46 protein-coding genes (1 of these 46 running past the window's edge) are annotated in these 57,671 nt (G+C 40.4%); 22 read left to right on the top strand and 24 right to left on the bottom strand.

The window, feature by feature from the left end; translation table 11 throughout:
* On the bottom strand, positions 1 to 1,199 hold the 5' portion of the coding sequence (locus H6G28_RS28680) for an ATP-binding protein (RefSeq protein ID WP_190588958.1). Its footprint begins 1,057 nt before the window's first position; 1,199 of the gene's 2,256 nt are visible here — the first part of the coding sequence; its start codon is at positions 1,197 to 1,199; its stop codon lies off the left edge, out of view.
* A gap of 560 nt (positions 1,200 to 1,759) precedes the next feature.
* Between H6G28_RS28680 and H6G28_RS28675 the strand changes: the two genes are divergently transcribed.
* Positions 1,760 to 2,125, top strand: a complete 366-nt coding sequence (locus H6G28_RS28675) for a DUF6636 domain-containing protein (RefSeq protein ID WP_190676034.1) — start codon at positions 1,760 to 1,762, stop codon at positions 2,123 to 2,125.
* 206 nt (positions 2,126 to 2,331) lie between these two features.
* Here H6G28_RS28675 and H6G28_RS28670 read toward each other — a convergent pair whose 3' ends face one another.
* Positions 2,332 to 3,207 (bottom strand): DUF4231 domain-containing protein, encoded by an 876-nt coding sequence (locus H6G28_RS28670; protein WP_190676032.1) that lies wholly within the window; start codon positions 3,205 to 3,207, stop codon positions 2,332 to 2,334.
* 254 nt (positions 3,208 to 3,461) lie between these two features.
* Between H6G28_RS28670 and bamE the strand changes: the two genes are divergently transcribed.
* The 4 genes from bamE (at position 3,462) to H6G28_RS28650 (ending at position 6,672) form a co-directional block, all read left to right on the top strand.
* Positions 3,462 to 4,007, top strand: a complete 546-nt coding sequence (gene bamE, locus H6G28_RS28665; protein WP_190588964.1) for an outer membrane protein assembly factor BamE domain-containing protein — start codon at positions 3,462 to 3,464, stop codon at positions 4,005 to 4,007.
* Positions 4,008 to 4,180: 173 nt separating this feature from the next.
* A complete protein-coding gene (locus H6G28_RS28660; RefSeq protein ID WP_190676030.1) occupies positions 4,181 to 4,720 on the top strand; it encodes an SH3 domain-containing protein in 540 nt (179 codons plus the stop codon).
* A 204-nt stretch (positions 4,721 to 4,924) separates the two neighbouring features.
* On the top strand, positions 4,925 to 5,746 hold the full coding sequence (locus tag H6G28_RS28655; RefSeq protein ID WP_190588968.1) for a DUF4058 family protein: 822 nt from the start codon (positions 4,925 to 4,927) through the stop codon (positions 5,744 to 5,746).
* Positions 5,747 to 5,781: 35 nt separating this feature from the next.
* Positions 5,782 to 6,672, top strand: coding sequence for a LysM peptidoglycan-binding domain-containing M23 family metallopeptidase (locus tag H6G28_RS28650; RefSeq protein WP_190588971.1), 891 nt, complete (start codon positions 5,782 to 5,784; stop codon positions 6,670 to 6,672).
* Between the two features lie 10 nt (positions 6,673 to 6,682).
* Here the strand turns inward: H6G28_RS28650 and H6G28_RS28645 are convergent, their stop codons facing one another.
* From H6G28_RS28645 to H6G28_RS28615, 7 genes are all read right to left on the bottom strand, one after another.
* Positions 6,683 to 7,717, bottom strand: a complete 1,035-nt coding sequence (locus H6G28_RS28645) for a cysteine hydrolase family protein (protein ID WP_190676046.1) — start codon at positions 7,715 to 7,717, stop codon at positions 6,683 to 6,685.
* 155 nt (positions 7,718 to 7,872) lie between these two features.
* Positions 7,873 to 9,888, bottom strand: coding sequence for an ATP-binding protein (locus H6G28_RS28640; protein WP_190676028.1), 2,016 nt, complete (start codon positions 9,886 to 9,888; stop codon positions 7,873 to 7,875).
* 208 nt (positions 9,889 to 10,096) lie between these two features.
* Positions 10,097 to 10,261, bottom strand: coding sequence for a hypothetical protein (locus tag H6G28_RS28635; protein ID WP_190588976.1), 165 nt, complete (start codon positions 10,259 to 10,261; stop codon positions 10,097 to 10,099).
* Positions 10,262 to 10,408: 147 nt separating this feature from the next.
* Positions 10,409 to 12,247, bottom strand: coding sequence for a bifunctional serine/threonine-protein kinase/formylglycine-generating enzyme family protein (locus tag H6G28_RS28630; RefSeq protein ID WP_190676026.1), 1,839 nt, complete (start codon positions 12,245 to 12,247; stop codon positions 10,409 to 10,411).
* Between the two features lie 562 nt (positions 12,248 to 12,809).
* Positions 12,810 to 13,613 (bottom strand): ABC transporter permease, encoded by an 804-nt coding sequence (locus tag H6G28_RS28625; RefSeq protein ID WP_190588982.1) that lies wholly within the window; start codon positions 13,611 to 13,613, stop codon positions 12,810 to 12,812.
* Between the two features lie 224 nt (positions 13,614 to 13,837).
* Positions 13,838 to 14,980 carry a beta-ketoacyl-ACP synthase gene (locus H6G28_RS28620; RefSeq protein WP_190676024.1) on the bottom strand — a complete coding sequence of 381 codons (1,143 nt, stop codon included), beginning with the start codon at positions 14,978 to 14,980 and terminating at the stop codon, positions 13,838 to 13,840.
* Between the two features lie 207 nt (positions 14,981 to 15,187).
* Positions 15,188 to 16,498, bottom strand: a complete 1,311-nt coding sequence (locus H6G28_RS28615; protein WP_190676022.1) for a DUF8738 domain-containing protein — start codon at positions 16,496 to 16,498, stop codon at positions 15,188 to 15,190.
* A 723-nt stretch (positions 16,499 to 17,221) separates the two neighbouring features.
* On the opposite strand from H6G28_RS28615, the gene H6G28_RS28610 reads away from it, so the two are divergent.
* On the top strand, positions 17,222 to 18,793 hold the full coding sequence (locus H6G28_RS28610; protein WP_190676020.1) for a hypothetical protein: 1,572 nt from the start codon (positions 17,222 to 17,224) through the stop codon (positions 18,791 to 18,793).
* Positions 18,794 to 18,994: 201 nt separating this feature from the next.
* Here H6G28_RS28610 and H6G28_RS28605 read toward each other — a convergent pair whose 3' ends face one another.
* Positions 18,995 to 21,082: a flavin-dependent dehydrogenase gene (locus H6G28_RS28605; protein ID WP_190676018.1), complete on the bottom strand. Its 2,088-nt coding sequence runs from the start codon at positions 21,080 to 21,082 to the stop codon at positions 18,995 to 18,997.
* Between the two features lie 160 nt (positions 21,083 to 21,242).
* Between H6G28_RS28605 and H6G28_RS28600 the strand changes: the two genes are divergently transcribed.
* The gene (locus tag H6G28_RS28600) at positions 21,243 to 21,476 is read left to right on the top strand and encodes a hypothetical protein (RefSeq protein WP_190588991.1); all 234 of its coding nucleotides are present in this window, start codon (positions 21,243 to 21,245) and stop codon (positions 21,474 to 21,476) included.
* 231 nt (positions 21,477 to 21,707) lie between these two features.
* On the opposite strand, the gene H6G28_RS28595 is transcribed toward H6G28_RS28600, so the two are convergent.
* The 5 genes from H6G28_RS28595 to H6G28_RS28575 all read right to left on the bottom strand — a co-directional run bounded on the left by H6G28_RS28595 (position 21,708) and on the right by H6G28_RS28575 (position 30,011).
* Entirely contained in the window at positions 21,708 to 24,665 is a 2,958-nt protein-coding gene (locus H6G28_RS28595) for a CHAT domain-containing tetratricopeptide repeat protein (RefSeq protein ID WP_313950012.1), read from the bottom strand.
* A 468-nt stretch (positions 24,666 to 25,133) separates the two neighbouring features.
* On the bottom strand, positions 25,134 to 25,565 hold the full coding sequence (locus tag H6G28_RS28590) for a DUF6006 family protein (protein ID WP_190588993.1): 432 nt from the start codon (positions 25,563 to 25,565) through the stop codon (positions 25,134 to 25,136).
* A gap of 414 nt (positions 25,566 to 25,979) precedes the next feature.
* On the bottom strand, positions 25,980 to 27,992 hold the full coding sequence (gene tkt / locus H6G28_RS28585; protein WP_190588996.1) for a transketolase: 2,013 nt from the start codon (positions 27,990 to 27,992) through the stop codon (positions 25,980 to 25,982).
* A 372-nt stretch (positions 27,993 to 28,364) separates the two neighbouring features.
* Positions 28,365 to 29,612 (bottom strand): beta-ketoacyl-ACP synthase II, encoded by a 1,248-nt coding sequence (gene fabF, locus H6G28_RS28580; RefSeq protein WP_190676016.1) that lies wholly within the window; start codon positions 29,610 to 29,612, stop codon positions 28,365 to 28,367.
* A 147-nt stretch (positions 29,613 to 29,759) separates the two neighbouring features.
* Positions 29,760 to 30,011, bottom strand: coding sequence for an acyl carrier protein (locus H6G28_RS28575; RefSeq protein ID WP_190589000.1), 252 nt, complete (start codon positions 30,009 to 30,011; stop codon positions 29,760 to 29,762).
* Positions 30,012 to 30,327: 316 nt separating this feature from the next.
* On the opposite strand from H6G28_RS28575, the gene H6G28_RS28570 reads away from it, so the two are divergent.
* Positions 30,328 to 31,233, top strand: a complete 906-nt coding sequence (locus H6G28_RS28570; RefSeq protein ID WP_190676013.1) for a CoB--CoM heterodisulfide reductase iron-sulfur subunit B family protein — start codon at positions 30,328 to 30,330, stop codon at positions 31,231 to 31,233.
* Between the two features lie 213 nt (positions 31,234 to 31,446).
* On the opposite strand, the gene lpxD is transcribed toward H6G28_RS28570, so the two are convergent.
* From lpxD to H6G28_RS28545, 5 genes are all read right to left on the bottom strand, one after another.
* Positions 31,447 to 32,493, bottom strand: a complete 1,047-nt coding sequence (gene lpxD, locus H6G28_RS28565) for a UDP-3-O-(3-hydroxymyristoyl)glucosamine N-acyltransferase (RefSeq protein WP_190676011.1) — start codon at positions 32,491 to 32,493, stop codon at positions 31,447 to 31,449.
* A 143-nt stretch (positions 32,494 to 32,636) separates the two neighbouring features.
* Entirely contained in the window at positions 32,637 to 33,710 is a 1,074-nt protein-coding gene (locus H6G28_RS28560; protein ID WP_190676010.1) for a hypothetical protein, read from the bottom strand.
* Between the two features lie 203 nt (positions 33,711 to 33,913).
* Entirely contained in the window at positions 33,914 to 35,191 is a 1,278-nt protein-coding gene (locus tag H6G28_RS28555; protein WP_190676042.1) for a BaiN/RdsA family NAD(P)/FAD-dependent oxidoreductase, read from the bottom strand.
* A gap of 233 nt (positions 35,192 to 35,424) precedes the next feature.
* Positions 35,425 to 35,589 (bottom strand): rubredoxin, encoded by a 165-nt coding sequence (gene rd / locus H6G28_RS28550; protein WP_190676007.1) that lies wholly within the window; start codon positions 35,587 to 35,589, stop codon positions 35,425 to 35,427.
* Between the two features lie 204 nt (positions 35,590 to 35,793).
* On the bottom strand, positions 35,794 to 35,988 hold the full coding sequence (locus H6G28_RS28545; RefSeq protein ID WP_190589010.1) for a hypothetical protein: 195 nt from the start codon (positions 35,986 to 35,988) through the stop codon (positions 35,794 to 35,796).
* 391 nt (positions 35,989 to 36,379) lie between these two features.
* On the opposite strand from H6G28_RS28545, the gene H6G28_RS28540 reads away from it, so the two are divergent.
* Entirely contained in the window at positions 36,380 to 36,934 is a 555-nt protein-coding gene (locus tag H6G28_RS28540; RefSeq protein ID WP_190676005.1) for an SRPBCC family protein, read from the top strand.
* A gap of 456 nt (positions 36,935 to 37,390) precedes the next feature.
* Positions 37,391 to 38,089 carry a hypothetical protein gene (locus tag H6G28_RS28535; RefSeq protein ID WP_190676003.1) on the top strand — a complete coding sequence of 233 codons (699 nt, stop codon included), beginning with the start codon at positions 37,391 to 37,393 and terminating at the stop codon, positions 38,087 to 38,089.
* Between the two features lie 243 nt (positions 38,090 to 38,332).
* Here the strand turns inward: H6G28_RS28535 and crtO are convergent, their stop codons facing one another.
* Positions 38,333 to 40,027 carry a beta-carotene ketolase CrtO gene (crtO, locus tag H6G28_RS28530; protein WP_190676001.1) on the bottom strand — a complete coding sequence of 565 codons (1,695 nt, stop codon included), beginning with the start codon at positions 40,025 to 40,027 and terminating at the stop codon, positions 38,333 to 38,335.
* 105 nt (positions 40,028 to 40,132) lie between these two features.
* Positions 40,133 to 40,891, bottom strand: coding sequence for an LmeA family phospholipid-binding protein (locus tag H6G28_RS28525; protein ID WP_190675999.1), 759 nt, complete (start codon positions 40,889 to 40,891; stop codon positions 40,133 to 40,135).
* Between the two features lie 759 nt (positions 40,892 to 41,650).
* Here H6G28_RS28525 and H6G28_RS28520 point away from each other — a divergent pair.
* A complete protein-coding gene (locus H6G28_RS28520) occupies positions 41,651 to 43,864 on the top strand; it encodes a phosphoketolase family protein (RefSeq protein WP_190675998.1) in 2,214 nt (737 codons plus the stop codon).
* Positions 43,865 to 44,005: 141 nt separating this feature from the next.
* Positions 44,006 to 44,875: a hypothetical protein gene (locus H6G28_RS28515; protein WP_190675996.1), complete on the top strand. Its 870-nt coding sequence runs from the start codon at positions 44,006 to 44,008 to the stop codon at positions 44,873 to 44,875.
* On the opposite strand, the gene H6G28_RS28510 is transcribed toward H6G28_RS28515, so the two are convergent.
* Positions 44,876 to 45,088 carry a hypothetical protein gene (locus tag H6G28_RS28510; RefSeq protein ID WP_190675994.1) on the bottom strand — a complete coding sequence of 71 codons (213 nt, stop codon included), beginning with the start codon at positions 45,086 to 45,088 and terminating at the stop codon, positions 44,876 to 44,878.
* A gap of 56 nt (positions 45,089 to 45,144) precedes the next feature.
* On the opposite strand from H6G28_RS28510, the gene H6G28_RS28505 reads away from it, so the two are divergent.
* The 3 genes from H6G28_RS28505 to H6G28_RS28495 are packed head-to-tail and all read left to right on the top strand — an operon-like array spanning position 45,145 to position 46,339.
* On the top strand, positions 45,145 to 45,375 hold the full coding sequence (locus H6G28_RS28505) for a hypothetical protein (protein WP_190675992.1): 231 nt from the start codon (positions 45,145 to 45,147) through the stop codon (positions 45,373 to 45,375).
* The gene (locus H6G28_RS28500) at positions 45,365 to 45,778 is read left to right on the top strand and encodes a PIN domain-containing protein (RefSeq protein WP_190675990.1); all 414 of its coding nucleotides are present in this window, start codon (positions 45,365 to 45,367) and stop codon (positions 45,776 to 45,778) included. Before H6G28_RS28505 ends, H6G28_RS28500 begins: the two co-directional genes overlap by 11 nt.
* 9 nt (positions 45,779 to 45,787) lie before the next feature.
* A complete protein-coding gene (locus H6G28_RS28495; RefSeq protein ID WP_190675988.1) occupies positions 45,788 to 46,339 on the top strand; it encodes a hypothetical protein in 552 nt (183 codons plus the stop codon).
* Positions 46,340 to 46,808: 469 nt separating this feature from the next.
* On the opposite strand, the gene H6G28_RS28490 is transcribed toward H6G28_RS28495, so the two are convergent.
* Positions 46,809 to 47,756, bottom strand: coding sequence for an NAD-dependent epimerase/dehydratase family protein (locus tag H6G28_RS28490; RefSeq protein ID WP_190675986.1), 948 nt, complete (start codon positions 47,754 to 47,756; stop codon positions 46,809 to 46,811).
* 535 nt (positions 47,757 to 48,291) lie between these two features.
* On the opposite strand from H6G28_RS28490, the gene H6G28_RS28485 reads away from it, so the two are divergent.
* From H6G28_RS28485 to H6G28_RS28455, 7 genes are all read left to right on the top strand, one after another.
* Complete coding sequence (locus H6G28_RS28485) at positions 48,292 to 48,972, top strand: sigma-70 RNA polymerase sigma factor region 4 domain-containing protein (protein ID WP_190675984.1); 681 nt, start codon at positions 48,292 to 48,294, stop codon at positions 48,970 to 48,972.
* A gap of 41 nt (positions 48,973 to 49,013) precedes the next feature.
* Entirely contained in the window at positions 49,014 to 49,943 is a 930-nt protein-coding gene (locus H6G28_RS28480; RefSeq protein ID WP_190675983.1) for a DUF1822 family protein, read from the top strand.
* Between the two features lie 62 nt (positions 49,944 to 50,005).
* A complete protein-coding gene (locus H6G28_RS28475; RefSeq protein WP_190675981.1) occupies positions 50,006 to 53,362 on the top strand; it encodes a serine protease in 3,357 nt (1,118 codons plus the stop codon).
* Positions 53,363 to 54,027: 665 nt separating this feature from the next.
* The gene (locus H6G28_RS28470; RefSeq protein ID WP_190675979.1) at positions 54,028 to 55,194 is read left to right on the top strand and encodes a serine protease; all 1,167 of its coding nucleotides are present in this window, start codon (positions 54,028 to 54,030) and stop codon (positions 55,192 to 55,194) included.
* 83 nt (positions 55,195 to 55,277) lie between these two features.
* Positions 55,278 to 55,853 (top strand): COP23 domain-containing protein, encoded by a 576-nt coding sequence (locus tag H6G28_RS28465; RefSeq protein WP_190675976.1) that lies wholly within the window; start codon positions 55,278 to 55,280, stop codon positions 55,851 to 55,853.
* A gap of 258 nt (positions 55,854 to 56,111) precedes the next feature.
* A complete protein-coding gene (locus tag H6G28_RS28460; protein ID WP_190675974.1) occupies positions 56,112 to 56,690 on the top strand; it encodes a COP23 domain-containing protein in 579 nt (192 codons plus the stop codon).
* 88 nt (positions 56,691 to 56,778) lie between these two features.
* A partial coding sequence (locus H6G28_RS28455) for a S1 family peptidase (RefSeq protein ID WP_190675972.1) occupies positions 56,779 to 57,671 on the top strand: 893 nt, incomplete at its 3' end.

Genomic DNA, 57,671 nt, shown 5'->3' with positions numbered 1-57,671 from the left:
TTAGTAGCAAATATGCGTTCACTAACGTGATTATCTACCCAAGTAATTAATTTCCGTACCTTTTCTATTTCTGGCGTTGCACCCACCAGTGTAATTTCATTGTCTAAACATACAGCTGCTCCGGTGGCACTAACAAGGGCAAGTAAACTTGGTTGCGGTTTAATTAAAGCATCAATAAAATTATCGGCTTGGGAAATTAACTCGACAAATTCAGCTTGGAGGGATTTCAACTTCACTTCGTAGTCTAATTCAGAGTGAATAACTTTATGTCCTAACTCTGAGGAGACAATTTGACCGAGAAATTCGCAGATTTTCCGCACTTCGTAAGTGAGATATTTTGGTGTTTGATGATGACAGGAAATTAACCCCCACAACTGTTGATTTTTAATTAAAGCAATCACCAAAATAGTAGATACGCCCATATTTTGATGATAGGTAATACAGCATGGATCTACACTCCGCAATACCGACCAAGTTAAATCAAGGGGTGTAGCTGCATCTTGGGAAATTAACTGTACAGATTGGGCGGTAAAATCGGGGATAAATCGCTGTAGACATTGGGTGTATAGCTGTCTGACTGGTGTGGGAATATCTGTAGCGGGAAAGTGAAGTCCCAAATAAGGTGATAAATCTTCTCGTTTAGCTTCTGCAACTACTGAACCTGCACCTTGTTCATCAAATTGATAGATCATCACGCGGTCAAAAGCGGTGATTTGGCGATATTCGGTGGCGACTAAATGCAGAAATTCTGCTAAATTTGTGGTGTGTTGCAAATGTGCGATCGCTTCACTCACCAAAGTATGAAAACCTAAAAAACTTATATCTTCATCACTGTTTTTTGGTTCTAGTTCCAAAATTACCGCATTGGTTGTTCGGTGAGCAATCCCATCAAAGTAGCGTACTTGATTACCAGTGGTAATTGGTATTTTCAAAATCGTAAAAGTCCCAATTTTTTTCTCTAAGCATTGTTTAATGGCTGTTATCTGGGGAGTCGCCAGTAAACAACTCAGTGGTTGACCGAGTAAATCTTGGGGTTGTTTGTCTAGATAAGTGGCGGTGTTGTTGCTGACTTGCCAAATTGCTAATTCAGTATTCAAAGCCAATAGTAAACCATGCGGCTGTATCGACCCAGAAAGATGAATCGGTTGGTCATGGCTGTTCTCAGAAGCAGGTTGAGTAGTGATGTCTTCAGGACTCATGGTGTGGATAGATAAAGTTTAACTGATGACAATGCACTAAATTGCAGATAGGAATTATTCTGCCTTGCTCTTGCTCCAGATTGATAGAAACTTATGAATTGCTGACATCTATAGCAATCCGGTTTGATTTCTGAATTTATTTGTGTAGGTAGGGAATAAGGAGTAGGAAAGAAGCCTGATCTGAGTGTACTGATTTTTTTCCCAAATCAAATATGAGTCCTATAGATGATTTTTAGTCACTAAAAATTTAGGACATAAAAGTTACACTTGTTTTTAATCTCGCTGGAACTTGAATTTTTCTCAAACCGTCAAAGCAAGTATTAGTAGGAATTATAAAGTTTGTTTATTTTATTTGTACTGTAGCTGCTTAAGTAGTTGCTTGTATTAATATTGACGCTATAATTGATGCGGCAAATCAAAAAAAGGGATGTGTGCATTTAGAGAAAGTTGCACCAGCCTGGAAAAGACTAATTTGCTATCAAAAACTTTTTATTTCCAACAAGGTATTTAGTATGAAGTGTAGGAATTTTTTGACTATTTTGACAACCAGTTTAGTTTCCATGATATCTTTGCCTGCGATCGCTCAAGCAGAAACGTCATTTCAAACACCTACTGGAAATATTCACTGTACAATTCTACAAGCAAATATTCGTTGCGATATTTTAAAAATTACTGCAAAAATTCCACCCAAACCCAGAAGCTGTGAATTTGACTGGGGTCATGCCTTTATTCTCGATGCACAGGGTCGTGGTTATCGGGGTTGTTATGGTGATACAACAGTAAATCCCCAAAACCCTGTTTTGCAATATGGTAAGACATTACGTCATGAAGGTATTGTCTGCACATCCAGAAGAACAGGCTTAACTTGCGTGAATCGCGATCAAAGAGGCTGGGAACTGAGTCGAGAGAAACAAAGATTCTTTTAAAATATCAGCATTGGGTTGAGTGCGATCGCTTCATCATCAACTACTCTTAAAACAAGCCCCGACAACTAGAAGCCGGGGCTTAATGCTGAATAAATGCGATTCGCAACTTATTTCTAAAATCCATCTCCTCAAAGAAGATTGGCGATAATTCTTGTTAACCTTACCTTATATATAAGGTAAGGTTAACAAGTTAAACAAAATATGAATTAACCATCCTCCCGTGATTCAGAATTATTTGTATTAGTTTGTTCGGTCTCTTTTTTCTCCTGCTGGACTTCACTGGCTTGTTGTACTTGTTGAAGATGAATATTATTCACCTGCACAATAAATTGTTCAATTGCTTGGCTGGCTTTTTGTTGCTGCTGACTGCTATCAGATGCGTCATAACAGCGATAAGCTGGGGTTACACCCAAAATAAATTTTTCTTGTTCAGCCTCTAATAATTCTAAGGTTGTGTTAGCAGCTACCCAGTTTTTTTGAAAAGGAAATGAGGTAACAATACTAGCTACTATTGAGGCAACTGCTGGACAAATTACAGGGAGCCATTTCAGCCAATTTTGACCAACTTCGAGTTTATCCACCAAAACTAAAATTGGAGTCACACCTGATAAAATAACCGTAGATATTTGCAGAACATAGTAAAGATTTCTCGAAAGATTTCGAGCTTTTTTATAATCATCAATTAAATCCTGGCAATACTGTAAAGCTTTTTCTCTGGCCGGAACAATTGGATTATTTTCCAACAACAAATTATTGTTGTTTAGCATATAACTATAAATTTCGGCTTTTTTTGTCAAATAACTACGGTTGGCAACATTTTGTGAATCTTGAAATAACTGCCTGTTAAATAAAAATAAGAAAGTCAAAATTGTTAAAGCGATCGCTCCCACAATGACCAAATTTTCGTTATTGGCATAAACAGTTAGTACAATACCACAGCAGACAAAAGCAGCAGCCAACAAATATTCTAAGAGTTTTAAGATAAATAAACTTTTCCTGTTGGCTGTGAGAGATAAATCTAAACTGCGGGAACTTTCTCTTTGTGGTTGCTGTTCAAAGCTAGAAATGTCGGAAGTAATCATAATTGTGTATGCGCTGGATTAACCTGTAAAATCAAATACTGTTATATCAGCTAGAGAAATCCTCGTACAGCCGAAAATACTTGTAAATTTTGACTTTCAGCGAAAATTTTTCTCTAGACTGGATACAAACAAAGTGCTTAAAAACACTTTCTGCGGCAGAATTTAGTATGTTATAACACAGCCGTTATCCCTGCTGACAAACAGTACAATTACACTTGTCAAATCTGGCTGAGAGATGTGTATGGAATACTCAAATGAAAAAAATTATTTTAATCACCGCATTAACTGGCTTATTTTCGCTGGCGTTGACAGCTAACCAAGGCTTGATTTCGGCACAGTCTCCACAAATAGCACAATCTCAAGGTGTAATCATCCCTGTGGAGAAAGCTGGACTGGGAAAAATTCGTCCGGGAATGTCGGAACAACAAGTACGCCGCATTTTAGGAAAACCCACCAGCACTAAAACCGAATTTAGTCCTGGAGTTGGTGACAATATTCGCACCCTGCAATATCCTAATATTTCTTTATATTTAGTCCCCTATGTCAACAAACCGAAAAACTTATTCTTTGTTTATTACTTTGTTACCCGTAGTTCTAAATTTCTCACTCCTACGGGTGTAAAAGTTGGTGATACACAATCTCAGGTAATCAAGGCTTACGGAAAGCCCTATATATCGAAAGAAGGCAACGTCACTTTTTTAGTATATGGGGTTGGTAGTCCAGATAGCGCCGCCGCATTGACGTTTAGTATAGAAGCTGGCAAAGTCACAGAAATTCAGTATAGTGAACAGCTACTCTAACTTTTACCTGTGGAGATAGAGGTTTGCTATAAATAATGCAGGCTTTTGAGCCAATATCCAATCAGCTAATCACGGAAAAATCCCACAACCAAAAAAGAAATCAGGACTCTTGACTAGCTCATAGGATTTTTACTCAGCACTCAGCACTCAGCACTCAGCACTTTCAAGTCAGTATGAATAAAAATATCAATCACTCCCTGACAAAGCTAGTAATTACATTAGGACTCACAAGTATAAGTATATTGGTCAATACTGGTATATCCGAGCAAATTGTTCTCGCAAAATCACTTAATGTTAAAAAATGTAATATTTACGCTTATGTGACTGATCCAGATCCGCAAGGCTTAAATGTGCGGAGTGGTATAAGTCTGCGTCACAAAATTTTAGGACAAGTACCAATTAACGAAACAGTCCAGATTGTTGCAGCTACTAAAAACTGGGTACAGATTACAAATGCTAGTGCTGGTTTTACAGGTAAAGGTTGGGTATCTGTAGGAAAATTGGGTTTATCTACTCGTGGTTATGGTACTAGTGGGGTGAATATTTACGCTAATGCTAATCAACAAAGCCGAAAAATCGGCAAAATCCCGGCTGAGACGGCGGTGAAATTATTAGGCTGTCAAGGAGATTGGGCGCAAGTAGAATATCAAGGTATCAAGGGTTGGTTAACGAGAGAAGATCAGTGTGGTGCAGCCTTAACAACTTGTTCGTAATATTCAGGACTTACGTAAGTGTCACAATTGCTGGTTGGTGCGTGACGCTATAAATCTGATGACTACGTTCAAATCTTCTCGTTGCGTCACACACCCTACAGAAAAAATATGCCAGTTGCATAAGTCCTAATATTGTCGGGAGTGGAGCAGTTACCATAAAAGTTAGTACTCATCGTCTAATAAAATTGAGCTTGAGGTAAATAAATGCCTTCTCCATTCCCAGGAATGAACCCGTATTTAGAGCATCCGCGTATATGGCCTAGTGTACATCACTTATTAATTAGTGAAATTGCCAGGTTTTTATCTCCGCAACTGCGTCCTAAATATCGAGTTGTTGTAGAAGTCAGGATGTATGAATCTAGTATGGAGAACGCATCACTAGTTGGCATACCAGATGTGTCAATTCAAGGCTCGCCAGGGGTAATTAATCGTAATAATAGTAATGTTAATCTTGCAGTTGCAGAACCAGTTGCCAAACCCATAAAAGTTAAAATTCCTACACCAGAAATTATCAAAGAAGGTTATTTAGAAGTAAGAGAAGTTGGTACAGAAAATGTAGTGACTATCATAGAAATTTTATCGCCAACTAACAAACGTCGTGGTAAAGGTAGGCAAATCTATGAGGAAAAACGGCAAGAAATACTAGGAAGTCAAACTCATCTACTAGAAATAGATTTACTCCGAAATGGTGAAAAGATGCCATTTTTTGATACTGACATTGAAAGTCATTACCGAATTTTAATTTGTCGTGGCGATCGCCGCCCTTATGCTGATTTATATGCCTTTAATATCCAAGATGTCATTCCGTCTTTTTCCTTACCCCTACGTGCAGGAGATAACGAGCCAATTCTTAATTTGCAGACATTATTAAACGAGGTGTATGAAATATCAGCTTATGATTTAGTCATAGATTACAACCAAGCGCCCTTCCCAGCGTTGTCAGAAGCAGATGCAGCCTGGGCAAATGAAATGTTACAAACCAAAGGATTACGCTCAATCGCCCACAGTCCAGAAATCCCCAATTAAAATTTAAAGTTAGGGTTTCTCTGAAATTAAGACTCATGACATTTTCTGCTCGTTTGCTTTTGCTTTGTAGCTTAGTTAGTACGTTGGGACTAGCATCAGCACTGCCAAACTTAGAAATAGCTAATGCACAAACCGCCAACTGTCCTACTCCGGCTTTAAATCGCTTTCAACGTCATAAAGTGGCGCGTGGCGAAACTTTAGAAAGCATCGCCCAAAGCTACAATCTCGCGCCTGAAACACTGATTGTCATGAACCCAAATGTGAACAATGGCCGTGTGAGTGTGGGTAGTGAACTGCAAATACCACCTTATAACGGAATTGTGGTGGAAGTTCCGACTGGACAAAGTTGGCGAGAGGTAGCAGCAAAATATAAAGTTCGGCCTGATGCGCTGTTTGAAATTAATGGTTGTCAAGCAAATCCAAAAATTGTTTTTGTTCCTGGGTTAAATTGGTTGCCAAATCCACCGCAAACTACATCGCTGATCCCAACAAATTCTAATACACCAACTCGTGCAGCTATTAGCGGCTATCCTTTAGAGCAGGCTACAACGCTGGGGTTAGGTTATGGTTGGCAAATTAATCCTCGCAACAAGGAAGTATTTTTTCACAGTGGTGTAGATTTGTTAGCGGCTGTGGGTACTCCGGTAGAGGCGATCGCTCCTGGTACTGTAGTATTTGCTCAAGAGCAAGGTAGTTATGGTCAATTGGTGATTATTAACCACAGTGGTGGATTGCAAAGCCGCTATGCTCATCTTGCTAGTATCAAGGTTAAGGTCAATCAGCAAGTTAAAACAGGTGATGTATTAGGTACGGTGGGAACGACTGGCGAACCGACAACTCAACAACCACACCTTCATTTTGAAATGCGTTCTAGTTCATCCCAAGGATGGGTGGCGCAAGATCCCAAAAGTTATTTGAAGAAGTGAAGATTCTGAGTTAGATGAAATTGGCAATCAGTTCGGTTGTTTTCACAATGTGCATTCCAGCCTCAGCAAATCTCGCAAAAGCTGCATCTGCTTGTTCGGTATAGTCTACAACACCAGGAACGACAACCGGAGAAGAGGAATCTTCTAAGAGATAAACTTTTTTCGCCAGGGTAGCATCTACCTGTTTAATTTCTGTTAATAAATCATCAATTGTCCAAGCCACACAATGGCTTTTGGCTTGACCACCAATAATCACAGCATCAAATTCTAAAAGTTGCTTGATGAGTTTAGTATTTTTGTGAGCAAGGGGAGATTGATCAAAGCCAATCAAAACTTCTGGACGTAATATAGAATAATTTTCTGTTAAAGCATTCTCACCTTTAAGTTCAAATTGAGTCTGACTTTGCCGCGCCATACAATGGAAAAATATTGCTTCTTCCACAGCCGAAACTAAAGCATGACCAATGCCACCCAAAATAGAATGGTAAGGCCAAACAATCAGGGGATATTTACCATCTTGACTGAGTTGTTTAACGTAGTGATAGGCTTGTTTTTCTAATAATTTATAGTTGCCATGAGTAATGCTATGGGCAACTGCGGGGTTAACTTGCCAAACACCTTGTTCAATATCTGCGGGAGTGATATTAGTGGCGGCTGGTATCGGGTGTTGCCCTTGAGAATTCACCCAAAAAATCGGGTGAAAAATTTGCATTGCTGTATGTGTATCGAGGGTAGGAATAATTGTGGTAATTGTGCCTAAATTACGATAAATAAATTCACATAATCTTTGATTATCTTCTACGGCTGCATTGCCAGATTGACCACCGACAAATAATTCAAATCCGGGAATACAAAAGGTATTTTGAACATCAATTAATAGTAGGCAAATGCGAGTTTTGTCGGAAGCGGATGGTGGAATATTATATTGCTTTGCCCAAGTTTCGGCGGCGCTTGCACATTCTTGGTAAGGGACGCGCCAGACTTCGCCGACTTTATCGGGGTGGAAGTGCGGGGGAATTGGTAGTGTATGTAGAATTGTATTCATATTTGAGCTTGTGGTAGTTGCTGCGATCGCATTTCTGCTGCTGTGATAGCCGAATCTTGTCAGAAAGTCAACCAAGACAAATGCTGATTGAGTATGTATCTAAAACCCTTACACCCCTACACCCAGTCTCCACAGAAAATCTTGGTGCGTAAGTTTTATGAATATGAAATAGGCAAGGTGAAATAAAACGTACTACCTTCACCAAGAACACTGCTTGCCCAAATACTACCACCATGTTGTTTGACAATACTTTGACAAATTGCCAAACCGAGGCCTGTTCCGCCTTTAGCACGCGCATCCGAGACATCAACTTGTTCAAAACGTTCAAATATTGTTTCTAGTTTATCGGCGGGAATACCTCTACCTTGGTCTTGGACTTGAAATAGTACCCAATCGGCTTGGGGTTGGGCTGATAAAGTAATGACTGAGTTGAGGGGAGAAAATTTGATGGCGTTACTCAATAAATTCGTCAGGGTTTGGATAATTAAATCAGGATCAGCCCAAACGCAAGCAGTGGTGGGTTGAACAGCAATTGTCACGGCTGCTGCTAAGGCTATAGGTTGTACTTCACCGACGGCGCATTGCATTAAATCAGCCGCATTGCAGACTTGTTTGATTAGTTGGACTCGCCCAGAAGATAAACGCTCCAAGTCTAAAATATCATTGACCAAACGCACCAGGCGATCGCTATTTGTTGCAGCTTGCTGAATCATCCGTTTGGCTTTTTCTGGTTTATCATCATAAATCCCCGTATTCAACAGCCCTAAAAATCCTTGAATAGCTGTGAGTGGAGTCCGCAGTTCATGACTCACAACCGAAATGAACTCATTTTTTATCTGTTCAATAGCTTGCTGTTCAGTCACATCTTGAATTTGTAGAACATAGTAGAGTGGTTGATTTTGGAAATCTTGTACCAACGATAAACTCGTTAGCCCCCAAGCAATACGTCCGCCATAACACAAGTAACGTAACTGCGCTTGAAAACTGCGATTTTCATTACTCAAAACTTGCTCTATACCTTGTCTTAACTGATGTGCATCTTCTGGGTGAATTGAGTCAAACACACTCAAACTAAAAAACTCAAACTCAGCGTAGCCCAGCATTTCACCTAACATCGGATTAATTTGCAACCAGCGTTGATCTAATCCCAACAGCGCCATCCCAATGGGAGCATTATAAAATGCCAAACGAAATCGCTCTTCACTCTCACGCAAAGCCAACTCGGCTTGTTTGAGGTCAGTAATATCTAGTAACACTCCATACCAGCAAATTTCACCATTTTCCCGGCGTTCTGGGCGGGAGTTGGCACGTACCCATTTTATCTTCCCAGAGGGAGTAATAATCCGCCATTCATGGGCAAACGGTTCTAGGGTTTTAAGACTTTGAATAGTTAGCTGATTATAAAGTAGCAAATCATCAGGATGCACTTGCTGATATGTCAATAAAGCATCTGCTAAAACTGTTTGGGGTGCTAATTCCTGAATTTCTGCCACCCCGGAACTGATATATTCATAACGCATTTCATTCGTAGCTGGATAATAAGCCAAGATATAAATCTGTGCAGGTGAAGCAGCTGCAATTTTTTGAAACCTTGCTTCACTTTTGACTAAGGCTGCTTCTGCAAGTTTACGCTCATCAATTTCTTGTTGTAATTTTTGGTTAACTGTTACTAATTGGGCAGTTCTTTTTTGAACACGCTGTTCTAGTTCCTCTTGTAGTCGCCTGAGTTGATTTTCCACTTCTAAGCGTTCGGCAATTTGCGCTTGTAATGCCTTGTTTGCTTCGCTTAATTGCATCGGACTAGGTAGAGCCAGTGCTTTTGGTACTAACGGTACAAGTTCTATGGCGGTAAATAATGAAACCAAAGCCGTTGCTGCTTTGATAATACCTGATAGCCAATAGGTAGGATGCCACAATGTCCAAATTTCGGCGATATGGGTTGTACCGCAAAAAATAATAAAAGCCGCAAATAACAAGAATATCCAATAAAAAGGTAAATCTTGCCGCTTACGAACAAAGTAGAACAAAGTCAAAGGAATCGAATAGTAAGCTAGGGCAATGATGGTATCAGAAATAATATGCAGCCAGACTAAACCCGGTTGCCATAAGTAACAGTGACCATGAGGAATAAATGAGCCGTTGCTAAATAAATTTATGATCAAGTCGTGCATGTCACACAAACCTAATGCTCGTACTTGGAAAAAAGGTGATCCCATTGTCGAACCACAAGGTGTGTATTGACTAGCGAATGGGGATTTAGTGATGAGTCGTGAGTGTCGTTGAAGAAGGCAGTGGTTCGACTACGCGGTAATCAAGCAAAGCGATGCACTGAGTTTATCGTTCGCGTAGCGTCTGCGGTAGGAGAAGTGTCGAGATTCACTAACCGGAGACAGGCTGGGGCTTTGCTGGAGTATAGTAGGCACTAGATGTAAGATGTGTGTTTAATTGCTTACCGATGTCTTCACTACCTTGACTACAGCTATGATGAGTGGGTGATTCCGAGCTTGCATCTGTACAATTCATCTCAGATTGATACAACGCCATAGTTCTTCAAGAAATCTTTGCAATTCCATAGGTAAAACCCCATAGTCAAGATGTATCCATAATTTTTAAGTAGTCGCAGGTGAGCAGGGGAAAAGAATTAAAAACCAATGAATTTGTGTCAGCACTCAGGATTTTGGGATAACACGCTTATCCTAAAGACAAGACGACGCGAAAACCGCAAATTCTTAAACCACCGTCTGATTCATTCCAACTGCGGCTGGCGCTACGACACAGTTCTGCGCCAAAGTTCCAAGAACCACCACGCAACACCCGCCGATTGCTATCACCGCCATCTTCCCAAACTCTTCCGTCTGTGGGTGCGCCTTGGTAGTTGTTGTGCCAAGGGTCAGCGCACCATTCCCAAACTAACCCGTGCATATCATACAATCCAAAGGCGTTGGCGACTTGAAAACTACCGACATCGGTGGTTTCTTTACGATACCTGGTTTTGGTTTCCATGATGTAGGTATTGCTGTCGCTGTAGTTGACTAATTCGGTGGTAATTGTTTCGCCAAAGTGAAAGGATGTGGTAGTGCCGGCGCGACAAGCATATTCCCATTCGGCTTCGCTGGGGAGGCGGTATTCTCGTCCGGTTTTTTGTGAGAGTCTAACGCAAAATTCTACAGCTTCGTGCCATGAAACGTTTTCGACTGGGCGATATAGTCCTTTAAATTTGGAAGGGTAGGGGTTGAGGGTTTGTTTGACTTTGGGTAAGCCTGCAACAGCACGCCATTGTGCTTGGGTTATGGGATATTTACCCATAAAAAAGGGTGCGATCGCAACTCGATGTTGGGGGCGTTCGTCAGCATCGCCTTCAAAGTTGGGCGAACCCATGAGATATGTCCCACCGGGAATGGCTAACATTTCTAAGGTGATGCCTTTACTTAATTCTTCCACAAAAAACTCAGATGTAGCGCGATCGCGGTTAACTTCTCTACCGCCTGTGTCTATCGTGACTACCTCAAATTCACAGGTTTGTAACGGCGGTAATGGTCGAATTATTTTTGGTTCTGTGGGTAATTTGAGCAATGTTGGTTGCGTGATTGGTGATTCAATAATTACTGTTTTGGCAGATTTTAAATCATTGAGAACTTCGGCTGCTGATTGATATCTGTCACTTGCTAAATGTTGCAGTAATTTATTGAGAATTTGCCTTAAGTCTTCGCTAATATAAATACCTTGTTTGTCTATATATTCTTGCCATAACCACTGACCATTCATGGCATCATATAAAGGGTCTTTAATCTGCCCGTAAACATCTTGAATGGGTAAACATTGAGTTAGTAACCGCACACAAGTCACACCCAAAGCATATAAATCACTGGCAGGACAAGCAAAACCAGCCATCTGCTCACTTGGAGCATAACCCATTGTATAAATCACTGTTGCTTGTCTGGCTATACTGGTTTGTGTAACTTGTTTAGCACCACCAAAATCAATTAATACTAATTTGCTATCGTGATCACGGCGAATAATGTTTTCTGGTTTGATATCTCGATGAACAACATTACAATTATGAATAAATTCTAATACTGGCAATAAATCAGTTAAGATTTGCCGGATTTTTTCTTCGTTAAACTGCTGTTCTTTAACTTCTTCTACAAGTGTTCTACCTTGAATAAATTCTTGGACTAAATATAAACTGGAACCTTGGGCAAAGTAAGCCAATAATCGCGGAATTTGGCTGTGATTTTCTCCTAGTTCATACAGCCGGAATGCTTCTTCTTTGAAGAATTCTGCGGCTTTTGTACGTTGTCCGGTTCCTTGAATTTGCGGAAAGAACTGTTTAATGACGCAAGGTGCATCTAGTCTATCTGCATCTTCGGCTGCGTAGGTTTTGCTAAATCCGCCTTCGCCTAATAGTCTAATGACACGGTAACGGTTTCGCAGCAGTTTACCAAAACTGCTTTGTCCACAACTTATGCAAAATCTATTGCCGTCAGCATTGAATGGATTTGAACAATTGGGATTTTGGCAGATTTGCATAACGAGGAGGAGGTAGCATCTTGTCCAAAGTTAGCCCCAATATTATCGAATTCAGGACTTACGCACCAGGATTGTTTATGAAGATTGGGTGTAAGGGTGTAAGGGTTTTAGATATATACACACGCCACTTGGCTCAAGTCGGGAAACCCGCCCACTCCAGTCCCTGCACCCCTACACCCTCGCCAAAACCCTTGATTTTTCGTTTTTATGCGTAAGTCCTAGAATTGAAAACCGATTTCTAGACAAATAAATATTAACTCAATTTCACCTGCATATATACTTGCACCAAAAAATACAAATGAGAAGAGTTTATTTATTTGTCGCTTTGTGTTGGGTACTTTTGAATTTTGAGAATGAATGATAGCACTAATTCCCATTCCAAGAGGAATGATAATGCGGGAATATTGCGATTGTCAAGGGTATTTAATGTTAGATGTAAGTACAAATCGAACTTGTGGAGATTTTGTAATAATTGATATATTTGGCTGAATTTTTAAAGTTAGCTTTGGATACATTTTGCTATACCTGATTTCTTAAATAAATCGGGTATATTCTTGTACATTCACTGCTTTCTTTCTCCCAAAATCCGCATAAATTCAGCTATAAAAGCAACAATAGCTGATATGGTAATTAACAACATACTGAGAGCATTTATATCAGGTTTAACACCAGTTCTAATCCGGCTAAAAATTTCCATTGGTAAAGTGTTATAACCACTACCAGCCGTAAAACTAGCAATTAAAAAATCATCTAAACTCAGTACAAAAGCCAGCAAACAACCAGCGATAATTCCGGGCATTAATTGTGGGACTAAAACTTTAATAAATGCTTGTACTGGTGTAGCACCTAAATCTAAGGCGGCTTCTTCTAAGTGGGGGTCTAAGTTATTCAGCCGTGAACCCACAACTAACCCGATATATGCTAAACAAAAGACAATATGGGCGGCGACAATTGTCCATAAACTCAAAGGAATAGCAAAGGCAGCAAGAAATACAAGAGTGGCAACAGCGATCGCAATATCAGGAATAATTAAGGGTAAGTAAGCTACACCACGATACAAACTCTTCCCAGGAAATTTATACCGCGCTAATCCTACCGCCATCAAGGTTCCCAACACGGCGGAAATTCCCACCGCACAAAAGGCAACGATCAAGCTATTGTTCAAGGCTGATAAAATGCGATCGTCACTGAACAGTTTACGATACCAATCCAGAGTAAATCCTTGCCAGGTAGCACTATACGGTGACTGATTGAAACTATAAAAACCTAATACTAGTATAGGCAAGTACATAAAAATATACATGATTACTGACAAAACCGCCTGCCATACGACACGCGGTTTTTTTTGTGTGGAAGAAATATTCATCTTCAGATTTTAGTGATTTTCTATATTTTCATAGTGTATTCGATTTAACCCAAAAGTCAAAAAATTAGGGTGTAAGAGGAGTAAGGCGTTCAATCTACCATATTCATTGGGAGGCCTCAAGCTTTGGTGTCGTTACCTTTATCTTGTGGTTTCCCCTTCTTTTTTTCTACCCCATCTCACATAAGACGTATAATATAACCTTTATATAATATTTTTTTCATCAATCAAATATTATTACTCAAGGCTATGACTGCATTTTGACCGCCGAAACCAAAGCTAAAACACAAGATATTTTGAATTGAGCTTTGTTGAGCAGTCATCACAAAATTTAAATCAAATTCTGGTTGCTGCAAGCCGACACAAGGTGGTAAAACTTGCTGCTGCAAAGCTTTGAAAGCAAAAGCAATTCCTAAAGCACCAGAAGCGCCGAGAGTGTGTCCTGTCGCACCTTTGGTGGAACTGATTGCTACTGTTTTAGGAAATAACTGTTGGATGATTTTGCTTTCAATTTTGTCGTTTAACTGCGTAGCTGTACCGTGGGCGTGAATGTAATTTATATCATTTGGTGTGAGATAACTGCGTTCTAGACATTGTTTAATTGCTGCGATCGCACTTGTTCCACTTGGTTCAGGTTGATTGGTATGATAAGCATCTGCTGTTAAACCAAAACCCAAAATTTCACCATAAACTCTCGCTTGGCGTTGCTTGGCTAACTCTGCTGATTCTAAAACCAACACCGCCCCACCTTCACCCAAAACTAAACCTTCGCGCTGCACATCAAAAGGATAAGCACCAGTTTTGGCTAAAGCATTCATCTGCTGAAACCCGCAAATAGTTAGCGGTGTAATTGGCGCTTCAACTGCGCCAGCAATTACTCGTTCACATTGGCCAGTTTGAATTAACAAAGCAGCTTGGGAAATCGACCAAATCCCCGTAGCACAAGCCGCCATTGGTGCAGCAACTATCCCAGTAGCCCCAATTTGTCTAGCAGTTGCGATCGCATTCATCTGGGGTAAAATATCTAACCAATCTTCTAATGCGTAATTGCTATCTTTGCCATTCATACCCCTAGCTAGAGATTCCCACGCACCTTGATAACTGCGACTCGAACCAATCACTACAGCACAGTCAGGTAATGGAGGATTCAACCCAGCATCTCGTAACGCCGAAGCAACAATTATCTGAGTCAGGATTTTTAACTCAGATGGTTGTTTACCAATTAAGCCGAGAGGAACTGATTCAAGTTCTGCAAACGGTTGCTGATATTGAATTCCTGACTTACCTGCTAACAAATTTTGCCAGCTATCTTCCAAGTTTGTGCCTAAAGCAGAGACTAAACCAATACCAGTGACAACAACCTTAACCAATTTTCTGAGTCAGAAGCGGGATGATGAAAGTATAAAGTGTGTAGTCTGAAGTCTGAAGTGTGACGTAATACATTTTTGAACAAGATAACTCAGAGGTACAGCAGGGGACAGGTGAGAGGTGACAGGTGACAGGGTTAAAAGTGTTTTCTTGTCCCCCATGTCTTCCTTGTCTCCCTTGTCCCCCTTATCTCCCTAATCCCCATACTTCTATCGGCTAATATCTGGGTCTAAAACGATATACGAACCAGACTCATCAACGTGATAAGTCCAAGACTGACGACGCACTCGCACAATTACTTCCCAACCTTCGATGGGGTCAAATTGTTGGGTACAAACTTCGCCAAAGTTGAACACACAACGATTACTAAAGGTTCTGCGGGTGGCTTGAGTAATTCTTAAATCACTCACATCTTCACCAGAACGCCGCGCTGCATCTCGTAAAATTTTATCTGCGATCGCTCTTGGTAATCCATAGTTGTTATCTGAACCGGAATTAGTAATATCTGGATCTAAAACGATTTGAGAACCAGATTCATTACTGTGATAAGTCCAAGACTGACGACGCACTTGCACAATTACTTCCCAACCATTGATGGGGTTATATTCTTCGGTACAGATTTCGCCAAAATTAAACACACAACGATTACTAAAGGTTTTGCGGGTGGCTTGGGTGATTCTTAAATCATCCACATCTTCACCAGAACGCCGCGCCGCATCTCTTAATATATTATTGGCGATCGCTCTGGGTAATTGATAACTGTTATCTGAATTTGAGTCGTCAATTTGCGGATCTAAAACAATCCGTGAACCCGATTCATCAACATGATAAGTCCAAGACTGTCTCTCAACTCTAACCACCACTTCCCATCCTTGAATCGGGTTATATTCTCTAGTACAAACTTCCCCAAAATTAAATATGCAAGGATTACTAAAAGTTTTACGGGTAGCTTGAGTAATTCTTAAATTACTAGTGCTGACACCAGAACGACGGGAAGCATCTTGTAAGATGTTATTTGCGATCGCTCTGGGTAATTGATAGCTGTTATCTGAACCTGAATCAGTACTATTGGGGTCTAAAACAATTTGAGAACCAGACTCATTGCTGTGGTAAATCCAAGACTGTCCCTCAACACTGACAATCACTTCCCAACCTTGAATCGGGTTGTATTCCCTAGTACAAACTTCCCCAAAATTAAATATGCAGGGATTTCCAAAAGTTTTGCGCGTAGCTTGAGTAATTCTCACCTGATTAGTTGCGACTCTAGCACGCCGAGCCGCATCACGAATGATGATATTAGCAACTCCCCTTGGTAAACGATTGGTACGATTGCGAAAATGGTCTGGTAAGCGTTGCGAAAGTTGTACCGACTCACCAAGTGGCGCAGCTTCCGCCAAATAATTACCCGTAAATCCCTGTCCAAAAGATAGCAAACTAGTTAAAGCCAAAGTCAAAGCAACACCTCTGGGAAACTGACTGGCGCTGCTGATTATGGCAAATAACTTTATATTTGATTTCATACCGTCATACCTGCATAAGTAAAAATACTTTTTTCAAAAGTCAAATTTTGCGACGTTTGACTTTTGCGTAGCTATTCTCAGTGGGTTGACGGATGACAAAGGTTGATTGTTGCTGATTCTTGGCAATCTTCCGGGGCGCTTTATTTTCTCAGATACGAAGATATTTTTTGTAGATAGATTCAAACCAAGTGATTTTCAGCCGAAAACATTATGATTCAGGTTTAGGAAAAATCCAGGGTTTGAAGAAGAATTTCGGGTTCTCAATCTTCCAAAACCTGGAAATTCCTACAACATAAGCCCTCACACCCCTAATTCCCCTGTAGTCTCACACCCCTGTTCCCTGATCACCAAGGTGTTTGGTAAATTATATACAGCGCAGATATTTATCTAGCGCCTGAATTTTTGCCAGGCAGCTGTTACTACCAAAAATTGTTCACCCAAACCAACCTAAATACCACCTTTGTCCAGCATCTATGCTGAAGTCCGTACACAGTAACATTTGGCATCAAAACCTCATCCAGTCTCAGGTTGACGGTTTATCGGGTCAAAATGTTATAACGTCTTCAATTCTAGATGCAAAATGGGAACACTAGCTCATAACTAGTGACTCATGCTTGGGAAAAATTCAACTTGGTTTCTAAATTCAAAGCCGAGCGAACAAAGTTGATAAGCAATGCTGAACTGAGCATCGCTGAGTATCTTTAGGTGGATGGGTCAAGAGTGATGAATGAAGCGGACACCTCAAACAACAGGGCTGTGATGGAATCTCTCAATTCTGCTAACTCGCTACAACCAGAGCCAACAAGCTGTCCTTTTTATGCAGTTGTGCCTTCTGAAAATCTGGCTATTAGGCAATTGCCACTCCTAAAACCAGCAGAAGAAACACCACAAGAGCAGCTAAATTCTGAATCTGTGGAAAATGTTACCCCAGCAGACTGGGTAGCAGAACCGAACAGTGAACAACAAGCAGTCATTGATGAGGAATTCCAGAAACTGCTGTTGTTAAATGAAGAACTGCGTACAGCTAATAATGAATTGTACGAACAAGTCGAGCATTTTAAAGATGAATTAGCTGAGTCAGAAAAAGCTTTGCAATGGCAAAAGAGGCGCTCTAGCGTCACTGAATCAATGCTGAATCAGCAAGCTCAAGAACTAATTGCAGCCCAAGAACAAATTCAGTCACTCTTTCAACAGTTAGACGCTACAGCACAAACCGTTCAACGCCAAGAAACTCTGATTGAAACTTACAAAGCACAGCTGCAAATTAGTCAGCAACGTCTCGCCCAGTTAGAACGAGAATGTGCTTTATTGCAAACTAACTATCATGACCAGTCTCAACAAGTGTTGCAGTCAGAAACTACCTGTCGAGAGTTGCGGACTCGCCTGATGCGCCAACAGCGCCAAACCCTGCAATTTAAAGCAGCTTTAGAAAAATGTCTCGAACCACCCACTCCTAACGACGACTCAGCCGACGAAACCACAAATCATACTTACAACAGCACTACTAAGCAAAGCCGATTTTCCAGAAAAGCTCGGTCTTTATTTCCTAACGTACAACCGATTAGACCTTGGTCAGCAGAACCAGAATCGCCGGCGGAAAATGTTGCTCATCCTTGGGGTGAATCTTCTGTACCACCCGCATCCAGCTATAGTCACCCCACTCCCCAACCTGCATCGCCTTGGAACTGGCCGACTAAGGAAGAAACACCTGCAACTACTGAACCTGATACTTCCACAGAACCCGATGATGAGCCAATTACCTCCGAAACTGTTTCATCAGGAGATTCATCAGCCAAGCTAGATGAGCAAATAGATAGTCTCATCCAAATGTTTTTTGCTTCCCAGACGGGAACAACACCACCTGCTAGTAGTGAAACGAATGTTACTAGTAATCAAGCTGAAAAACCTCTGTGGGAAGGCTGGGCAACAGATGAAGCATCGCCAGAAACTACCCTAGAGCAGCAATTGGCAGCATTAGAAACAGAAAATCATCCACCGATTACTGTACCTAGTTCAGTAATTGAAGAGTCAACAATTTTACCAGATAAAAATTCACCAATTTCTTTCACTGTACCGTTGACGAAAAAGACAACAGAAGAAGCAGAAAATTTGTGGTCAGAAACTACACCACAAAATACTGAGGAACTATCAGAGACAGAATTACCGCCAGAAACTTTGGTTGATTACAGCAATGATGCTCAATCACCCTCACCCGTGGTGTATCCCCAGCGTCCACCCAAGGGACGTAAATCTTTAGCATCTGTAGAATTGCCAAATTTTCGTCCTAATAGCTAAATGTAGTAGGTGACAGGTTTTGTGGTGTCTTAGTTTGATTGTTTAGATGACAGTTAAGATATTAAGTAGGGTGTTGCGATCGCACACCCTACTTATTTTTCTTGAGGCTAAACAAATTCTAGATTTGCCATCTCAAGTACAAATATCCCAAGAATTATTGAAACAATTACGATAAAACCGTCCTGCGGCCTCCTGCCTTTGTTAAGAATTACGAATTGGAATTACCGCTTCTGGGTTGATGGTGGATGTTTGATTGGGCGATCGCGGTTTACCTGTGGTAATTACGTAACGTAGTGCTAATAATTGTAACCACAATCCTGGGTTTCGAGGTTCGAGCCAAGGTTGAATTTGTTCCAGGAAGCGTGGAAACCAAGAACTCAACACCGCACTAACTAAAGCATATTTACTAAAGTTAAAATAACTACCCAGCCATCTGAATAAATCTTTAGGGCCAGCTAGTTCCCAAATCCACAACAGCAAGGCGGGGTTTTTACGGGCGGCTTTGAGTGCGAGGCGGTTAAAGGTGAACCAATCACATCTATCTTTGATGAAATTATCCGCAACCTCTGGCGGTTCACTGGCTAATAACCCAAAGAAAGTATTCAGCATCGAGTTAATGCGCTGGGGTGAAATGAATTTCCCTGTGGGAACCATCATCCCTTTAGAAAATAGCCAAGTAATTGAGACATTGCTTTGATAAGCGCGAATTTGGTTGAGGTGACGAAAACTTAATAAGTCATGTTTGAGGGCGGTATCTAATAAAGTTGTCAACCGTTCTAAGTTCCGCACCAAAGAACCAAAGCCTGTAAATACCAAGGGAGATTGTAAAGAAGCCGCATCACCGATCGCAATTAATCTATCAAAGGCAACTTTGCGATCGCTACCATTCACACTAAAATGCCCTGGAATATAGCCAAATGTCGGCTTTTTCCACACCAATTTATCCAGATCGCAGCGCCGATACTCTGGCAAAATTGTGAAAAAATCCTCATACATCTCCAACAGAGAACCGGGATTGTCGGGGTTGACTTCGTGGTAGTGAAACAAATAAATGGTTAGTTCCTCACCCGCGCCAGGAAACAATTCCCAAATCAACTGTCTCCCCCGCGAAATATCGCCGTGACTGTACAGCACATCACCATATTGAGAATCCCAAACTTGTGGTTCAAATCCGCCATCAACCACTGCACCCACAGTTGGACAAACACTATCAAAAGCCCTACCACCATTTAATTGCCATGCAATTGGTGAAGCGGTTCCCATTGCATCAACTAACAACCGCCCAGTGGCTTGCTTTTCTGTTTGGCTGGGTAATGCTTGAACTGTAGCGACAACTTGAGAATTATCAATATCGGCGCGGAGAAATTCGGTTTCGTCCCAAATCTCACCACCAGCCGCCCGTAGCTTCTGTCCGCACAGTTGCAGCCATTTTTCAGAATCTAGGGCAATATTCAAGACTGTGGGCGTGTGGAGAATTGGCGATCGCAATTTTGGCGGATTATTCCCATCAAAAAATTTATTAAATCCGTCTTTATATTCCCTGACAATAATGCTTTCTAACTCGCTGCTTGTCACCAAACCCAGATTTAATAAGCTTTGCAGTTCATCACGCGAAATATTCCATTCGCGGTTCATCTTGCCAAAAGGCAAACGTTCCACCAACAGCACTTTATATCCCAATTTAGCCATCACTGCCGCATGGACAACCCCTAATGCGCCACCGATGTAAATCAAATCGTAATCTAATTTGGGATTTTGGCTTTGAGATTTTGGATTGGTAAACACTACCTGACGCGGCGCTTGGGGATGACGCACACCTTCACGCCAGCGTTGTTCCCACCAATAGGCGCGTGTGAGATCGTATTCCCCATTCGGCATTTTCTGAAAATATTTAACCGTGAGTGGGTAATCAGATGCTAACGCTTCAAAAATTGATTGTTGGGATAAATCAATCACCGGTGGCTTGGGGTACTGATGGGGAAAACGCTGTCTAATTTCTTTCTTTAGGCGGAGTAAAATCTCCTTCTCTTGGGGGAAAGGCTGATCTGACCAACGGAAGACCTTTAAATAAGTAGTTCTCTGGACTGACCACACAAAAATTGATAGTTCTGTCGGTAATTTTTCGGAAATAGTCTGGTCAGATGCTGTATAGTCTGTAGGTAATTTCAGGCAAAAGCCATCTGGAGTCAGTGATTTTTCGCCAAATCCTGGTTGAAAATCCACTTGTAGCCATTGACGTACTGCTGTTGTGTCTGGAATTGGCACTTCTAAATAAAGGACTTCTTTCATGTTTCGTTGACATCTCCGCTTAAAATACTCATTTCGGCAGATTTATTAACTGCGAAAATTCCTGTAGACTCCGCCCTATTACTCAAATAAAGATTCTGTAAAGAACTTTTAATAATTTGTCAATTTTTTTTTCCATTTTGTAACTTTGTAAACCCACGCCATGAATTATCCCATTCCAGATAGCCCCCAAGATATTCTTGCGTTACAACAAAAGCCCATTGATGAAGAACTTGTAGCTTCCGCGATCGCAGGAGTAATTAAAATTGTCCGTTCTCAAGGTAAATCTTTAGAAGACTTAACCGCACAAGTCCTCGAAGATGATCCATTGCTAGATAGACAGCAACGCCGTTGGCTAAGTCAACTGCTCGCTCAAGCCTGGGAGAGTTTTACTTAAGGCGGTAGGCTACGCCCACCAACCAAGTCAGGGGGAAGATTTTTACTCAGCACTCTAACCTTGCACTCCTGATAACTAAATTAATACTATTTCGGCATAGGTTGGGGAAGCACTTACGTGGGCGGGTTCCCCAACTTGAGGCGACTGTCGTTAAAGTGGCGTTAAAGCGTAGCGAAACTCAATATTCTTGCCTAACTTGCTATTAACTGAACTGTATTGATTGAAAGCCCACTATTTGCCTAAAGCAGTCCAATTACCAGAAGGAACAAACGCCGCCCAAAATTGTGGTTCGCTGTACTCTTGACTATTGAGCAAATCCAACTGTGCAGACCGTAAAGCCTCATGTCTCCCCTTTCCGGCTTGCAAATTTTGATAATACTTCACCATCAATTCCTTTGTCGCCGTATCATCCACCAGCCACAGACTTAAAACTTGAGTTTGCGAACCAGCAATTACCAAAGCCCGACGCAAACCATAAACACCATCGCCAACTTTCACATCACCATTACCAGTGTCGCAAGCAGAAAGTACAACTAATTGATTAGAACGCAAATCTAAACCCGCCACCTCCAACGCCGTTAGCACACCATCATCATTGTTATTTGTCGCTTGCTTGCGTTGATTAAACCCAGCCAACGCCAACCCAGAACGCAACAGTGGATTTTCCACTTCTAAAATCTTCGGTTGACTTGGTGTTAATTCCAAATCTGCTGAGGCGTTGAGATTTTGTTCCACATCAGCAATAAAGAAACCGTGAGTTGCCAAGTGTAAAATGCTAGGGTTTTGTAATTGTTTAACAGCCGTTTCTGTGGCATCTTTACCTAACAGTAACTTGGCATTTGGTAAAATCTTTTTAATCGCTGCGGCTTCCTCCTTAGTTGCAGGTAATGATTCAAATTCTAGGTTAGCTAACTCACCAGAACGGCGATTTTGGGAACCGCGTACACCAGATGGTTTGGCTGAGGCGACAGTTTGGGTTTGGTTGTAGTCAATATCTGCCAATACCACAGGTGCAGAAGCATTTTTAACATTTGAGTTGAAACGCAACAAATCCCTTCCACTGGTGAGGTAAGAAAAAGCATAATTTTGAATTAAAAATTTATCTTGCTCATCTCTGAGAGCTTCAAAGGGAATTAATGTTAATTGCCCATCAGGCGAAATTAAAATATGACTGGCATCACCCAATAAAGGACGAATGGGTGCAATTAATTTTGCATCTAAAGTGCGGGCGAGTTTTTTAAATATTTTACCTGTGGCTAACGCTGCACGAAAATCTATGGCTAACTTATCAATTTCTGCGGCTTCACCTAAATCAACCCACTTCGGTTCACCAGAAGAACGCAACACCGCCGCCGCATAACGCGGTTTACCGTATCTTTGAGCATCTGTTTTAGCTTTGATATTATATGGTTGATATTGGACAATTTCTACCAAGGCTGCATCTTTAGGCATCTTGGCTTGAATTGCACTGAGTTCTACTGGTTGGGTTTGCTGGCGAAATTCGGCACTTTTAACACTGATAGCTGCTTCTAACTTTTCTTTTTCGGCTTCCAGTTTTTCTAGTTGAGTTTTTAGGTTAGCGGTTTGTTTTTCTGGCTGAGAGTAGATTAAGGCTGAGAGTTGCTGTTGTATTTGCAGCCATTGAGCGAATAATTTTTGAGTTTCGGGGTTTTTATCAAGTTTAGAGCGTAAGATTTGGATACTGTCAGCTACGGCATCTAACACCAACCCTTTGCGACGGAGTACAGTAGTTAGTGCTAGGGATGCGGCTGTTGAATTATTGCGAAATTCTTGTACAGATAGAGAAACAGCAGAATCAGTTGTTCCTAGAAAATTCCGAATGTAATCCTGTTTGCTTTTTTCTGAGCCGACAGCAAAAATTAGATTGAGATTTTGTGTTTGAATTTCTAACCCACGCTGAAAGTAATCGGTAGCACGAGCAATATCACCATCTAAATAATATAGTGCTGCCAAATTAATCAAGATAGTAGCGACATTAGGATGTTTTTTACCCTGTACCTTCTCCACGAGAGCGAGGGAACGCAGGTACAAAGGTTTTGCTTGTTGATATTTTCCCTGGGAGGAATATATTAGAGCCAAACCATTCAAGCTATTAGCAATAGAAGGATTTTCCTTACCCAGCACCTTTTCCACGAGAGCGAGGGAACGCAGGTACAAAGGTTCTGCTTGTTGATATTTCCCCTGGGAGTAATATATTAGAGCCAAACCATTCAAACTAGTGGCGACAGTGATATAACTCAAGTTATTGACAGAGCGATTTTCCCGACCAAGTACTTTCTCTAAGAGGGCGAGGGAACGCAGGTACAAAGGTTCTGCCTGTGAATATTTCTTCTGTGCTTGATACAATGCTGCCAAACTATTCAAGCTAGTAGCGACATCAGGATGCTCCTGACCCAATACCTTCTGTCTAATAGCTAGTGCGCGTTGTAGAAGAGGTTCTGCCTGTGCATAGTTCCCCTGTGCTTGATATACTGCTGCCAAATTATCCAAACTAGTGGCGATATCAGGATGTTCCTGACCCAATACCTTCTGTCTAATAGCTAGTGCGCGTTGTAGAAGAGGTTCCGCTTGTGCATAATTCCCCTGCAATTGATATAGTTGTGCAAAATTAATCAAGCTGGTGGCGACATTGGGATGTTCCTGACCTAGCACCTTTTCTTGGATAGCTAAAGCGCGGAGATACAGAGGTTCGGCTTGTGTATGTTTACCCTGTAAAATGTATAGTGCTGCTAAATTCATCACACTAGTAACGATATCGGGATGTTCTTGACCCAGCACCTTCTCTTGCATAGCTAGAATACGGAGATATAGAGGTTCAGCTGGTTCATATTTTCCCTGGACAATATAAAGTCCTGCCAAAACATACAAGCTAGTAGCGACACTGGGATGTTCTTGACCTAACACCTTTTCTTGGATAGCCAATGCACGTTTTATTAGAGGAACGGCAGTACTGTATTTACCTTCTTGGTATAACTTTAATGTTTGTTTATAAAGTTCTTCCGCTTCCTTTAAAGCGGCTTGTTGCTCGGCTGAATATGTGGGGGTTTGTTGTTGTCCTATTCCTATGACGGGTGTACTCAAAACTAACCCTGTTGTTATTACACCTGCTACCATCCAAGGTGCAAGACAAATACCCGCAGTATTAATCGCACTGAATAACTTTTTCACAGTCAACCTACAAGCTTGTATAAGTCAGTTATCAGTTAACAGTTAACAGTTAACAGTTATCAGGGTTTTAGTTGGAGATTTGACTGTTGTTAACTACCACTTTTTAGAAGTGAGGGACTTCAAAATATATTGCTGATTACTGTTCACTGATGACTGTTAAGTAAATCATGCCGGACTCAGCAATTTTCGCAAAGCAATTGTCAAAAAAATCAAAAACTCTCCTATTCCTCTCTGCGCCTTTGCGCGGCAGTCGCTTCAAGTCGGCAGAGCCGCCCAACGCGCTGCCTTGCCTCTGCGTGAAAAAATCTCACATCTCAAAACACCCAACACAGAAAATTTCCTGACACTTCCACCTCAAAGCCTCAACGTTAACCCTCAGAACCTCAACGTTCGAGTCAAAAGGCTGAAACTTTGCCTTCAGAACTCGAACGTTCATTCTTTGAACAGCAAATGTTAGGTTACTACCACTTATCTGCGCTTACGACATTGTAATGGATAGCGATTACCGCGCCAGGTTGTCCAACCCTCTGCGCGTCGAGTTTGACTGTTGTATTTCAGATACCAATCATCTTGTTCTGCGCCTAAATAACGAATACCTAAATCTTGTCTGCGGTTGCTAGAAAAACGTTTTGCTAAAGGAACCCACGCGCTACCGTTATCACTGAACCGCCCAATTAAACGCACACCAGAAGTAGTAGAGCAAATATTCCCATTGCAACTAGTTTGGGGGTCATCTACTACTTTCCATTCCATTCGGGCTGATCTACCGTCAATGTTACAATCCCAAAAACCAAAGAACCACTCACCTGCAACTTGACTAGCTTGAGTGTGACTAGATAATAACAATAAACCAGCAGGTGCGATCGCCAAGCCTAAAAGCCACTTTGTAATGTTTTTCATGATGCTTCACCAATACGGAAATTTAATCTGTACTTTTCATTTAATCTATATGTATCGGTCTTAGCGTTTATGCAACATAATTTAAGGCTTATACCAAATTGAAGAATGATTGCGACAAATGAATTGCTCAAAAGCTTACCAGTAAAGCCTGTCTCAATCCAAAATCTGTCTTGAAAAGTTTGCTCAAGTCGGGGAACCCGCCCACGCAACTTTTCGCAAAATCTAAAATCCAAAATGGTATTACGCACAAAGATTTTCTGTGGAGAGAGGGTGTAAGGGTTTTAGATAAATACACCCCTAAACCCTCTCTCCAAACCTGGATTTTTCGTTTGTATACAAGTCCTATGAACAACAAAAAAAGGGCAGGTAAATTACCCACCCTGGCAAATTAAGAGAATATGTTGGCTGTTGCGATTAACCCAACAATTGTTTAGCTTTAGCTAATACGTTATCAACGCTAAAGCCAAATTTTTCTAAACAAACGCCACCAGGCGCAGAAGCACCAAAGCGGTCAATGGTAACAGTATCGCCGTCAGTACCAATGTACTTGTGCCAGCCAAAACTAGAAGCAGCTTCTACAGCTAAACGCTTGGTGACAGCTTTTGGCAGAACAGATTCTTTATAAGCTGCGTCTTGTGCTTCAAATAAATCCCAAGCTGGTAAGGAGACAACACGTACTTTCTTACCTTCGGCTGTGAGTTTCTCAGCAGCAGTAACAGCAAGATTCAATTCTGAACCAGTACCAATGATGATTAATTCTGGTGTACCTTCAGAATCAACAACAGTGTATCCACCCTTAGCTACACCTTCAATAGATGTACCTGCTAAGTTAGGAACGTTTTGCCGAGTTAACGCCAACAAAGTAGGATCATTTTGTTTTGCTCTTTCAATCGCTACTTTGTATGCACCAGAGGTTTCGTTACCATCGGCGGGACGAATCACTGTCAAGTTAGGAATAGCACGCAAGGAAGCGAGGGTTTCGATTGGTTGGTGGGTGGGGCCGTCTTCACCTTGACCGATGGAGTCATGAGTCATTACCCAAATCGATCCTGCTAAAGACAAGGCAGATAAGCGAATAGCCGCCCGCATATAGTCGGTGAAGATCAGGAAGGTAGCACCGTAAGGAATCAACCCTGAATCATGCAAGGCAATACCGTTACAAATTGCGCCCATTGCATGTTCCCGCACACCAAAGTGAATGTTGGGGTTTTGGTATTGTCCTTTTTGGAAGTCGCCTTTACCCTTGATTTCGGTCAAGTTGGAGTGGGTTAAGTCGGCGGAACCACCAATCAATTCAGGTAAAACCGCAGCCAATTTGTTGAGGCAGGTTTCGGAATGTTTACGGGTGGGTAAGCCTTTATCTTCAGGGGTGTAGGTGGGGAGTACTTTATCCCAACCATCAGCTAGTTTGCCACTGATATAACGCTCAAATTCAGCCGCTTCTTGAGGATACTTAGCTTTGTAGTCAGCAAATGCTTTGTTCCAGTCAGCTTCGTAACCTGCACCGCGTTCTACTGCTTTGCGGGTATGGTTGAGAACATCTTGCGGAATCACAAATGGCTCGTTTTCCCAACCCAGATTTTTCCGGGTTAATTCTACTTCATCTCCACCTAAAGCTGCACCGTGAATCCCAGCAGTGTTGGCTTTGTTAGGAGAACCATAACCAATGGTGGTTGTCACCTTAATCATTGATGGTTTGTCGGTGACAGCTTTTGCTGCTTCAATGGCTTTGTGGATGGCTGCTAAATCGGTGTTACCATCTTCCACATGAAGCACATGCCAGCCATAAGCTTCAAAACGCTTAGAAACATCCTCTGTAAATGCCACATCTGTAGAACCATCAATAGAGATGTGGTTGTCATCATAAAGGGCGATGAGTTTACCTAAGCCCAAGTGTCCAGCCAGGGAAGCTGCTTCACCAGAAACACCTTCCATGTTGCAACCATCACCGAGAATGACATAAGTATAATGGTCAACAATTTTGGCATCGGGTTTGTTGAATTTAGCTGCCAGATGTGCTTCAGCGATGGCTAAACCAACTCCGTTGGCAATACCTTGTCCTAAAGGGCCAGTGGTAACTTCTACCCCTGGGGTAACAAAGTTTTCTGGGTGTCCAGGGGTTTTAGATTCCCACTGACGAAATTGCTTGATATCTTCGATACTTACACTGTCATAACCTGCTAAGTACAGCAGTGCATACTGTAACATCGAGCCATGACCAGCCGACAAGACAAAGCGATCGCGGTTAAACCACTTGGGATTTTTGGGGTTATACCGCATGAAGCGATCCCATAGCACAAATGCCATTGGAGCAGCGCCCATCGGCAGCCCTGGGTGTCCCGATTTTGCCTTTTCTATAGCATCGACAGCCAAGAAGCGGATTGAGTTAATACACAGTTCTTCGAGGGATTGGGTTGCAACAGCCATAATAAGATTGTTTTTAACGACGGGTTAGCACTCTGCGATCTTCTCATTTACCGGGGTTGTTAGAACAGTTAACAGTTAACAGTTATCAAAATAGAATTTACTACTGCTCTGAACTGATTACTGATAACTGATAGGTATTCCCCTACCGTATCCTCATCATCCCATTCCCGATTGGCGATGGACAAGCGGGATCTCCTGAGTTTATGGTAATTAATCGACCTGAGAATATTGGTTATGCTGAACCCTTGGTTCAGCTGGGAATGATATCTATGATACTTTTGTCTGGCAAATCTGAGGAGAAGTACGAAGTGTGAAGTATTAATCCTACACTTATTACTCATTACTCATCACTCAGTACTCATTACTCATCACTCAGTACTTTTTGAAGACTAAGGTAACATTATGGCCACCAAAGCCAAAGGAATTGGACAGCGCCACTTCAATGGTTTGGGCGCGGCTGGTGTGAGGCACATAATCCAAGTCACACTCAGCGTCAGGATTTTCGAGATTAATGGTTGGGGGAATTTTTTCGTTGGCGATCGCCAATACAGTTGCAACGGCTTCAATACCACCAGAACCACCCAACAAATGACCTGTCATTGATTTTGTAGAGCTAACCGCTATTTTATAAGCATGTTCGCCCAAGGCTTTTTTGATGGCTTTGGTTTCGTTGGCATCGTTGGCTGGAGTACTTGTGCCATGCGCGTTGATGTAGGTTACTTGTTCTGGGGTAATACCTGCATCTTTGAGTGCTAGTTGAATGGCTCTAGCTGCACCTTCACCACCGGGAACCGGGGAGGTCATGTGATAAGCATCACAAGTCATCGCATAACCAATCATTTCCCCATAAATGCGTGCGCCACGACTGAGAGCGTGTTGCAGTTCTTCTAAAATTAAAATTCCCGCACCTTCACCCATGACAAATCCATCGCGATCGCGATCAAAGGGACGGCACGCATAAGTCGGATCATCATTGCGGAAAGACAAAGCTTTACAGGCAGCAAATCCAGCTAAAGATAAGGGTGTAATTGCTGCTTCACAGCCACCACAAATCATAGCTTGAGCGTATCCTCCTTGAATCAGGCGAAAAGCATCCCCGATGGCATTGGAACCAGCAGCACAAGCAGTCACGGTACAGTTGTTTGGCCCTTTTGCACCAGTGTGAATGGCTGTCAATCCAGCTGCCATGTTAGCAATCATCATTGGGATCATGAAGGGACTACAGCGATCGGGGCCACGGTTCAGGTAGACTGTTTGCTGGTCTTCTAATACCTTAATCCCACCTACGCCAGAACCAATGACCACCCCTATCTGTTCTGCGTTTAGCTCGTTAATTACCAGATTTGCATCCGCTAATGCCTGTTTTGCTGCTGAAACCCCAAACTGTGAAAATCGATCCATCCGCTTGACTTCTTTGCGCTCTAGATAAGCATGTGGATCGAAGTTTTTGACTTCACCAGCAATGCGACAATCATGGCTGGACGCATCAAAATGGGTGATGTAGTCTATACCATTGCGTCCACTGACTAATCCTTCCCAATATTCAGTCGGTGTGTTGCCAATAGGTGTAATCGCGCCAACACCAGTTACCACAACACGTTTACGTATATAATCTGTCATGACTCAGTTAAAGGTAGCGAGAAAGCTGCAAATGAGAGTGCTGAGTGCTGAGTGCTGAGTTTTTAAGTAGGAAGACTAAGTGAGAAAGATAAAATAATTCTTAACTCTTGACTACTCAGCACTCAGCACTTTTGACTCAGCACTTTCTTAAGCGGATGTGGCAACTTGATTGTTAATGTAATCAACCGCATCTTGGACTGTCAAAATCTTTTCGGCGGCTTCATCAGGAATTTCAATCTCGAATTCTTCTTCAAAAGCCATAACTAGCTCGACGAGATCCAGGGAATCAGCACCTAGATCATCGATAAAATTAGATTTGGGAGTAATCTTTTCCTCGTCAACACTTAGTTGATCAGCGACGCTTTTCTTGACCTTTTCAAAAGTATCTTTTTGGCTCATACAATAAAATTCCTTGACCAGTTGCTATTAGCCGCTCTTGATGAGTGACATGGTTTTTGAGCATATACATCTTATCGGAAAGCGCGATCGCCCGTATACTACCGAAGTATTTTCTTCTCGAAAACTTTTTCCCTAGCCCCCCAGGGTTAGATCAGGTAGTATGACAATTTTGGCGATCGCCTACACTGTATAAATGCTTCTACTTACTAATTGTTACTATTTTTTTGACTAATGTCCAAATAAATTCCTAGTGCCGAGTGTTGTGTAACAAACAAGACTAGCCTCTAGTCCCTAACCCCTAGTTCCTTTTATTTTTATGATTACTTCAACGCTGAAATACGCTTACTTTCCAGGTTGTGTTGCCCAAGGTGCTTGTCGAGAACTGTATCAATCGACTCAAGCCCTCACGCAAGCTTTAGGAATTGAATTGATTGAACTCAAAAAAGCTGCTTGCTGTGGTTCCGGCACATTTAAAGAAGATTCTCAATTGTTGGAAGATACTGTCAACGCCAGAAATATTGCTTTAGCAGAATCCTTAAATCTTCCACTACTCACTCATTGTAGTACCTGTCAAGGTGTCATTGGTCATGTTAATGAACGCCTAAAAGATTGCCAAAATACTAATCCGATTTACGTTGACCAAGTAAATGGCTTACTCAAAAAAGAAGGTTGTTCGCCTTATCAGGGCAGTACAGAAGTAACACATTTGCTTTATGCTTTGGTCAAAGATTATGGCTTGGAGGAAATTAGCCAGCGCGTCACCCGCAAGTTAACCAATTTAAAATGTGCTGCTTTTTACGGTTGCTATCTGTTGCGTGGACAAAAAACCATGCTATTAGATGATCCTTTCCAACCAGAAGCAATGGAAAATGTGTTTCGGGCTGTGGGTGCAACACCAATTTATTATCGTGGTCGCACCCAATGTTGTGGCTGGCCGTTGGCTAGTTACGCCACCAATGAATCTTTTAAAATGGCAGGAATGCACATTCAAGAAGCCATAGCAAATGGGGCTGATTGTTTAGTGACACCTTGTCCGTTGTGCCATTTAAATTTAGATTCTCGTCAACCAGAAGTAGAAAAAGTCATTGGCAAAAAGTTAGGTTTGCCAGTATTACATTTACCGCAGTTAATTGCTTTAGCACTAGGAGTTAAACCTGAAGAACTTGGGTTAGAAAGACATATTGTTTCGACAAAACCAGTTTTAGAAAAATTGGGATATTGATCATTGATCAAGGTAAAAGTAAAAATTATTTTCTTTTTCTTTTTGACCTTTTACTTTTGCCTTGTTGTACTACCACACCTATTTTCTGGTACAAGAGTCAATGGTCAAAAATCAAGGTTTTTTTCGACTATTGACCATTGACTCTTGACAGGCTCAACGAAAAAAATCTGACAATTGCGTCAGTCCTATTACTTTTGCCTTTCTAATTACCACTTATTTTTGCCCTAATTGACGTTGTAGTTGTCTAAAAAACTGATACATCTCTGGAAAACGGCTGTAAATACTAGCTACTTTAAGATATACCTTATGAGGAACCGCAGGAGTGCCAGAGACAATATCTCCTGGGTCAACATTGTGCAGAACGCCACTTTGAGCCGAGATGGTTGCTCCATCACCAATTTTAGCTTGATTGGCAACTCCCACTTGTCCTGCTAAAATCACGCGATTACCCAATGTTACACCGCCAGCCATCCCGGCTTGACCGGCGATCGCGCAAGCCACACCAATTTGGCAACCATGCCCGATTTGTACTAAGTTGTCAATTTTGGTATCTTTACCAATTCTCGTCTCACCGACTGCTGGACGGTCAACCGCACTGTTACAGCCAATTTCTACACCATCTTCTAGTACTGTGTAGCCTGATTGTTCCATTTTGAACCAACCAGTGCGGGTAGGTACAAAGCCAAAACCTTCTGCACCAATTACAGCGCCACTGTGAACTACGCAATCTGCACCGATTTGGCTGCGTTCGTGAATTGTACAGTTAGCGTGTAAGGTAGTGCGATCGCCAATTTTGACATCTGGATAAATTACAACATTCGGATGAATAATCGCATAATTGCCAATTTCCACCCGTTCTTGTACTACTGCGTGGGGGCCGATGTAAACATCATGACCAATCTTTGCGGTGGGATGAATCACCGCCGTCGGATGAATTTCTGGACTGGGGCGATATGGTTGATAAAACAGAGTCAAAACCTTGGCAAATAAGAGTCTTGGTTCTTTTGTACTTACCCAAGGAATCCCACGTTCTTGGGCTTGAGTTTGCAAAGTTGGATCTTCGGGCAGAATTAAAGCACTTGCGTTTGTCTTATTAATTAAAGACGCAAATTTACTACCTTCGACATAACTGATAGTCCCAGTGATGGCTTCATCAATCGCTGCTATCCCGGTGATGTCTATATCTTGGTCTGGGTAAGTTATCAGACTGTTATTAGTGGTAATTTCCCTGAATTGGCTGATGATTTCGCTGAATTTCATTTTTTAGGTTAATTGAAAACTTGTCGCAAGCAAGATTATTGTCTCTACAGACTATCTTGGTGCGTAAGTCCTGTAAACAAGAAAATAGGGGATTTGCATCCCCCATTAATAAATTCTGAATTCTAATTCTAAATAGTGTATTTTTAATGGCATTCTTCGGCTGATGGCACTTTAGGTTGGAGATTCTGCCGCAACAGGACTTTTAATCGTTGATTATCTTCAGCCGTGATCGTTTCACCGTAGTGATGCAGCTGAAACAGTTGGCAATAACGGTTTTGTTTAGCACACATCAAACAACCGTAAGCATGATTACCATTTGTACCACAGAGTCGATGTCCCATGACTGGGCCAAGGGAAATATTGTGTTCACTGGCTACTGTGCTGAGAATAGAACGCAATTGCGACTCAAATTTTGCTGATAAAAGTTGTTTGCGCCCTGGTTGTGTACGATCCCATTGGGGTACTATCAAACCTTGTTTTAATAAACTCTCTTCAATTTCTTCCGACATGACAATCCCAGACAAAATTACATGATGGGCGACGTAGGGTAAAAGTGTACGTGCTAATTGCCACATCAACGCTTCATCAAACCACTGTTCTACTAAAGGACGCAGATACCAGCAGCAAGGAATACCCAGTTGGACTAAATCTTGTAACAGCCTGACTCTTCCTGGAATCGAGGCTTGTTCATAACCAGGTTTCAAAGGTGGTAAACTCACAAAAACTGTGACTCGCAGCGCATTTGTCCTGGCTAAGGTAGCTTTTAAACGTTCGAGAAATGCTTGACCTGGATGAACTTTGGTGGTGATGTAGACCATGTTGGCGGCTTGACGGTCAATCAGTGCATCGAGGATTGACAATACACGTTCCCGATGGGCTGGAATGAACGGATCAGAATAGTCACATAAGGAAATGGGATAGCCTTTTTGTCCTTCTGGGGTGGCAAAAATCCGGTCTAATAAACGATCAATTAGGTCAGCCGGGGTGACATTATTCTCAAAGCTTTCTGGATGATGATGCCATTCCCGGTCTTGGTGACAGACACAATAAGCACATTCAACCGGACAACGATTCTGGGCATCTGGGAGAAATGGATTCAGACTGAAGTATTTAACGGCACGTTCTTGAGATGGCATTCCTAATACGGGAAAGCCATGCAGCATATATTGACTGCCCTGCAATGTAATTTCAGACAGAGTAGATTGGTAGTTTGACATACACCCTTCAACAAAAAATGCGAAAAATCGCTTACTCTAGGGTGGCTGCTGCAAATGTGGAGTGACAATGAGAGAAATGCTTGAAAACAAGTATTATTTGTTACGGTTGATGTAGCATTACTGAAATATTATTCCCACTTCTTCACAGTAAAACAAAGGATACAGTACTTAGATAGCTCACATTCGGGATTCTGTAGTTTTTATTAATTTTCTGCCATTGCTAAACCTGCTAAATAAGCCGTTGTCCAGGCACTTTGGAAGTTAAATCCACCTGTAATCCCATCAATATCTAAAATCTCACCGGCAAAGTAAAGGTCAGTAGTTAATTTACTCTCCATTGTTTTAAAATTTACTTCTTTAAGGCTAACCCCACCACAGGTAACAAATTCTTCTTTGAAAGCACCTTTGCCATTAATTAAGTATTTACCCTGGGAAATTTCTTGCACTAATTGATTTAGGGTTTTGTTAGGGATTTCTGCCCAACGAAGTTCCGTATTAATATCGACTCGGTTGATCAAGTATTGCCAAAGACGATGGGGTAAATCAATTCCTCGATGTAAGGCGATCGCTTTTCTTCCCCACTCATTTTTAACTGCTACAATTTTTTCCCGGACTTCTTCTTGTGATAAATCAGGTAGCCAGTTAATTGTTAAAGTGGCTTGATAACGATTGTCATACAACATTCTCGCCCCCCAAGCCGAAAGTTTCAACACCGCCGGGCCACTCACACCCCAATGGGTAATCAGCAACGGCCCTATTTGTTCTAAGGCTGGTTGTTGGGGAACAGACAGCCGCAAACGCACTGGATTCATACTCACACCGCTTAAAGCCCGCAAATTAGGGTCAGGAATGTTAAAGGTAAATAGTGAAGGCGCGGGTGGTTCAATTTGATGACCAAATTCTTGGGCAATTTTATAACCGATGGGGTTACTACCAGTGGCTAATAGTAGGCGATCGCATTTTAAAGTTTCACCTGATTTCAAATAAACTTCAAACTGAGTGCTGAGTGGGGAGTGGGGAGTGGGGAGTGGGGAGTAGGAAGTTTTCTGGGGTAATCGTTTCACTGAGACAACTGGTGTACCAGTCCGCAGTTCTACCCCATTGTCTTCAGCTGCATTCATCAAACACTGCACAATTGTTTCTGAAGTGTCTGTCACTGGAAACATGCGTCCATCAGCTTCTTTTTTCAGTGGTACTCCGTGATTAGCAAACCAAGAAATAGTATCTTTCGCTTGAAAGCGACTAAAAGCACCCCGCAAAGCTTTTCCACCTCTGGGGTAATTCGCCACTAAGGCGGCTGGTTCAAAACAAGCATGAGTGACATTGCAGCGTCCACCACCAGAAATTCTGACTTTGGCTAATGGTTGACGGCTGGCTTCGAGTAAAATAACACGGGCGTAGGGGTTGGCATTAGCACAAGCGATCGCACCAAAAAATCCCGCAGCCCCACCCCCAATAACGACAATTTGTAACGGTTGCAATTTTAAAGAATCTCGTTGATTAGTCAATGGTCAATAGTCATTTGTTCTTTTATCTTAGGGCTTACGCACAAATATTTTCTGTGGAGACTCGGTGTCAGGGTTTGAAATCACAACACAGTTCGGCTGAATTTCACCGCGTGATTTTTTGTTTTTATCCGTCAGTTCTATACCTTGTCTCCCTTGTCCCCCTTGTCTCCCCTGTCTCTCCCACTCCCTACTCCCTACTCCCCAAATTACACTTCTACTGGTTCAAATTGGTCTTTTGTCGCCCCGCAAACGGGACACACCCAATCTTCCGGGATATCTTCAAATGGTGTTCCTGGGGCAATTCCCCCATCAGGATCACCCACTTCTGGATCATACACGTAGCCACAAATTGTGCATTCGTAAGTTTCCATTGTTTTCTCCCTGAATTTATTAAATGATTTTTGCAGGATGATTGAGGTTTTGCTTTAGCACTCAGTACTCAAACCTCCGCATTTTCTCTATATGGTGTTTATTTCTTAAAAAACTAAAATCAAATAAGTTGAAAAAGTTGTATTTCTACCAGCTTCGACAACCTTATTTCAGTAAAATCACATAATTTGCTGATTAGTTCTAGATTAGAAACGCCACCATGTTCTTTGGGCGAAATTGATGATTGCCACAGCGATCGCACCTAAAATAAACAACCAAATGATTCCACCTGGGAGAAAGGTCAGAAGCCCAAAACCCCTAAGAATCCAAATGGTAATGCCAATGCCTAGTAGCATTCCAAAAACTTGAGTTAGCCAACGATTTAAGGAAGATTGATTCATGGAATGTGCCTTTGATTCAAAATTTATTACACTTCTATAGTAATGCGGTTTGATTTTGGGAATTATCTTTATTAAGTAGCGAGTGGGGAGTGGGGAGTAGGAAATAAGCCTGATCTGGGTGTACTGTATTTTTTCATAAATCAAATATGAATCCTATATATTTAAAAGTAGTGTTATTGTTATAGTTGCCGAAATTTAGATTTGATTAAATGTAATCAGCAATACGATTTTATAAGTGATTTCACAGAAAAATATCAGGAGATGATATTAGTTCCGGAAAATGGTGTTTGAAAAGTGGAACTAAATTTGAGTGGGTTGATCTTAAAGTCTAATAGACGTTGATTAACTTTAACTCTGGAAGTGTGGCAAAGTGAGGAGTGAGTAATTTAATATGGCTGCGTCTCATATTTCCGACCCAATTATTACAGGTTTAGATATGCCTTGGAGCGATGACAAGCGAAGATTGTTAATGCAGGGCGAAATTTTGGTAGAAGCGCGATCGCATACGGCGTGGGGCGGTGCAGTTACTGCATGGATGTATTTACCGATGATGCGATCGCACGTATGGCAGCAACTCACTGACTACCCTCGTTGGGTGCAATATTTTCCTGATATCACCAGAAGCGAAGTTATGCACAGAGGTGAAGCAAAACGCCTGTACCAAGCAGCACAAAAAGCCTTTTTATTTTTCACAGCCCAAGTCGAAATTTATCTCAGCGTTGCGGAAGTCATTGGACAACAAATTCACTTCCGTATGGAAAAAGGCACTTTTGAAGACTTTAGCGCCTGCGTAGATTTAAAAGATTTTGGTAACGGCACTTTGCTGGCTTATAATGTCCAAGCCACACCCAATATTCCCATCCCTTCAATTTTTATTCAGCAAGCTATGAACTTTGAACTACCTGCAAATATGCGGAAAATGCGTCAGGTTATGTGTAAGCAGTAATCGCAATATTGACAACAGAATTAATTTAGGCTTCTGCATATAGCCCAGACCATATAAACGTCTGGGCTATATTTTTTATCAGTAGAATTTATTGCATAATAGCAAGCCTTAATTATTTTACAACAGAGACAGGGAATAGAGGTGTGTGAGTCATTGGAGATGAGTATATATGCTTTCTCTGTATTTCTGACATAGATTCATATATCTGATAATCCTTACGCTGCAAGACTTTAATCAATTTTCTGGATATACCTCAGCCAAGACAATTGTAAAGAAATATTAAAGAGTCAGAAGTTTTGCGTAAATACAAAGTTTAAGCCTGTGGAATAATTAGCGGACAAAAAAACATTCCTCAGTCTGCAATCCCACTCTAATTTTGTGATTTTGCCATTTATAAATCTGGCAATAATCATCACAAGCTTAGAGAAATAAACTAAATCACATGGAGAATTAATTATGCCATTAGTTTCAACTTTTGAATTACTTGTTAACCCCATTGCTCCTACAGATAATTTAGGTAATTTACCACCCGATGTTGTTCAAAAGCTAGGAAAAGTTGCTCGTAGAGTTGTGCAAGGTTACTTTTTAACTATTGCTAATACTACTGATGCACCTGCACGCTTGAGACTAGAATTTACAGCGACGACACCTGAATTAAATCTAGTAGATACAGTCACAATCCGTGATGTTTTAGGAAATAATGATTTTTCTGAATTAATTCCAGTTCCAGGTAATCCTAAACGCTTTACTTTTAATGTTGGTATTCCTGCGAATGATACCGCACTAGTTACTTTACTACCTGATCTGCAAAATGTAGACCTGTTTACAGGAGCTAAAAATTTAGAGATTCGTGGGTATGTGAGCATCTCTAGAGCGACAATCGGTGGGCCATCTTATGAACTGCTAGTAACTCCAGAACATCGCGGAACTTTCCTACCCAAAAATATCGATGATTCTGTTCCTGACTTTGATCAAATTGCCTACGCTCTGCCTACAGCAAGCGGTGGTAGCTTAGTCAGATTACCATCTCTAGTGCGTCCGCCTGTTGTGACATCTCAACCCGGCGAACCTAATGGGGTAGACGATAGCCAAGAAGTAATCAGCTTAATGGCTCAACGCCTTGAAGAGTTGGAACAACGCCTCACAAATGTTTAGTTTTTGTAACATAAAATAGCCTGAACTGAACAAATTTGATGTGTTTTAGATAACTAGAGTCACCGTAATTCACAAAATAACCCCACAAAAATTTGTGGGGTTTTTATTTTAGGACTTACGCATAAAAACGAAAAATCAAGGGTTTTGACAAGGGTGTAGGGAAGGGTGTATGTATCTAAAACCCTTATGTCACACACCCTTACACCCAATCTCCACAGATAATCTTTGTGCGTAAGTTATGGGCTAAACAATCCCAAACACAGATCCGACAGTCGATTTAATCGAATCTCTAGCATCTTTCAAAGTCTGAGTAATGGGATGCTTCGATTGTAAAAATACCCGCGCACAATTGCGTCCTGGCATTCCCGAAATTGAACCACCAGGATGAGTACCCGCGCCAGTTAAGAATAAATTGTCAATGGGGGTTTTATAGTTGGCGATTTCTGGTAATGGACGGAAAAACACCATCTGATCTAAAGTCATATCGACGTGATAGTAGTTTCCTTTGTATGCGCCTAATCTTTCTCCTAACTCTGCGGGACTTTCTACCCGTCGGGCAATAGTCGCTGTTTTGACATTAGGTGCGTAAGTAGCTAACTTATCAACTACCTTGTCAGCAACTTGATTTTTTAACTCATCAGTCCAACCAGTACCTTTTAAGCCTGTACCTTCTGCACCTGCAATTTGATAGGGGGCGAAAAATTCAATCCAAACAGTATGTTTTCCTGGTGGTGCTAAGGTGGGGTCAAGGTAACTGGGCATCACTACATACATTGATGGATCAGAGTCTGGGATTTCGCCCAAGGTACACTTACTGTGAGCTTGTTCCACATGCGCCACAGAATCAGCAATTAAAATAGAACCCACAAGATACTCATCTTTGTGCGCGTGGAAAGGAAAACGCAGAGGTTCATCTAAAGCCAAATCGATTTTGAGGATGGTTTCGTTATTGTTAACAATGCGGCGTTCTAATCTTTCCCACAAATCAGGATCGGCTGAGTCAATATCGCTTTTATCGGTCATTTGCAAAAACAACCGCTTGGCATCAATATTAGAAATTACACCATATTTCGCTCGATATTCTGTACCACCAGCAACGCGTACACCAACAGCTTTACCATCATCAATCAACACTTTTTCTACGTGCTGATCTGTGAGAATTGTGCCACCTTTACTAGTAACTAAATTCACCAAAGCTTTGACTAATGCACCAGTGCCACCACGCGGTCTAGCCATACCAGGATCATGACGCATTGCCATCATAATTGCACCAATACCAAGGGTTTTTTGTGATGGGGGCGCACCTAATTCTGATGCTAATCTGGCTAGTGGCGCTTTTAAAAATTCCGAATCAAACCACTCATTGAGTAAATCCTCCGCACTGGTTAGCATTGTGCGAATAAAATCCAGTGTTTTATTTGGTGAACCAATCACTGAGAATAAATCTTTGAGTTTTGTAATGTCGTAGTTACCAACAATATCTATAATTGACTTAGGTGGTGCATTAAACATGGGAATCATTGCGCCTAATGCCCGTTGCCAATAGTCAGTGAACTCGGCATATTTCTTAGCATCACGTTCACTATAACGAGCAATTTCTGCACAAGTTTTTTCTAAAGATTTATGTGCTAAGAAATATTTGCCATCGGGATGGGGACAGAAAACCACTGGGTCACATTCTAAATATTCTAAGCCATATTTTTTCAGTTCTAATTCTTCAACTACTGGCCCCAAGTGAATAAATTCATGGTCAATTGCACACAAATTAAATTTAAATCCTGGTGCTTCTTTGGGTAAACATTCTTCAGTTGTTGCGGCACCACCAGGAACAGAACGTTTTTCTAAAAGTAGGACACTATAGCCAGCTTTGAGCAAATATGCTGCACAAACTAGTCCGTTATGTCCTGCACCGATAATCACAACATCATATTCTTGCATATTTTATAGTTTATAATAGAGTGGCTTGTTAATCTTACAAAGACTCAAAAAAAATTACAAGATTAAGTAGATTTAGTTAAATCAACTAATACTATAATGATTTTCCTAATTAGTCATTTCTGAGAGAGAAGCTGGGATATGCTGCATTTGAGTTTCAACTAAGAGTATTAAATGCTGCTGCTTGACATCCAGATTGATAATTTTAAATTTTGTCCCTTCCCAGGTAAAATATTGCAGATTCAGTAGTTCTTTGACTTTCTGTATGATTGCTAAAACTAATTCAAAAGTTATCCCTTCACCCTGATGGCAATTAAAACTTTCTAAAATGATAGGATTAGTGTAAGTTTTGGGTTGGAATTGGGCAGTAAAACCAAGTGGGCGATTTTTACCTTTTTCTGTAATGTCTATTAATCCTTGGCATTGAATTTTATTATTACCAGGGAAAGCTAATTGTATATTTTGCATTTCCAACCTGACATTTTCACCCTCAACATTTAATTCATAATTTTTTTGCGAATTCTGTACAAATTCGGAATTTAAGGCTTGATTAATATCTGATTCTGTCATGATAATGCGAGCGATCGCATTTACCGGCGCATTTAATTCAATCTGTCCAAAAATCGCGCTTACAGGATTGACGGCAATTTTATCTGTTTGCAGTTTGATGTCTTGAACCCGGATATTTTCTTTAAAAACCAATCCTTTGGCACTCAAAGAAACACCATCCGCTTGTCCTTGAACTATTTTGAACAAATCAGTCTGCACATCGACATCAATTTGTTCAGCTTCATCCAGTTGGTTGGATAACTGGCGTTCGGCTTCCTGGGAGATGAATTGTTCTTCCAACCTGCGTTCTTCTGGCATGGATTTTTATCTCATAGCGTCCCATAATGCTTACTTTAGACCTTACATACCCAAAAAAGGATCTACAGGATGGTATATACAGATGGTTAGAAGGGAAAAGGTGACAGGTGACAGGTAAATTTTGATACTAAATGAAAGGTATTGGGAAGATGAGATGAAATTAATACCAATTCTGCATGAAGATGCACTGAATTAAAGAACGAACCACAAAGGGCGCAAAGAACACAAAGAAAGAAGAGATATGAAGATTAAATGCAGACTCACATAGAATTGGTATAAGAAAGCAAATATTAACTCCACTAAGGGAATTGCATGAAAATAAAGTACCAGTAAACCGAGTTTCGACTCCGCTCAACTCTCGATCTTTGAGGGTTGAGCGAAGCGATGCACTGAGCTTGTCGTTCGCGTAGCGTCTCCGGTAGGAGAAGTGTCGAAACCTGGCTGGTTGGGACACTATTAACCCGCAGATCCCTAAGCGAAAAATATAGGGTTTCTATTTGATTTTTGAATAAATATGGGCGGGTTGAAAACAATCATCACTTACTAATGATGATTTTTGTGAGGTCTTCTCTACATCTTGCTTTACTGTTACCTCTCACCTATCACCTGTCCTATATAAGTTTTTCTCTAACAATCATTTAAACTGCTTATCCTTTGGTTGTAAAAATGCAATAAACTGTTACAGCCCTGAAGATGTAAAATTTTTGTTAAATTCCACGGGCATCTACAGTTTCCCTTCATCGTTATAAGGTACTCAGCATGACAGCAATTACACCAAAGGCATCTGCCGCGCTTCCTGATTTTTGTGAAGGAATTCAATATTTTGGCGAAGCGTTACCAGATTTTGCCACTTATGGTGCTACACCTGCGATAGATTCAGATAAAGTAGCGATCGCATCTCCTACAGATACCGCAGCCGTATATCAAACTTTACTTGCTGCTGATGCCTTGCGTTACCTGACATTGCAAATCACTGGGAGTAAAGCATCAGGACACCCCGGCGGGTTTGCCAGCCAAGCGGAAGCGTATGCAGCATTAGTCATGCTGGGCTACAAAAATATTATTACGGAAGTCGGACACCACGCCCCTGGATTTTATAGTGCCATGTTTTTGGATCGCTCCTTAGAAGACATGGGCATTTTTACAGTACAACAATTGCGCGATCGCTTCCGCGAAAAGCATGGACTTTTGGGACACCTTTCCGGTTACATTCCCGGTATTCTCGCACCTGCCGGGCCTTTGGGACAAGGGCAACACTTTGCAATGGCGGCTGCACTCCTCCACCGTGACCAACTTTTCCCCTTCACCCTCGGCGACGGTGGACTAGGTGAACCATATATTATGAGTTCAATGGCACACTTCAACACCGCCTATCCCAGCGTCACCAACTTCTTACCCGTGCTGGTGTGGAACGGTTACAGCCAAGAACATCACAGTATGGTTTCCCTCAAAACCAATGATGAGATGAAAGCCTACTGGCAAGGTAACGGTTTTGCAGAAGTCATTCTCGTTGATGCCAAAGAATTTGACGACCAAAATCAACCAGGCGACTACGTTGATAGTACCGCCTTTTCCTTCCAGCAACGCCTCGCCTTCACCCAAGCCGTATTAGTCGCCGTTGATAAAGCCGCCCGTTCTGCCCTGAGTGGTAAACTAACCGTATTTATTATCAAACAACTCAAAGGCGCAGGTGTTCACGCCAGAGGTGCAAAATCTCACAACTTGTATCCTAAAGACACCCTAGATGCACCTCACATTGTCAGTGCATTGCAAGCACGCGCCTTATCACAAGAAGCTTGGCAATTAGTCAGAACCAACGCCGAACGCGCTGGTGGTGGCCCCGCCGCCAAAACTGTCGTCACAGAATTTGAATTAGAATTACCAGAATTAGGCGAATTACCATTAGAAGAATATGCAGTTGGCGGCGAACCAAAAGTTTCAACCACCGCAATGGGTAGATTAGTTGGTGTTGTTGGACAAAAAGATAAAAATTTCCTCGTCACCAACGCCGACGGTAACGAAGCATCAGGAATTGGCAACATCAACCAAGCCTTAAAAATTATTCACCCCACCACCGACGACTTATATAACCAAGCACCAAACGGCCAAGTTTATGAACCATTAAGTGAAGATGCTTGTGCAGGTTTAGCTGTTGGTTTATCACTCATGGGTGCGAGAACTTTGTGGTGTTCTTACGAATCTTTTGCCATTAACGGTTTACCAATTTGGCAAACAGTCATTCAAGCAATGGCAGAATTACGCCGTCAAACTCCATCAACAATTACTCTATTCACAGCAGGCGCATTAGAACAAGGACGCAACGGTTGGACACACCAACGTCCCGAAATTGAAGCTTACTTTGCATCAATGATGCGAAATGGAAACGTATTTCCATTATTCCCACCTGATGCTAATAGTATCCAATCTTGTTATGACTGGGCATTGACAACAAAAAATAAAGGAATTGTCATCACTGCCAGTAAGTCACCCTTGCCGATTCATACAACATTAAAACAAACTCAACAAGGCTTAGAAGATGGTGCAATAGTATTACATGAAATTGCTGGCGGAAAGCAAGTTGTCTTTGCAGTTATCGGTGATATGACATTAATTCCTGTATTTGAAGCCGCAGCATTTTTAGAAACAGAAGGTATAGGGGTGAAGATAGTTTCTATTATTAACCCCCGCCGTTTATATCGCCCTAGTGATGTCGCTTGGGATACTTGTTCTGAAGCCGATGGTGGTTTCATTGATGATGCAAAATTCACTGAATTATTTGGCGGTGATGCACTAATTGGTGTAACTGGTGGCGCTGCGGCAATGTTAGAACCAATTATGTTAAGAAGCAACAGCAAGCGCGATACTTTTGCCTGGAAACGTGGCGAAACTACAGCTAGTGCTGGTGAGTTGATGGCGTTTAATGGTTTGACTGCTGAAGCGTTGACGAAGCGGGCTATTGAGTTAGTGCATTAATCTGAGTTTTAGGAATAAAAATTAACCGCAGATGCACGCAGATGAACGCAGATAAATTGGCGTTTTATGCGTGTGTTTGCGGTTTTTATTATACTATTTTTTTTATATATTCTAAAATACAGGTAACTTTTTAATCATTGTATGTATAAACTAGAAATAAAAATAGATGGAAATTTCGTGAATAACTTTTATCCTGGTTCCATCTATGATTTAGTTTTTCTGGACTTAGAATTTTGGCCACATTACATAAACGGTAAAACGATCCAAAGAATCTATGGATACACTATTACTCGCCTAATGAAGTCTAGTAAGAAACAATATATAAAAATTAAATTTTTAGAATTTGAATTTGAAGAAGAAGAACTTATTAAAGAGATAATGCAAGATATTTATATATTAAAAGATAAAATTTTTATTGGATTTAATATCAAAGACAGTGATCTAGTTACACTACGAAATAGATTAATTACATTATCTTTACCCTCAAATGTCGAAAAAATAAATGTATTTGATTTTATAAAATATTCTCAATCAAAAGAATATAGAGGTTTAAACGGATTATTTGAATATCTAGGAGTAAAAGTAAATAAAACTATTGACGGAAGTTTTTTTCATAAAAAAGCTAAAAAAGTATTTTTGAAGAAACAAGGTTGGATAAATATTTTATTAAATATGTTTGAATATTGTTTAGAAGATGCTGCTGGTTATTTTGGAATTGTATCAGCTTGGAGTAATAAGTTTCCTCAAATAACCAAAGATATGATTAAAAGCGAATTAATAAATTCTTCTTTAAATGAGGAAAAATTAATAGTAGAATTAATAAATAAAAATGTAGAAATATTTTCCTCAGACATCTTACAGCCTTTTTCAGTTCAGCTTGTCAGTAATCTTAAGGTAGCAGAACTGGAAGCTTTAATTACAAAAATAGTACAAAAGGTTATTAACGAAGAAATACAAAAGCTAAAACATGAATATTTGCTAACTCAAATAACTGAGTATATACAGTATTAGTTAGATGTAGGTTGGGTGGAGGCGTAAGCTTGCATCTTCGCAGCAAAAAAAATTAATATTTGCGCCGTAACCCAACACCAAATAACCTTGATTTCCACCTGATAGATTTTTGTTATGAGCATTGATATCATTTGTTGGGTTACACTTCGTTTCACCCAACCTACAGGGGAGTTGTTTATCTAGAAAAAGAGGACGTGATGCTTTGAATTGCATAATTTATAATGGAATTATAGCCATACTCATCAGTTTAGGACTTAAAGTTATTTATAATGCTGCAAATCATCAAAGCAACCTGTACCAACGGTGAACTTGTTTTAAATGAAAAACTCAGTTCCGAATTAGAAGGTAAAACCCTACAAATTATGATTATTGAACGTAGCGAACCTAATCAAGATCATCAAGCATCAAAAATACAGCAATTTTTAGCACGAGTTAATAACTACTCTTTCCAACTCCCCGCAGATTATAAATTTAATCGAGACGAAATTTATGAAAGATAAAATTTTTCTCGATACTAACCTCTGGATTTATCTCTATGCTAAAAATCCGCCTGAAAAATCCCAACAAGTTGCAGAAATCATTAAACATAATTATTCATCTTTGCTAGTTAGCACTCAAGTATTAGGTGAATTATTTCATGTTTTAACGAGAAAAAAATTCACATCTACAACAGATGCCACCACTATTATATCAGATATAGTTAATACCTTTCCAATTCTGGCAATTAACACAACAGAGGTTATACAAGCATTAGAAATCAACAATAAATATAGCTACTCTTATTGGGATAGTTTGATTATATCTACAGCTTTATTAAGTGAATGTTTCATCATTTACTCAGAAGATATGCAACATAATCAGTTAATAGAAAATAAATTAAGAATCATAAATCCATTTGTTTGAGATTTTTATATGACATTGGTATACATAATTACGGTAGGCAATAAAGATAAAGAAATTTTACAAAAATTACTGCCAAAAAATCTGACTCAAGATATTCAATTTATAGCGGGTGAAAGCTCTTATGGTGCGCGTTCTTTAGCTAGTTCATTGCTTGCGACTCGAAACACACCTGTTGCTCTTGTCTTAGATGCAGATACAGATAACGAATCTCAAATATGGGAAAGACATGATTTAATTAACTATGCACTAAATCAAGCATCACCAGGGATTCCCTATCAAATCTTTTTTGCAGTTCCCGAAATAGAAATTGTATTTTTACAAGATAAATCATTAATTGAAAAAATAGCACAACGCAAATTTAATGATTTAGAATGGCAATTAGCCAAAATCAACCCTAAAGATTTTTTAGAGATAGTATTTGGAAAAGGTGAACAAATAAATGCAAAAATATTTGACAACATCACAAATACAGAAATAAAAATATTACAACAACATCCATTAATAGAATCAATAATTGCTTTTGTCGCATCTCTGATTCCATCTTCTGCAGTAATTAATTAATCACCCGTTTTGAACAAAAAATATTCTGGAAAACCCAGATTTATGTGTTGGGTTTCACTTCGTTTCACCCAACCTACAGTGGAGTATTTTTTATCTGGAAAAAGAGGAAGTGATGCTTTGACTTGTACTAGAGGACGTGAAGCAGCATTTTGATGAAATTTGCAATTCGTGACCTTCGACTTCGCTCAATCCCGCCTCGGAATCAATTCCGAGTCTCATAGTGCAAGTCCTCTCAAGAGGACTCAACAATAAATTTATTCCAGTCCACTGAAGTGGACTTTGGCTATTAGCCTGGAACTTTAGTTCTCGGCGGGAATGGCTTCAATATAAAAATCATCGCAAAAGCTGTTTCGGCGACAGTAATGATTGCCTTTACGAATCTACACCAAAAAAGCGATCGCGGGAGTTTTCCGAAATTTGTGACTTTCACTCCTAAAATGCGATCGCATTACATCCAAATCTTACTCATTTAATATAATCCCTTCACCCACTGCCATTCTTGTGTTAACCCCTCCCGCAGCGACACTTGTGGCTGATACCCTAAAATTTTCTGTGCTTGGGATATATCCGCCGCCGTGTGGCGTGCATCTCCCATTGCTTTTTCAATGTAGTTTTTCTTAATCGGCTGACCGACAATTTCCGCCATTGTATCTAACACTTCAGTTAACACAACTCGGCTACCACCACCAATATTAAAAATTTTCCCCACAGCTTCTGCTGCACTCGCCGCCGCCAAATTTGCCGCCACAACATCACTCACAAACGTAAAGTCCCGTGTTTGCTGTCCATCCCCATAAATCGGAATGGCTTCATCTTGCAAAATAGCCTTGAAAAACTTATGAAATGCCATATCTGGGCGCTGTCTCGGCCCATAAACTGTAAAATAGCGCAATGCCACAATCGGCACATTAAAATTCTTCTGATATAGTCCACATAACCTTTCTGCGGCTAACTTGGTAATCCCATAAGGCGAAACTGGATGGGGACAGATACTTTCGTGGGTGGGTAAAGTTTCCGCATCACCGTAAACACTGGATGTAGAAGCAAAAACTAATCTTTTCAGATGTTTTGCATCCTTAGCTGCTTCTAATAAAACTTGTGTCGAATTGATATTCCGTTCAGTATAAGCACGGAAACCGTCACCCCAACTCGCCCTAACTCCGGCTTGGGCTGCTTGATGATAAATAATTTCTACATCTTGGAGTAAATTTTGCCAATCTAAAAACTGAATATTTCCTTCAATTAATTTAAAGTTAGACCAGCAGTTTAAAAGAGCAATGTTCTTACGTTTTAATATCGGATCGTAGTAATCATTAAACTCATCAATCCCAATTACTTCTTCTCCTTGTTTTAGCAGTACTTCTGCAACATGAGAACCAATAAAACCTGCTGCTCCCGTCACAATAATTTTAGCCATGTTCCCTCTTTAACCGTTTTTTGATATTTCCCTGATTGCGATATTCACAGGTTAATACTTATCTTGTATAAACGTCATCATTTAGCAGTAATGTTTAAATTAATCATGGAAATATCGCAGAATTACTTAGGTATATTTATTGAGATTTCCTGATAATAATTTAATTTTCAACCTAGTGGCTAGTATCACTACACAGCCAAAGAGTTACTTTTGCCTTGTTGTAATAGTGCGATCGCATCTGGCATATTTTTCTGTAGGGTGTGTGACGCAATGAGACAATTTGAACGTAGTCATCAGATTTATAACGTCACACACCAAGCACCAATTGTGACACTTATGTAAGTCCTGTAATAAGTGCGATCGCATCTGGTGTAGGTTAGGTGAAAGTAGAACCCAAAGCATTCACAGTCCCCAACCTCACACAGAAGGGAGTACTTTGTAAAGATTAGTAACAGCACAATTTTGTTGCGTAAAATCCACCGCCAAAGGAAGATACCAAAATAGATATTCCCTATTGGAGTGCTTGGAGTGCTAGATGAGCAATGATTTCTCTCTCACAGACGATGCTATTAACCAAGAATTACAACAGCTAGTTTATGAAGTCAGGCGCTATCCAGCCAATAGTAAAAATCCCCAAGACAGAGCAAAACGACGTATAGCTTTAAATAAGCTGATCAATGCTATTCGCTGTTCTGGAAAACTGAGCAAGCAAGGTCAGTGGATGGAATCACCCAACTATGAAGATTATTACCATGAAGCATTACAAATTACATTTGTCGAAATTTGTCAAAAAATTGAACAATATAACCCTGAATATCCCGTGATGGTATGGGTAAATATTATTCTTGCTCGACGAATTTCTGATGTCGCTAAAAAAGACCAAAAAAGAGGGATTACTCAGCTTCCCAAACATCAAAAAGTTGCCCCCGTCCTGGCTTTAGATGAACTCAACAAAGATGTGCCTATAGAAAATGAGATATATTCTGAGCAACAACAATTAAAAGAAGTTATTGAAAATGATCCTGAGAATATTTTAAAAGACGACTATATTCATGGCTATCCCCAAGCAAATTTAAAAGCAATTCTACTTTTAGTGTTAGAAGGAAAGCGATGGAAAGATATTTCTGAGGAATTGGGTGTATCAATATCGACAGCTTCTAGTTTTTACCAGCGACGGATGCGTAAAACTATTACTTACTTAAAGAAATATATATAGAAGCTGAATAAACTGATCATGCAAATTGGAGAAATTTATTTATGAATAGTATCACTGATCAACTAACTTTTAGCGTCACCCTATCTACTAAAGCTCATACTATCGCTCAAGAATATAGCCAAGGTATTGCTAACCCTGAGAAGCGACAACATATTTATCTAAATACTTTAGCTGTGTATGCTGTAGAGTATTATCTTGAGTGTATGGGATTTGAGACTGATTGGCAGGGAAGTGATAGTTGCGATCGCCTGACAATTCAACTGATGAATGTAGCAGATTTAGAAGTAAAAACTCTCGGTAAATTAGAATGTCGACCAGTTTTACCAAACACAGAAATTTGTGAAATTCCGCCAGAAGTTTGGCAGGATAGAATTGGTTATGTTGCTGTACAATTCAATACTGAATTAACAGAGGCTACAATTTTAGGTTTTACATCCCAAGCCCAAGCCGAAATTTCTCTGAATCAGTTGCAATCTTTAGAAGATTTTCTTCTTTATTTGAGTGAATTAGAAATAGCCAAATATCCCCAGCACAAAGAATCATCAAATTTAGTAAAAATTGGTCAATGGCTAGATGGGTTTGTCGATGCAAGCTGGCAAACTATTGAGCATCTATTAAACCCGCAACAATTGGGATTATCTTTTAAGAATGCTGTAACCATAACACGGGGACAGAAAATTGATTTAGGAATGCAGCTAGATCAGATTTCTGTAGCATTGGTAGTCAAACTTGCTGCGGCTTCTGAAGGGGAAGTTGATATTTTAACACAAGTCTATCCCGTAGGAAATTATGTTTTACCTCAAGGAGTAAAATTAAATATTCATGATGAATCAGGAGAAAACATTTTAGAAGTAATATCGAGAAAAGAAGATAATTGGATTCAATTAGAGTTTAGTGCCGAACTAGGAGAAAAGTTTCAAATTATCGTAACTTATGGAGATTCACAGCAAACCAGATTATTTGAAGTTTAATCATAACTCCTCTCCGCGCCTCTGCGTGAAATTTATTAACTCTCTTGTCACAACAAAATAATATGAAAAAAAACATTATCTTAGTTACTTCATTACTTTTACTATCCTTCCCCAGTTTTGCTATTAAAACCTCCTCTTATGCTGTTGCTAAAGCAGATAACTCTACTTGTGAAATCAAAGCAGAAAACGGAGAAACAGGAGAATATTCAGAACAACAACTAAAAACCCTAGCAAGTCAGATTACAGTCAGAGTAATAGGAGATAACAACGGCGGTTCAGGAACATTACTAGGTAAACAGGGAAATACCTACCTAGTGCTGACAAACTCTCACGTAATTCGTGGAGTTAAAAACATTAACTTGCAAACATCTGATGGTAAAACACATACAGCACAAATAGTTCCCAACACCAACTTTGAAAAATTTGACTTAGCCTTATTACAATTCCAAACAAAACAAAACTACTGTCTCCAAGAAATAGCCAATTTCCTCCCCAATACCGATACACCAGTCATAGCGGCGGGATATTCTGCTGCAAAAAGCGAGATAGTATTCCGTACAGGTACAGTGCAGAAAATCTGGGATAGACCACTCAAAGAAGGCTATCAAATCGGTTACACCAGCGACATCGAACAAGGAATGAGTGGTGGTGTCATTCTCAATGCTGTCGGACAAATCATCGGAGTAAATGGTAAAAGTGCCTACCCAATCTTAAATACAGGTTATGTCTATCCTGACGGTTCACGTCCTAGCGATGCACAAATTCAGCAAATGCGTCAACTCAGTTGGGGAATCCCTATTTCTACCTTCTTAGCCCAAGTCAACAATCAAATATTAACAGCTTATTCCTTACCCTTACCAAAATCACAACCGGATGTACCCACAACCCAATTAACCGGATGGTTAGGAGAATTAGAACAAAAAGCCAAACAAATCAGCGTCAGAATTGATAGCAATAGTAACGCTAATGGTTCAGGAATCATTATTGCTAAAGATGGAGATACATACACAGTATTAACAGCCGCCCACGTTGTCTGTGAACGAGAAGATGCAACCCAGCCATGTGGTAACTTTAGCTATCAAATTCTTGCACCAGATGGCAAACAATATCCTGTAGATAAACGCACAATTAAAACAGAATCGGGTGTAGATTTAGCCGTAGTTAAATTCACAGCACCTAATCAGAATTATCAAGTTGCAACCCTGGCTAATTATAGTCTTAACACTAATGACTATGTATTTACGCCTGGCTATCCCCGACTCGGAAATAATTCTCCTTGGCGGCTGACAATGGGGCAGATTTTAGAAAGAGAACAAGGATTAATATCTGTCAAACAATCAGATTTTCAAACTAACATCTCTGGTAGATTACAAAGTGCCAGTTTCTTAACTGGAGGTTATGAGTTAGTTTACACCAGCATCACCTATGGCGGGATGAGTGGTGGGGCTGTATTAGATTCCCAAGGAAGAGTAATTGGAATTCATGGACGTGCGGAAGGAGAAGAAGCCTTTGATGAACAAACCGGAGATAGGGGTAGTAGTGGAGGAAAAGTTCAACTAGGCTATAGTTTAGGCATTCCCACCAGTACATTTTTAGGGTTAGCAAGCAGATTTGGTGTGCAAGCACAAAAGGTAGAAACTCATACTGCACCGCCACTACAAGAAACACAAATCAAGTCTATTCAAGCAGCGATATTATCAACAGATATTTCTAAAGGCAATGCCACAGCTAGTCAATGGATAGAAAGAGGAAATCAACTCTGGCGGTTAAATCGTTATGAAGAAGCAGCCAAAGCATTTGATGAAGCCATCAAGCTAAAACCTGCATTTGTTTATTTAGCTTATTATGGTAAGGGTTTGGTATTAGGAGCGAATCGAAAATATCCAGAATCTATAGCTGCATTAGAGTCAGCCACTAAACTCAAACCTGACTATGTAGCTGCTTGGGAAAGACTAAGTATAATCTATCGTCAATCCAAACAGCCAGACAAGGCATTAGTAGCAATAGAAAAAGCAATTCAACTCCAGCCAAAAAACCCAAACCTTTATCATGAAAAGGCGAATGTGTTAAGTAGTTTAAAACGATATGTAGACGCAGAAGCAGCAATAAATAAAGCAATTGAACTTAATCCCCGCGCTGCATTTTACACCAGTCGAGGTCTTATTTATCATGACCAGAAAAAATGGGAATTAGCTCTGGCTGACTACAATCAAGCTATTAGAATTAATCCTGATAATGCTCTTGCCTACAACAATCGGGGTAATCTTTACTATGAGCATAAAAAATGGGATTTAGCTCTGGCTGATTATAACCAAGCTCTGAAGATTAATTCTAATTCTGCTTATGCTTACAACAATCGGGGTATTATTTACCATCAGCAGAAGAAATGGGAATTAGCTCTGGCTGATTATAACCAAGCTATTAAAATTAATCTTCCTGATTTTGCTGATGCTTACAACAATCGAGGTGGTCTTTACAAAGAGCAAAAAAAATGGGATTTAGCTCTGGCTGACTTTGATAAAGCTATTAAGCTTAATCCTGATTTTGCTGAAGCTTATTACAATCGTGGTAATATTTACTACAAGCAGAAGAAATGGGAATTAGCTCTGGCTGATTATAGCCAAGCTATTAAGGTTAATCCTAATTTTGCTGGTGCTTATAACAATCGGGGTAATCTTTACAAAGAGCAAAAAAAATGGGATTTAGCTCTGGCTGATTATAACCAAGCTATTAAGATTAATCCTAATTCTGCTTATGCTTACAACAATCGGGGTATTATTTATAAAGAGCAAAAAAAATGGGATTTAGCTCTGGCTGATTATAACCAAGCTATTAAGATTAATCCCGATTTGGCTGATACTTACAATAATCGAGGTAGTCTGTACAAGGAGCAGGAAAAATGGGATTTAGCTCTGGCTGACTTTGATAAAGCTATTACGATCAATCCTGATTCGGCTAATCATTACTATAATCGTGGTCTTTTTTACAAAGCACAGAAGAAATGGGAATTAGCTCTAGCGGATTTCACCGAAGCTATTAATAAAAATCCTAATGATGCTGAGGTTTATAACCATCGAGGTACTCTTTACTACAAGCAGGAGAAATGGGATTTAGCTCTGGCTGATTTGAATCAAGCGATTAAGATTAATCCTCAGTATGCTAATGCTTACAACAATCGGGGCTTTATTTATTTTTATCAGAAGAAATGGGATTTAGCTCTGCCTGATTTTAACCAAGCTATTAAGATTAATCCTAATTTTGCTGATGCTTACGCAATGAGAGGATTTGTTTACATTAGTCTCGGAGATAAACAAAAAGCTATTCAAAGTTTACAGCAAGCAGCCCAACTTTTGCAGGCTCAAGGAGATAATGCTTTCTATGAAACTGTTATGAGCTACTTACAACAGTTACAGCAATAAGGCGATCGCATTTTGCAGGCTCAAGGAGATAATGCTTTTTATGAAACTGTTATGAGCTACTTACAACAGTTACAGCAATAAGGCGATCGCACCTTACCCCATATTAGACCCAAGGGCGTAGCCAGTCGCAGACATCACCCATCATAAATATAAAGTTTTGTAACAAGTTTACATTTCTGCGTAAAAACCACAGACTGATGACGAAACCCAAGTAGAAGCAACCAAATCATTCGACTATAGACACAGCCAACTTTAGCTCTCAGGGTTTCCCATCTCCAGCAGTGGATTCTGTTCCTAACATCGACTCAGTAATCAAAAACCAAACCCCCCAGCCCTCTCTGACAGGTGTAGGTTTTGTACGTTCTGCCCCAAAAACCTTGATTTAGGGTGTAGGGGTGTAAGGGTGTGAGGGCGATGGAACTCTGATTAAATCGTGATTTTTAGAGTCGCTACTCATCACTCTGTTAAAAACCTACGCTTGTGAGGGTAGGGGGAGAGGTTCTTTCAAGATTACTGAATTGGTGTTCTAGCCAAATTTTGACAAACTGCACTCAATCTTTCGCATTTACACGGATGCAAAAGTATTAAAATTTGATAAAGAAACATTCTTTGCTCATATTTCCATTGTGGGATTTTTATTCCTGTAACAATACATATATCAGGCGATGATGAACAACGGATTCTTTAAATTGCTAACTTTTGTGCTGTCTACCATAGTGGCTTTTATAGGCGTAGTCGGCGTTAGACAGCTATTACCTAGTGACGCACAAAATAAAACACAACAGGAAAAACCATCCAAGACTACGTTAGCGCAAACATCACAAGAGTTAGAAGCGAACCAAGTTTGCGAACAAGCCAGCAAAGCTGTTGTGACAGTAAAAGACGGTAAAGGACACGGTAGCGGCTTTTTAGTGAGTCAAGACGGATTAATTATTACCAATGCTCACGTTGTCGAAGGTAGTCCCAGCGTCGTCACAGTAGTTTTTCAAGATGGTCAGCAAGCTCCCGCAGATGTGATTGGTTTTGCTCATGGAGGCGTAGATTTAGCCGCATTAAGAATCCAAAACCGCAAAAATCTACCGCATCTGAATTTAGCTCGTCCAGGTTCAGCCAAAGTTGGTTATCGTGTCTTTGCCATTGGTAGTCCTTTAGACCCAGAGAATCGAGATACTTGCACTCAAGGCCATATTAGCCGGATTCGAGAAGAGGGCATCGTTCAACATACAGCCAGCACTAATCAAGGTAACTCTGGGGGGCCTTTATTGAATAGTCAGGGAGATGTGATTGGTGTGAATACCTGGGGAGCTACAGCACCAGTTTATGATAAAGAAGGTAATGTAATTGCTCGCACACCCAGTGGTACAGGGATTAATTTAGCTCTTCCTGTCAGCAACGTCCAATCTTTTATAGCAGACATACAGAATCGACGAGTTGCTAGTCAATCTACCTTAGAACGTAGACAAGAACCGACAATAGCCAATATTACACTCAATGGTCAAGTAATTGATGGCAGTTTAACAACAGGCGATCGCACTCTTAAAGACGGTAGATTTGTTAATCTCTATCAATTTCAAGGTCGAGCTAACCAACAAATAGTTATTGACATGAAAAGTCAGAAGATTAATTCATATCTCACTTTATATCAAGTAAATGGATCTTCTGAAGATAGCGAAGTTATCAAAATAGCCGAAAACGATGATCGAGGGCCTAATGATTTGAATGCTCAGATTGCCACCACTTTACCAGCAGATGGATTTTATTTCATAGTTGCCAGTTCTAACGAACGAGGAGAAATGGGTAACTACAGTTTGCGTGCCGCATCATACCCTTAATTGAGCATTCGGGAAAAACTTTTTCTGTTGTTTCCTCTATTTCTTACCTTTCTACTGACTTAGAAATTGCAAAGAGCAGAAGTATGAAAAAACAAGAATTATTCATCGGGTTAGGGCTAACAGTAGTCACATCATTAAGTAGTTTAGTGATGAGCATATCTCCTAGTTTCAGCCAATCAAATTCTGCTACATCTCAACCTGATAAAGTTACCTTCTTTTGTCAGCCAATGTTTGATGCAGCCAGTGGTGAGAGAATAACTGCCACAGTAGCTTGGGTTCCTGAAAGGAAAGGTAATGTACATTTCATTGCTTGGCAATCCGGGTTTAATAGAAGTGGCTGGACACCAGAACAACGCTGTCAAGAAGTTACAAAAAACTTTCAGAAACTTTATGATCAAGGTCGTTTAAATTACTTATCTCACGGAAAGCGCAACGGCAATTCTGTTATCTGTGCCTTTGCTAGTTCAAGAGAAACTTGTAATGCTACTAATCAGCTATTTACTGTTAAAAACGTCAGTGATCCGAGGCAAGTAATACAAAAAATGATGAACATTTCAGAAGGTAAAAATAACGATGCGATTTTCCAAAGTTCAGGTGATAAATTATATATTTCCGTGACCAAAATTTTGAATAATTCTCCTCTCTTGAAAAATCAATAGTTTCCTATCGGGTGGGTTACGGCTTTGCTCAACTCACCCGAATTAATATTTCATTACCCTCCAATAATTAGCTAGTAGGCTTATGCAAGGAAAACCAACACCAATATCTATTTTGAGTTACTGAGATTAATTTTGGGTTTCGCTGTTGCTCAACCCAAGCTAAATTTCTACTAGGGACTTGGTATTGGTAAAAATTTTTCTGTCATCTCCTCTATCTCTTTTTTTGCCATTTACTTATCAATTTCAAGGAGCATAACTATGCAAAAACAAGCATTATTCATCGGTGTCGCCCTAACCCTTGTTACATCTTTAACCAGTTTTGTTGTGAGCCAATCTCCTAGTTTCAGCCAATCCAATTCTGCTAAATCTCAAACAGGTAAAGTGACATTTTTTTGTCAGCCGATGTTTGATGCAGCCAGTGGGCAGAGAATACCTGCCACAGTAGCTTGGGTTCCTGAACGAAAAGGTCATGTACGTTTCATTGGATGGAAATCAGAATACTTTAATAGAAGTGGCTGGACACCAGAAAAACGCTGTCAAGAAGTTACAAAAAAATTCCAAGAATTTTATGCTCAAGGTCGTTTAAATTACCTATCCTATGGAAAGCGCAACGGCAGTCATGTTATTTGTGCCTTTGCTAATTCAGGAGAAACTTGTAACGGCACAAATCAGCTATTTACTGTTAGATCCGGTAGTGATCCAAGGCAAGTAATACAAAGACTAATGGACATTGCAGAAGGTAAAAGTGCCGAGCCAATTTTCCAAAATTCAGGTGATCAATTATATATTTCCGTGACCGAAGTTTTGAATAATTCTCCTCTGTTGAAAAATCAATAGTTGACTATTGGGTGGGTTATAGTTTTGCCCAGCCCACCCAAATTAATATTTCACACTTGAAAATAATCAGAATTTATTGTTCATTAATATGAATAAAAAATCAGCAATTATTACTTCATTAATTGTCTTAGCATCTTCTAATCTTAGTGCTATAAGCCTATATCCATTAATAACAAAAGCAGCAATAGAAACGGCATCATGTCAAATCAAAGCAGAAAACGGAGAAACAGGAGAATATTCAGAACAACAACTAAAAACCCTAGCAAATCAGATTACAGTCAGAGTAATAGGAGATAACAACGGCGGTTCAGGAACATTACTAGGTAAACAAGGAAATACCTACCTAGTGCTGACAAACTCTCACGTAATTCGCGGAGTTAAAAACATTAACTTGCAAACATCTGACGGAAAAACACATACAGCACAAATAGTCCCCAACACCAACTTTGAAAAATTTGACTTAGCCTTATTACAATTCCAAACAAAACAAAACTATTGTCTCCAAGAAATAGCAAATTTCCTCCCCTATCCCGATACACAAGTCATAGCGGCGGGATATTCTGCTGCAAAAGACGAAATAGTATTCCGCACAGGTACAGTGCAGAAAATCTGGGATAGACCACTCAAAGAAGGCTATCAAATCGGTTACACCAGCGACATCGAACAGGGAATGAGTGGTGGTGTCATTCTCAATTCTGTCGGACAAATCATCGGGGTAAATGGTAAAAGTGCTTACCCAATATTAAATACAGGTTATGTCTATCCTGACGGTTCACGCCCTAGCGATGCACAAATTCAACAAATGCGTCAACTCAGTTGGGGAATCCCGATTTCTACCTTCTTAGCCCAAGTCAACAATCAAATATTAACAGCTTATTCCTTACCCTTACCAAAATCACAACCGGATGTACCCACAACCCAATTAACCGGATGGTTAGGGGAATTAGAACAAAAAGCCAAACAAATCAGCGTCAGAATTGA

Source organism: Nostoc sp. FACHB-190 (assembly GCF_014696905.1).
In the GTDB taxonomy this organism is placed as follows: Bacteria; Cyanobacteriota; Cyanobacteriia; order Cyanobacteriales; family Nostocaceae; genus Nostoc_B.
Note: the sequence above shows the minus strand (reverse complement) of the source record. Positions and strands in the feature narration are given on the sequence as shown.

Coding starts and splice junctions, on each gene's coding strand:
- H6G28_RS28675 (WP_190676034.1), top strand. CDS start 1,760: ATGATATCTTTGCCTGCGATCGCTCAAGCAGAAACGTCATTTCAAACA.
- H6G28_RS28670 (WP_190676032.1), bottom strand. CDS start 3,207: ATGATTACTTCCGACATTTCTAGCTTTGAACAGCAACCACAAAGAGAA.
- bamE (WP_190588964.1), top strand. CDS start 3,462: ATGAAAAAAATTATTTTAATCACCGCATTAACTGGCTTATTTTCGCTG.
- H6G28_RS28660 (WP_190676030.1), top strand. CDS start 4,181: ATGAATAAAAATATCAATCACTCCCTGACAAAGCTAGTAATTACATTA.
- H6G28_RS28655 (WP_190588968.1), top strand. CDS start 4,925: ATGCCTTCTCCATTCCCAGGAATGAACCCGTATTTAGAGCATCCGCGT.
- H6G28_RS28650 (WP_190588971.1), top strand. CDS start 5,782: ATGACATTTTCTGCTCGTTTGCTTTTGCTTTGTAGCTTAGTTAGTACG.
- H6G28_RS28645 (WP_190676046.1), bottom strand. CDS start 7,717: ATGAATACAATTCTACATACACTACCAATTCCCCCGCACTTCCACCCC.
- H6G28_RS28640 (WP_190676028.1), bottom strand. CDS start 9,888: ATGCACGACTTGATCATAAATTTATTTAGCAACGGCTCATTTATTCCT.
- H6G28_RS28635 (WP_190588976.1), bottom strand. CDS start 10,261: ATGGCGTTGTATCAATCTGAGATGAATTGTACAGATGCAAGCTCGGAA.
- H6G28_RS28630 (WP_190676026.1), bottom strand. CDS start 12,247: ATGCAAATCTGCCAAAATCCCAATTGTTCAAATCCATTCAATGCTGAC.
- H6G28_RS28625 (WP_190588982.1), bottom strand. CDS start 13,613: ATGAATATTTCTTCCACACAAAAAAAACCGCGTGTCGTATGGCAGGCG.
- H6G28_RS28615 (WP_190676022.1), bottom strand. CDS start 16,498: ATGAAATCAAATATAAAGTTATTTGCCATAATCAGCAGCGCCAGTCAG.
- H6G28_RS28610 (WP_190676020.1), top strand. CDS start 17,222: ATGAATGAAGCGGACACCTCAAACAACAGGGCTGTGATGGAATCTCTC.
- H6G28_RS28605 (WP_190676018.1), bottom strand. CDS start 21,082: ATGAAAGAAGTCCTTTATTTAGAAGTGCCAATTCCAGACACAACAGCA.
- H6G28_RS28600 (WP_190588991.1), top strand. CDS start 21,243: ATGAATTATCCCATTCCAGATAGCCCCCAAGATATTCTTGCGTTACAA.
- H6G28_RS28590 (WP_190588993.1), bottom strand. CDS start 25,565: ATGAAAAACATTACAAAGTGGCTTTTAGGCTTGGCGATCGCACCTGCT.
- tkt (WP_190588996.1), bottom strand. CDS start 27,992: ATGGCTGTTGCAACCCAATCCCTCGAAGAACTGTGTATTAACTCAATC.
- fabF (WP_190676016.1), bottom strand. CDS start 29,612: ATGACAGATTATATACGTAAACGTGTTGTGGTAACTGGTGTTGGCGCG.
- H6G28_RS28575 (WP_190589000.1), bottom strand. CDS start 30,011: ATGAGCCAAAAAGATACTTTTGAAAAGGTCAAGAAAAGCGTCGCTGAT.
- H6G28_RS28570 (WP_190676013.1), top strand. CDS start 30,328: ATGATTACTTCAACGCTGAAATACGCTTACTTTCCAGGTTGTGTTGCC.
- lpxD (WP_190676011.1), bottom strand. CDS start 32,493: ATGAAATTCAGCGAAATCATCAGCCAATTCAGGGAAATTACCACTAAT.
- H6G28_RS28560 (WP_190676010.1), bottom strand. CDS start 33,710: ATGTCAAACTACCAATCTACTCTGTCTGAAATTACATTGCAGGGCAGT.
- rd (WP_190676007.1), bottom strand. CDS start 35,589: ATGGAAACTTACGAATGCACAATTTGTGGCTACGTGTATGATCCAGAA.
- H6G28_RS28545 (WP_190589010.1), bottom strand. CDS start 35,988: ATGAATCAATCTTCCTTAAATCGTTGGCTAACTCAAGTTTTTGGAATG.
- H6G28_RS28540 (WP_190676005.1), top strand. CDS start 36,380: ATGGCTGCGTCTCATATTTCCGACCCAATTATTACAGGTTTAGATATG.
- H6G28_RS28535 (WP_190676003.1), top strand. CDS start 37,391: ATGCCATTAGTTTCAACTTTTGAATTACTTGTTAACCCCATTGCTCCT.
- crtO (WP_190676001.1), bottom strand. CDS start 40,027: ATGCAAGAATATGATGTTGTGATTATCGGTGCAGGACATAACGGACTA.
- H6G28_RS28525 (WP_190675999.1), bottom strand. CDS start 40,891: ATGCCAGAAGAACGCAGGTTGGAAGAACAATTCATCTCCCAGGAAGCC.
- H6G28_RS28520 (WP_190675998.1), top strand. CDS start 41,651: ATGACAGCAATTACACCAAAGGCATCTGCCGCGCTTCCTGATTTTTGT.
- H6G28_RS28515 (WP_190675996.1), top strand. CDS start 44,006: ATGTATAAACTAGAAATAAAAATAGATGGAAATTTCGTGAATAACTTT.
- H6G28_RS28510 (WP_190675994.1), bottom strand. CDS start 45,088: ATGCAATTCAAAGCATCACGTCCTCTTTTTCTAGATAAACAACTCCCC.
- H6G28_RS28505 (WP_190675992.1), top strand. CDS start 45,145: ATGCTGCAAATCATCAAAGCAACCTGTACCAACGGTGAACTTGTTTTA.
- H6G28_RS28500 (WP_190675990.1), top strand. CDS start 45,365: ATGAAAGATAAAATTTTTCTCGATACTAACCTCTGGATTTATCTCTAT.
- H6G28_RS28495 (WP_190675988.1), top strand. CDS start 45,788: ATGACATTGGTATACATAATTACGGTAGGCAATAAAGATAAAGAAATT.
- H6G28_RS28490 (WP_190675986.1), bottom strand. CDS start 47,756: ATGGCTAAAATTATTGTGACGGGAGCAGCAGGTTTTATTGGTTCTCAT.
- H6G28_RS28485 (WP_190675984.1), top strand. CDS start 48,292: ATGAGCAATGATTTCTCTCTCACAGACGATGCTATTAACCAAGAATTA.
- H6G28_RS28480 (WP_190675983.1), top strand. CDS start 49,014: ATGAATAGTATCACTGATCAACTAACTTTTAGCGTCACCCTATCTACT.
- H6G28_RS28475 (WP_190675981.1), top strand. CDS start 50,006: ATGAAAAAAAACATTATCTTAGTTACTTCATTACTTTTACTATCCTTC.
- H6G28_RS28470 (WP_190675979.1), top strand. CDS start 54,028: ATGATGAACAACGGATTCTTTAAATTGCTAACTTTTGTGCTGTCTACC.
- H6G28_RS28465 (WP_190675976.1), top strand. CDS start 55,278: ATGAAAAAACAAGAATTATTCATCGGGTTAGGGCTAACAGTAGTCACA.
- H6G28_RS28460 (WP_190675974.1), top strand. CDS start 56,112: ATGCAAAAACAAGCATTATTCATCGGTGTCGCCCTAACCCTTGTTACA.